We start from the raw sequence: 57671 nt of genomic DNA, 5'->3' as shown, positions 1-57671 counted from the left end.
TTTTTTCAATATCGTAATGTAAAATTCGGTCTTCTTTTACTAAAGGAACTTCCTCACGATACGCATTTAAAAACATTTCGATAAAATCACTGGATTGCAATGGTCTTCTATATTCTATGGCTTGTGAGGCATTCATCAATTCTATTGCTAAAATTCGTTCCAGATTATCCATAACACGCAACGCTTTTGTAGCGCCGTTTGCCCCCATACTTACATGATCTTCTTGTCCATTGCTGGACACGATACTATCAATACTGGAAGGCGTTGCCAGTTGCTTGTTTTGGCTTGCAATACTGGCAGCGGTATATTGCGGAATCATCAAACCGGAGTTTAAACCGGGGTTATCCACTAAAAATGCAGGAAGATTTCGCAAGCCTGATATCAATTGATACGTTCTACGTTCTGAAATACTCCCTAATTCAGCCAAAGCGATAGCCATGAAATCCAAAGCCAAAGCCAATGGTTGTCCATGAAAATTACCTCCGGAAATAATTTGGTCACTTTCGATAAATATATTAGGATTATCCGTCACCGAATTGATTTCCGTTTTAAACACTTTTTTTACATAATCAAAGGCATCTTTTGAAGCACCGTGAACTTGTGGCATACATCTAAAAGAATATGGATCTTGAACATGCGTTTTTTCTTGCTCAATGATTTCGCTTCCTTCCAGGAAACCTTTTATACGATTAGCCGTTACAATTTGTCCTTTGTGAGGTCTAATAAAATGAATCAATTCATGAAAAGGTTCGATTCTGCCATCAAATCCTTCAAGAGAAATAGTCCCTATCAAATCAGCCAAATAAGAAAACTTATTCGCTTTCATCAAAATATGTGCGCCATAAGCACTCATGAATTGAGTCCCGTTTAATAAAGCCAAACCTTCTTTGGATTGCAAAACAATCGGTTCCCAATTAAAACGCTTCAAAACTTCACTGGAATGCACTTTTTTACCTTCAAAATTCACATCGCCTTCACCTAATAATGGTAATGATAAATGCGCTAATGGAGCTAAATCACCCGAAGCACCAAGAGAACCTTGTGTATAAATTACAGGTAAAATATCATTATTATAAAATGCAATCAAGCGCTCCACCGTTTGCAATTGAATTCCGGAATGACCATAACTCAACGATTGAATTTTAAGCAACAACATCAATTTAACAACTTCATTCGGAACTTCCTCACCTGTTCCGCAAGAATGGGATTTCACCAGATTTTCCTGAAGTTTTGATAAGTTTTCATTCGAAATTTTCACATTACAAAGTGAACCAAAACCAGTATTGATTCCATAAATAGGCGCTGAATGTGTTGCCATTTTTTTATCCAAATAATCCCTGCATTTCTGGATATTTACTTTTGCTTCATCAGATAATGCTATTGTTTTATGATGCGCTATAATCTCGTTTAAAACCTCTAATGAAAGTACTTCAGTGCTTATATAATGTGTGTTTTCCATTCCAATTGTATTTAAGTGCCCAAAATTGAATAAATCAATATTAAAAAGCAACATTTTTTAATAATAATTTAAAATTCATATCCAAAAAAAACTAAATAATAGATTTCATGCAAATTATCCTATATTTAAGGATATTAAAATTCTTAGTTTAGAATACTGATTAGATTTATACTATGAACTGATTTATTGGCATAAAATTAAAGAAATTCAGAGCGTATTGAATACAAATTGGAATGAATTTAGAATTTAAGTTTAATCAAAAGCGAGCCGCAAGAACTCAACAGTGTTATAAAACCGCAACAATTATAAGAATCGCATCAACGAAAAGGATATTTATTGAAAAATATTTATTTTTAATCCAAATGCGATTGAATTTTTAAAATATTCGCAAAAACTGAATTTAATGTTTTGGTTTTTATAAAAAACTGTACTTTTGGGAAATCAAAATGGTAAACAACAGATCAACATATCAATCTTCGATAACAACTCAAAACTGGGTTGCAATTTCTGTTACATTTACTGCTACAACAACTACAACTACCCCTTAGGGGTATTCATTTTACATATAATCCTATTTATTATACTTTTTCCCGAAAGGAGAAAGATTTTGGATGTATAAAAAACATTGCATTTTTAAAATAAAACATATACAATGAAAGTATTAAAATTTGGCGGAACTTCGGTTGCCAATGCACAAAATATAAAACTGGTACTAGATATCGTCATCAATAAGGCAAAAGAAGAAAAATTAGTGGTAGTGGTTTCTGCTTTTAGTAAAGTTACTGACATGCTTCAACTCGCTTCCCAAAAAGCAGCTGCCGGAGATGAAAGTTTCAAAGATATTCTTGCCGAAATAGAGAAAAAACACTTAGATGCTTTAAAAGAATTTATTCCTGTAAGCGAACAAAGCAGTCTGTTAAGCCATATTAAAAGAATTGTAAATCACCTTGAAACGTTACTGGACGGTTGTTTTCTTTTGGGGGAATTATCCGCCAGAACTTCTGACACCATTTTAAGTTTTGGTGAATTATTGTCTTCTTACATCATTTCTGAAGCATTAAAACAAAATCTAAAAAACAGCAGTTATAAAGACAGCCGCGAATTGATAAAAACGGATAATCATTTCGGAAAAGCTACCGTAAATTTTGAAGTTTCAAATCAACTAATTGCTGATTTCTTTGCTTCGAATGAAAATCAAGTGGTTGTAATGCCCGGATTTATTGCCGCATCACTTGATGGTATCAACACTACTTTAGGCCGTGGTGGTTCCGATTATACTGCCGCAATTATCGCTGGAGCAGTGAATGCATCTGACTTGGAAATTTGGACTGATGTAAACGGAATGTTTACTGCCAATCCAAAAATTGTAAAACAAGCACAACCTATCGCCTTTATTTCCTATCAGGAAGCGATGGAGTTATCCCATTTTGGTGCCAAAGTTCTATATCCGCCAACCATTCAACCGGTATTGAGAAAGAATATTCCAATTCATATCAAAAATACTTTTGATCCGGAAGCCGAAGGAACTTATATTTCAAATCAAGAAATGGTTCACACTAATCCTGTAAAAGGAATTAGCCATATCGACAATATTACTTTGATTACACTTGAAGGACCAGGAATGATTGGTGTTACAGGTTCGTCTAAAAGGCTTTTTGAAGTATTATCGCATGAAAGCATCAATGTAATTTTCATTACTCAAGCTTCATCGGAGCATTCAATCTGTATTGGGATTCTAAATTCGGATGCTGATATTGCTGAAGAAGCAATCAATAAAGCTTTTGAAATTGAGATTTTACAAAACAAAATTGATCCCTGTATCGTTGAGAAAAACCTTTGCATTATTGCTTTGGTTGGCGAAAACATGAAAAATCACCAAGGTTTAAGCGGAAGAATGTTTAGCACTTTGGGTAAAAACAATGTAAACATCCGAGCAATTGCTCAAGGTGCTTCCGAAAGAAATATTTCGGCGGTTATCAACGAAAGAGATGTAAAGAAAGCATTAAATACATTACACGAAAACTTTTTTGAAGAAAACACCAAACAATTAAACCTGTTTGTAATGGGCGTTGGAAATGTAGGTGAGAAATTCATTGAACAAATTCACCAACAAAAGAAATTCTTAAAAGACAACCTGAAAATAAACCTGCGCGTTATTGCTTTGTCAAATTCCCGAAAAATGTATTTTGATGAAGACGGAATATCTTTAAAAGAATGGCAATTTTTATTGGAAACCGGAGAAACTGCTGACAAAGAAAAGTTCATTTCGAATGTAAAAGAACTCAATTTACGCAACAGTATTTTTGTTGATATTACTGCAAATGAAAGCGTATCCAAAACCTACGAACAATATTTAAAACGCAATATTGCCGTAGTAACTTGTAATAAAATTGCCTGTGCTTCTGAGTATGACAATTATAAAAAACTAAAAAAACTATCCAGACAATTCAACGCTCCTTTTCTATTTGAAACTAACGTTGGAGCTGGATTACCAATTATTGATACCGTAAAAAACTTGATTGCCTCAGGTGATAAAGTGAATAAAATCCAAGCTGTTTTATCAGGAAGTTTGAACTTTATCTTTAATAATTTTGATGAAAACAATACTTTTCATGATGTCGTTAAAGAAGCTGGAGTACAAGGATTTACAGAGCCAGACCCTAAGATTGATTTAAGTGGAATTGACGTTGCCAGAAAGATATTAATCCTGATTAGAGAAAGTGGTTATAAAATGGAAATTGACGAGATTGTCAACGAATCTTTTATGCCTGCTGAATGTCTCGAAACAACTTCAAATGAAGCGTTTTTTGAATCTTTACTGAAACATGCCTCTCATTTTGAAGCTATTTATAAGGAAGCATTAAGCAAAGAATCCCGTTTGAAATATGTAGCGCAATTCGAAAATGGAAAAGCAAATGTTGGGTTGCGATTCATTCCTAAAGATCACCCTTTTTACAATCTAGAAGGAAAAGACAATATCGTATTATTTTTCACGGATCGTTACGTAGACCAACCTTTATTGATAAAAGGTGCCGGTGCCGGAGCTGCAGTTACCGCTTCAGGAATATTTGCTGATGTAATCAGAATTGGAAACGTGTAGAGACGTTGCAATGCAACGTCTCTACGTAAAATAAAAACTATGAATGAAATAAAAATATTTTGCCCCGCTACAATCGCCAATCTATCCTGTGGATTTGATGTACTTGGTCTTTGTTTAGAAACTGCGGGTGACGAAATGATTATTCGAAAATCAGACATAAAAGGAATTCGTATCACTAAAATTGTGGGTGCCGACTTGCCTTTGGAAACCGAAAAAAATGTTGCTGGAGTATCTGCTTTGGCGATGTTGGAAGCCATTGAAACGGAATTTGGATTTGAGATCGAAATCTACAAACACATCAAAGCCGGAAGCGGAATTGGCAGTAGTGCCGCAAGTTCAGCTGGAGCTGTTTTTGGAATCAATGAATTACTGGGACGTCCATTTACCCGAAAAGAATTGGTTTTATTCGCTATGCAAGGCGAAAAATTAGCCAGTGGAAATGCTCATGCCGATAACGTTGCTCCTGCCCTTTTGGGTGGCTTTACGTTGGTAAGAAGTTCGAATCCATTAGACATTATCAAAATAGAAAGTCCTTCTGAATTGTACGCCACCGTGGTTCATCCTCAAATTGAGTTGAAAACATCTGATGCGCGTTCGGTATTGAAACAAACTGTTTCCTTGAAAAGTGCTATTACGCAATGGGGAAATGTGGGCGGATTAGTAGCTGGATTATACACTAAAGATTACGATTTAATCGGACGGTCATTGCATGATGAAATCGTAGAACCCTTGCGCAGTGTCTTGATTCCAGGATTTGATTTAATCAAAAAAACAGCATACGAAAACGGAGCATTAGGCTCTGGAATATCAGGTTCAGGTCCTTCTATTTTTGCTTTAAGCAAAGGAAAGGAAACCGCTGATAAAATCGCCAAAGCTATGAGCGCCGTATACGATGCAATGAATTTACCGTATGAAATTCACGTTTCTAAGGTGAATGATGAAGGAATGAAAATTATTTAAGACGAATTAAATAAGGAAATTTAAAATAAAATATTTAAGATTTTCGATTAACGATTTTTGACCCTAGCGTCAGCGAACTGGCGTAGCATTTCAGATGTAACAATACGTTAAAATCAAAAATCGTTAATCAAGAATCAAAAATCAAAAATCATAATGAAATATTACAGTTTAAACCATAACGCACCTAAAGTTTCTTTTCAAGAAGCCGTAATACAAGGATTAGCAACTGATAAAGGATTGTATTTTCCGGAAACAATTACCCCATTAACACCTGCTTTTTTTGAAACTATCGAAAATTTAAGCAATGAAGAAATTGCTTTTGAAGCCATCAAACAATTTGTGGGTGACGAAATCCCGGAAGCCACTTTAAAACAAATCATTGGCGAAACGTTGTGTTTTGATTTCCCAGTGGTTGAAGTGGAAAAAGGTATTTATTCCCTTGAATTATTTCATGGTCCAACGATGGCTTTTAAGGACGTAGGCGCGCGTTTCATGTCGCGTTGTTTGGGTTACTTTAATAAAGATAACAAAGACAGTAAAAACACCGTTCTTGTAGCTACTTCCGGTGATACTGGTGGTGCTGTAGCGAGTGGTTTCCTTGGCGTAACCGGTGTGGAAGTGATTATCCTGTATCCATCCGGAAAAGTGAGCGATATTCAGGAAAGACAATTGACAACTTTAGGTCAAAACATCAAAGCACTTGAAGTAGACGGCGTTTTTGATGATTGTCAGGATATGGTGAAGAAAGCTTTTCTTGACGAAAGTCTAAAACATAAAAACCTGACTTCGGCGAATTCGATTAATATTGCGCGCTGGTTGCCACAAATGTTCTATTTCTTCTTTGCGTATAAAGCATTAAAGCAACAAAACAAACCGTTAGTTTTCTCTTGCCCAAGTGGGAATTTTGGAAATATTTGCGCGGGTATCATTGCCAAAAAAATGGGCTTGCCTGTTGAACATTTTGTAGCGGCTACGAATGTGAATGATACAGTGCCACGATTTTTAGAAAACGGAATATACGATCCTAAACCTTCGATAGCGACGATTTCGAACGCGATGGATGTGGGGAATCCAAGTAATTTTATCCGAATTCAGGAAATGTACCACAATGATTTAGAGCAATTCAAAAAAGATTTTTCTTCGTTTACTTTCAATGATGAGGAAACCATTGCAGCGATGAAAACCATTTATAATACCGACGGTTACATTGCAGAACCGCACGGAGCAGTTGGTTATCTCGGATTGAAAAAAGAATTACAAAACCACCCAAATGCGATTGGTATTTTCTTGGAAACCGCCCACCCTATTAAGTTTTTGGACACGGTTGAACCAACATTAAACGTAAAACTGCCGATTCCTACTCAAATTGAAAGCGTTTTAGGAAAGGAAAAAGTAAGCGTAAAAATTAAAACGTATGAGGAATTGAAAGCGTTTTTGGCATAATATTTCAATAGTCAGACAAAATACAAACCGACTGAGAAGTGATTTTCAGTCGGTTTTTTTGTGGGAATTAGTTTTCTATAAGTAAAATCATTGGTTTTGTTAAACATAAAAAACAAATTATAACGCTTAGACCACAAATATGGACGTACTCGCTATTTTGTAGCGAGTATACACAAGTTAGTGGCAACCTTAAAAGAAATAAATCGTAAATAATTAATATTCAATAAAATATATTTAATTTTTAAAAATAATTTACTTTTAAAAAAATACCATATCTTTGCGACTGATTAGTCAATCTTTAACATGGATAAAAGAGAAATAATAATAATAGAAACTGCTTTAAATTTGTTTGTAGAAAATGGATTTCACGGAACTGCAACAAGCAAAATTGCACAACAATCTAATGTAGCAAACGGAACATTATTTAACCTTTTTAAAACAAAAGATGAACTTGTTATTTCGATATATATTGCATTAAAAGATGAATTGGCTAATTATATTACCAATAATTCTGAAGATTATACAGAAACAAAAGATATTATTAAAGCACAAATTTCCGCTTCACTTTTTTGGGGTTTAGACAATAATATCAAGTTTCGTTATATACAACAATTCCAAAACTCACCTTATATAAAATTTTTAAACCAAGACACAATTAACGAACAAGTAAATAAACATCTACAACTTATACAAAAAGGAATTGACGAGGGATTAATAAAACCATTACCTATTGATTTTATATTTTCGCTAATTAGTAGTCAAACATTTGGTTTATACCAATATATGATTTCAAAGAGGCTTTCAAAAAAAGAACAGCACGAAACAATTCAAATGACTTTTGAAATGTTGTGGAAAATGATAACTTAAAAAAATTTGCATAACAATATGACTGATTAGTCAATCTTATGAAAATAACTTAAAATTAGAAAAAATGAACAAAACAATTTTTATCACAGGAACAAACTCAGGTTTTGGAAAATCAATGGTCGAACTATTCGCAAGTAATGGTTGGAATGTTGCAGGAACAGTTCGGAACAAATCGGAACATCCAAACTTGTTTAAGGAATTATTAAACGTAAAACTTTACGAATTAGATGTTACTAATTACTTACAAGTTGAAGAAGTTGCGAAAGCGGTAATTGCAGATTTTAAAAAAATTGATGCAGTTGTAAACAATGCTGGTTATTGTTTAATTGGACCAACCGAAACCACTACAATGGAACAAATTGAACGGCAATATAATACTAATGTATTTGGTTTAATGGCAGTAACAAAAGCATTTATTCCGCATTTCAGAGAAAATAAAGACGGAATATTTATCAATTTAGCTTCTGCAAGTGCACGATTTAATTACCCATTTATTGCATCTTATGGTTCAAGTAAATGGGCTGTTCGTGGAATTTCAGAAAGTTTAGGAATTGAATTAAGTCCATTTGGAATTGAAGTAAAGACAATTTATCCTGGTGCGCACGCTACAAAAATTTTTACAAAATTAGATCAAGGCGCAATTGCAGATAATCCTGTTTATATAAAAAATTACAAACAATATTATGCTAACTTTTTAGGAGCTCAGGATGCAGTTGAAAATGTAACTTCTCCTAATAATATAGCCCAAGAAGTATTCAAAGCTGTTACCAATCCCAAAAGTGGAAAACTACATATTGTGTCGGGTAAAGATGCGAAATTTTTAGAATTATTGAAAAGAATTTTATCACAAAGAGCATTTCAAAAGCAACAAGCAGGTGCAATTTTAAAACCAATAAGTGCTAGTGGTGCAAAGTTTTTTAAATGGATTTTTGGCAGTAATGTAGAAAAGGTAGAAACAGTCATTCCAGAAAACTTAACAAAATAAAAATGGAATTCATACAACACACAATTAATTGGGTAAAAGGCGAAATCTTTGAAGCATATATTTTTGGTGCTTTTGGTCTATTATTAATGTTTTCAAGTTTAATGCTTTGGAAATTTGGTGACACGCCAAATTCCAAAGCATTAATTATTCCTTTAATAGTGGTTGGCATTTTCTTTTTTGGAACTGCCATTTCAGGAATTGATAGTAATAATAAAAGGTTACCAGACTATAAAGAAGCATTTAACACAAATAAAACTGAATTTATACAAAGTGAAAAAGCAAGAATTGAGGGTTTTCAGTATCTGTATAAAATGACAATTATTATAGCAAGTATTTGTTTTGTGTTAGCAATTTGCACATTCGTATTTACTCATAATCCAACATTGAGAGCCGTAGGAATTGCATTAGTCATTTTTGGAATTACGGGTTTGATAATTGATTATTTTTCCAAAGAAAGAGCTGATATTTACTACAAAATAATATCCGAAAAACACTGAAAGAAAAAAAGGCAGTCACTAACATCCGTTTTGAGCTAATGTGTGATTGAGTAGAATTACCGTTTCACATCATATTTTCTGCAAACCCGATTGCTCGGATATACACAATTTCTCTCGGTTTAATAGCGCGGAAATCTTTTCCGTGCCCACAACAATGAAACCTCCGCTAACGGACGCAATGTCATTAAGGAATAATCTCTATGATTTTGTCATTCCGACGAAGGAGGAATCTCAACAAACGTGAGCAACAAACAGAGATTCCTCCTTCGTCGGAATTACAAATAAACTTACATTTATAAAAAGAACGCTACATTTTATTAAACTTAAACTTCTGTCCACCAATCGAAGCATCGTACATGAGTCCACCTTTCTGCATTGTGAATATCCGATCGCTCGGATATACATGATTCTTTCTCAGTTGGATAGCGTGGAAACCCCGATCGCTCGGGTATACATGACTCTTTATCAGTTGGATATCGCGAAAATCTTTTCCGTGCCCACAACAATGAGACCTGCGCTAGCACGAGCGTAATGTTATTAAGTTAAGGAATAATCTCCATAATTTTGTCATTCCGACGAAGGAGGAATCTCAACAAACGTGAGCAACAAACAGAGATTCCTCCTTCGTCGGAATGACAAATAAACTTATATTTATAAAAAGAGTGTTACATTTTATTAAACTTAAACTTCTGACCTCCAATCGATGCTTCGTACATCAGTCCGCCTTTCTGCATTGTGAACACCATAACGCCGTTAGTATACTTTACATTTGCTGAGGCACCTTCAGTTACGGCCACTGCTGAAGCTTGTGCGGAAAACTCGAATCGGCTATCTTTAAACCGTTCCAATTCCTTTTTTGTCTCAAAAAATATTACTTCACGATACGCTTGACCACCTGCCTGAAATCCTATGCTCAATTGCGATAACTTGGCCATACCTACCATCTTGTTATGTTCATAGACAACCCCGTTGCCAGCCGCTCCACCAATGCCGATTCCTCCCTTGCCAACATTGGGAAAGATAACATAGCCAGATGCTTTTTCAAAAAGCCCTTTCATAAGCGGATCACTTTTAATGAACTCTGCTTTTGCTGTTTTACTGTCAGCAATAATTTTATTCTTTTTAGCGGTCGATTGTCCCAATATGGGTGTTATGTTTAGTACACAAGCCATCACTATTACCCAAATAATATTTAAATTTTTCATAATTATAGCTATTAAATTGTTGTGAAATTTCTTTATTCAAAGGTAAAAAAAAATCTTTATATTAAATATAAAATACTGATTATCAATAAAATAAATTTATTTCAGATGTAGTTGATGTACTTTTGAAAAGTGAATTATTTTTGGTTCTTAACCTCATTAAAACAGTAACAAGAACTGCAACGAAATACCATTTTGTTATCCTTTTTTCTACCTTTGAAAAACCAAAACAATAACCCAAGAATATATATTACGCATGATTACAAAAGCAACAGTAGCAGACGTTTTTGCATTAAGTAGATTAATCAATTCAGGGTATCGTGGGGAATCTTCTAAAAAAGGATGGACTACGGAAGCCAACTTATTAGAAGGACTCCGAACTACTGAACAGGAACTGACTGAAACCATTGAGAATACTAAAAATACCATTCTGAAATTTACGGAGAACAACCAGATTATAGGTTGTGTATTGCTAGTTGAAAAAGAGGATCAATTGTATTTAGGAATGCTAACGGTTTCGCCTGAGTTGCAAAACAGTGGTATTGGGAAAAAATTATTGCAACAGGCTGAAATTCATGCTTTGGAATTGGGTTTACCTAAAATCATAATGACCGTGATTTCCGTTCGGGAGGAATTGATAGCCTGGTACAAACGTAATGGTTATGCAGACACGGGAGCAAAAGAACCTTTTCCGGCAAGCGACGTTCATATTCCAATTGCTAATCAACATTTAGAGTTTATTGTAATGGAGAAAAAGATTGGATAAGCTTGAAATGATTTTTGAATGAAGAGTAACGATTCTTGATTTCAGATTTCTGAAAATCTTTAATATTACGTCGGATAATTTCTTTCGATTCCGAATTGCTCGCGTAAGGGATTGCGGCGGCATCCTTTATTTTTTTTCTTTAAAAAAATAAAGATAAAGCCAAAAGCCCGACCCCAAAGTTGCAGATATGTAAAATTGAAACGGGAATTTTCTGCCTTGGGGTTACGCCCAAACAATAGCTAATATAAAAACCCATATCTGGGTTAATCGGTAAAACAAACCGTATTTTTGTAGCGTGAAGAAATCAGTTTCAATTATTGGAGGAGGACCTGCAGCACTTTTGCTCGCTGCATTACTCGATTGCAAGAAATTTAAAGTTACCATCTACGAGAAAAACAAAACACTGGGGAGAAAATTTCTGGTGGCCGGAAAAGGAGGATTTAACCTCACCCATTCGGAACCTATTGATGAGCTCATAGCGCGGTATACACCTTCCCATTTCTTACAACAGGCGCTACTTGATTTTGACAATCACGATTTCCGAAATTGGATTGATAGCATTGGCATTCCAACCTACATCGGCAGCAGCAAACGCGTGTATCCTGAAAGCGGCATTAAACCTATAACAGTGCTCAACGCAATCCTAAAAGTTCTCGATAAACAAGGCGTTTCCATACAATACGAACACACTTGGGCAGGTTGGACTGACAACGGTACTCTTGTTTTTAATACCGATACCGAAATACAATCTGATTATACCATTTTTGCTTTGGGTGGAGGAAGTTGGAAAGTAACAGGATCCGATGGGACTTGGCTTGATTTATTCAAAACACAAGGAATTACTGTTGTTCCGTTTCAATCATCTAATTGTGCTTACGGTGTGAACTGGCCAGAAGATTTTATTATGGAACATGAAGGCAGTCCGCTTAAAAATATTTCTATTAGCTGTTCGAATAAAACTCAAAAAGGCGAAGCGGTAATCACGCGTTTCGGTTTAGAAGGCAATGCGATTTATGCGCTCAGTCCACAAATTCGGAAGCAGCTTGAAAGCCAACAAAAAGCCACTATTTTTCTGGACCTAAAACCAGCATTAAGTTATGATGATTTGCATCAAAAAATCAAAAAATCGACTTTAAAAAAGACGAGCGAAAAATTACAAAAAGAGGTTAAATTGAGCCTTGCACAGATTGGGCTTTTGAAAAAATACCTTTCAAAAGAAACCTACCTGAATCCAGAGCTATTGGCACAAAACATTAAAAAACTGAATTTAGAAATAACTGGTTCTTCGCTATTGAACGATGCAATATCCACAACTGGAGGTGTTCAATTGAATGCCGTGGATAAAAACTTCCAATTGAAAGAGATGAAACATCACTATTGTATTGGCGAAATGCTAGACTGGGATGCACCCACGGGTGGCTATCTTCTTCAAGCTTGCTTTAGCATGGGTATGCATCTTGCGCGCCATCTGAATAGTATTCCTTAATTTTTTTGAAACTTAATTAGCTGAATTCAAAAAAATATTTTTATCAAAGCACAATAAATTCACTACAATACCATTTCCTCAAACAAGCGTTGGGCGGTTTGTTCCAAATCATCACACAATCCCGGATGCGGTCTTGAGGTTTGAATCGCCGAACTGCGAAGAGCAGTCAACCAACGGAAACGGGATGGAATATCGAATTGCGCTATTGGTCCACCTGATTTTTCCCCATGCCCCACTTTCTCGAATGCCTGTAAATTTAAATGCAATTGTTCCAAATCTAAATCGGCTGAAAACAATTGAAGCTTCGCTTCGTTAAACGAACAGAGCACTTTTATAAACTTTGCTTTTTTACAAAAGAGAATAATACCCACATTGAGGAATTCTTCGCGTTCTACCCTTGGCACAACCCGGATTACGGCATACTCATATAAGTGTTTCTCGTGCATTTTGGGCTTCATTTATAAAAATTTCAGAATGGTTTAAGCGTATGGATAAAAACTGGAAATAGACTTCCCGAAGCGCTTCGGGAGTTTCATCCGTATCTTCCCATTGCAGCCACTCCGTTGGAATAAGATTAACAATAGATTGCAGCACTTCGTCAGTTAGTATTTTTTTGAATATTACATCGGTTTCTTTTAGCAATGAAGCTTGTGGCAACAATACATGATCTTTTATCAATGCAAAAGGGCTTTGTGCATGCGTTTTCCAATTGGTCCACGAATGGTGAAAATAAAGACTTGCACCGTGATCAATCAGCCATAATTCTTTGTGCCAAATCAGCATATTCGTATTTCTGAAGGTTCGGTCGACATTGGTAATAAAAGCGTCCAGCCAAACTATTTGGGAAGCTAATTTTGCATCAACCACCGTCACAACAGGATCAAAATTTATAGCTCCCGATAAATAATGCAAAGCCAAATTAAGTCCTTGACTGCCTTGAAGTAAATCTTGAATTTCTTCATCACCTTCTGAGCGTCCAAAAGCTTCGTCTAGATTAGCATAAACCAATTCCGGCATTTTTAGGTTTAAAGCACGGGCGATTTCTCCGCCAATTAATTCGGCGATTAAGGCCTTTACGCCATGTCCGGCACCCTTGAATTTCAATACATATTTAAAATCATCATCGGCTTCAGCGAGCGCAGGTAAAGAACCGCCCTCACGCAACGGAGTGATGTATCGCGTAACATTTACGGTTCTAAGATGGGGTATTTTTTCCATAATCGAATTGGATAAAGCTATTTTGCTTAGGTACAAACTTACAAATAACTGGGATAAAATTCATTTATAAGCTCTATTTACTCAAATTTTCTAAACTCAAAAAGGCTTTCCCAATATTCGAAATAACATCAGAAGCGATAAAAGACTGATAACCGGTTTCTGGTAGTGCAATATCAGCAGTTAGTCCGTGCAGATAAACCCCAAGTATAGCAGCACTAATTGGTTCATAGGATTGTGCCAATAAACTGGTTATCATTCCCGTCAAGACATCACCTGTTCCTGCGGTGGCCAAAGCGGCATTTCCGGTGGTGTTTTCGTAGCTTGTGTCTCCATCGATGATTCGGGTTGGTGCGCCTTTCATCACAATAATCAAGTTATACTGTTTAGAAAAAGTGATTGTTTTAGTTCTTTTTTCTTCTTCGGAATTCCATTTTCCTATTAATCTTTCCAGTTCTTTGGGATGGGGCGTGATGATGGTTTTGGGATGTAATAAAGGAAACCATTCTTTGTTTTTGGCTAGAATATTCAACGCATCGGCATCGATTACCAAAGGGATTTTATTCGTTTTTAGCAATTTATAAACGGCTTGTTGCGTTTCGATTTCCAGACCTAAACCCGGTCCTATTCCTATGGCTTGTGGTGTGATTTCGAAAGTAATATCCGAGATAAACTTTTCCTGATTATCCGTTACAACCATGACTTCTGGAATGGCAATTTGAAGTATATCGTAGCCACATTTTGGTATAAAAACAGTGACTAATCCACAACCGGTTTTTAAACAAGCTTTGGACGAAAGACAAACAGCTCCCATTTTACCATAACTTCCACCAATAATTAAGGCGTGTCCTTGAATGCCTTTGTGGGTAAATTTGTCTGGTTGTTTATAGCGTTTGAGAATTTCGTTTTGGTCGATATAAATTGGATTCATCATGGAATTTGTTTGTCTAAAAATACAAATTTAAAATGAAATAGATTCGTTAATTATAACCGAAATCCCTAGCCCTGATGGCAGTGGAAATCCTTTCTAGTCCTGAACTTGTTTCAGGATCCTGAAACAAGTTCAGGACTAGAAAGATTAAAACAAACAGCAGGACACGAGCGAAGCGAACTGACGAAGTAAATAGCTCCAAAAAACTACCCTTCTTTTTTAATTTTTAGTTTATTTACTGTTCCATTTAATTCGAAACCGAGCAGTAATATCATGCAGTTGATCCAGATGTAAAACATCATGATTAATAAGGTTCCTATAGAGCCGTATAATTCGTTGTATTTTGAGAATCGGATTACCCAAATTCCAAAAACATAGGAGTCCAAAATAACTAATATCGTTGTAAATACTGAGCCTATCGAAATAAAAGCCCTGTTTTTATCATGCATGGTTCCAAATTTAAAAAGTATGGAAGTGGTGATTAAAATCATTACAATTACAAACGCATAGCGCCATAAAATAATCAATTCAACTTGGTCGCTCAGTATCGTTTTCTGAATAAAAACCTCAAAAACAACGATTGCTGATACGGTTACTATCAATAGTATTGACAATAATAATGACATGCCGAGAGCGACAATGTATTGGTGGACAAATCCTCTTTTGATGAGGACGTGACGCGAGGATTCGAAGCCACCCAAGATTCCATTTAAACCATTTGCCATCAAGAAAATAGACAATATAAATCCCGAAGACAGTAATCCGGAATGGCTATTGTGGAGAATATCATTGATGATTTTATAAATGGCATCATACGTATTTGGCGGAACTCCTTGCCTTACAAATTGAAGAAAATCTTCTTGAAAACCTTCGATTGGAATGTAGGGAATAAGGTTTAAAATGAACAGTGCAAAGGGAAATAATGCCATGAAGAAACTAAATGCAATGGCACTGGCATGATAGGTCAAGGCACTTTCGACAATTCCTAATCCGTACAATTCCAATAAATCATACAACGACAATCCCTGCAGCCATGGGAGTTTTATCTTTTTTAACCCTCGGGCAAGGTTCCGTATTACGGGAACTTTTTCTATTCGCTGTTCAATTTCTGCTGACATAATTTAAATTGCTTTTAAGCTTAAATCCATATTGTAAACAGAATGTGTTAAGGCTCCAGACGAAATATAATCGACGCCACATTCCGCATAATAACGAATGGTACTTTCATTGATATTACCTGAAGATTCAGTTTGGCATTTGTTACCTATCAAAGCTACTGCTTTTCGAGTATCTTCATAATTGAAATTGTCTATCAAAATTCTATAAACGCCTTCGCTTTCTAATATTTCTTTGATTTCATCTAAGTTTCTGGCTTCGACAATGATTTTTAAATCCAGATTATTGTCTTTGAGATACGCTTTGGTTTTGGCTATGGCCAAAGTAATTCCGCCTGCAAAATCATTGTGATTGTCCTTGAGCATAATCATGTCATACAAAGCAAAACGGTGGTTTTCGCCTCCGCCAATTTTCACTGCCCATTTCTCACAAGCTCTGAAACCTGGGGTTGTTTTGCGAGTATCAAGGATTTTAGTTTCTGTTCCTTCCAGAAGCTCAACATATTCTTTTGTTTTGGTAGCGATTGCCGACATTCTTTGCATCGAATTCAAAACTACCCGTTCCGATTTCAAGATGGATTGCGAACTTCCCGAAACATGAAAAACAACATCCCCTTTTTTTACTGGAGTTCCGTCCACTATGAATGTTTCTATTTGCAAGTTAGGATCTACATATTCGAAAACCATTTTGGCGAAAGCCACACCGGCAATAATACCATCTTCTTTTACAAGCAATTTCGCTTTTCCTGTTGCCGTTGCAGGAATACAAGCCAAAGAGCTGTAATCGCCAGGGCCAACATCTTCCCGAATGGCATTTTCAATTAATATATGTAACTCGTTTTTGAACTGTGCTTCGCTAATCATTTTATAGGAAATTTATGGAATGCTAAAGTAAGGTATATTTTGTGGATTTGAAAATATGTGCGCTTGGTTCTTAATAAAAATCTATTTTTTATAAAGTATTATCTAGTGTGAAAAATGAGGCTGTAATAGAATCTTGTGCCAAAAAAATTCTGAACAGTAACATTCAACTTTCAGTAAATCAAAACCATTTAAATCAGATATTTTATTTTGGACTATACTATTAAAACCCTATATTTGAGCTTAGTAACAACAAAAAAAACTGACTATGAAATCTTTTTTAAGCCTACTTTTTGTATCCTCACTACTATTGATTTCTTGCAAAAAGGAAATCGAACCCCAAAATAGTACTACTCCAGCAAATATAGTTCCCTTTACTGAAGTTGGTAAACAAATGCGTGATCAAGCTTCAATGTCATCTCAAGGACAGCAAAATGCTGCTATGGTCAATCAAAATCAAGCTTCCGCAACTCCAGTTCCTGTTGCTAAAGGAATGAATCCAGCACACGGTCAACCATTGCATCGTTGCGATATTCCTGTTGGCGCTCCACTAAATTCTCCTGTAGCTTCAGCTAAAAACACTACAGTAACACCGCAAATAACTTCCCCACAAAATCAATCGGTTTCAACTAGTCCAGCTGCTACAACAACTATAGTGACAACGCCTACTCCTGAGGGAATGAACCCACCACACGGTCAAACAAATCACAGATGCGATATTGCCGTTGGAGCACCGTTGCCAAAATCTTAATTTAAAATAACACAGGATACCCAAAAGTATCTTTGTAAAAAAACTTAAAAATGACTGAAGAAACGAAACACTATGCAAAAGCAGCAATGCTAATTAGAAAACCCATTGAAGACGTTTTTCAGGCATTTATAAATCCAGAAATTACTACTAAAATTTGGTTTACTAAAAGTTCCGGAAAACTTGAAGAAGGAAAAGAAACGCAATGGACTTGGGAAATGTACAATCACTCCATTTCGGTTAGGGCCAAAACGATAGAACTAAATAAAAAAATTGTACTTGAATGGGGAAGCCCTGATGAAATAACTACCGTGGAATGGACTTTTAAAAATCTAGGCGGAGCAGGAACTTTTGTAAGCATTGTCAATACAGGATTTCAAGGCGATACGGAAAAAATCATTTCACAAATACGCGATTCAACAGAAGGATTTACATTAGTTTTAGCAGGTTTAAAAGCCTATTTGGAATACAACATTGAGCTTAATTTAATTTCAGATCGATTCCCAAAAGAACTTAATACCTAAATAATAAACGTTACTTAGCAAGAGAAACTAATGCTGTTAGCTTTCATAAAACATTAAAAAAAAATCTTTGAAAAAGCTCCTCAAACATTCTGATAAACGGATGTTGAGCAGCTTTTTTTATTAACATATAATAATTAAATATTTGGTTTATAATTAATTAACACAAAAACACTTTTAGATTAACTTTTTGTTTTCAACTAATTTTGTACTTTTAATATCCCTAAATATTTGCTTCATTTCAAATGATTCAATCTCTTAATTTTTTACCGTTTTGTAATTTAAGTTCAATACACAAAAAATTGTTTTATGGAAAATAAAAAAATAATTACCCAAAAAATTACACCTTGTTTGTGGTTTAATGACAATGCAGAAGAAGCAGTGGTTTTTTACGCTTCTATTTTTAAAAACTCAAAAATTGGAAAAGCAACCCATTATGGTAAAAATGCACCCTTACCGGAAGGAACTGTTTTAACGATTCCATTTCAATTAGACGGCGAAGATTTTTTGGCCTTGAACGGAGGACCTGTATTTACGTTTTCGGAAGCTATTTCATTCATCGTTAATTGTGAAGATCAACAGGAAATTGATACATTTTGGGCAAAACTTTCTGAAGGAGGGCAAATTCAACAATGTGGATGGTTGAAAGACAAATTTGGTCTTTCCTGGCAAATTGCACCTGTTGTATTGGGTGAAATGATGTAAAGCGATGATAGTGAAAAATCAAACCGAGTGATGCAGGCAATCATGCAAATGATAAAAATTGATATTGAAAAGCTAGAAACAGCCTATAATGGCTAGAACATTAGAATAAAACCTTCATAAAAAGTAAAGAAATTATCATATAATTAAAAACAGATAAAATGGCACGAGTAAGCACGTATCTAAACTTTCCTCGCAATACTGAGGAAGCATTTAGTTTTTATAAATCCGTATTTGGAGGAGAATTTGGCGGTCACGGTCTAGTACGATTCAAAGATATTCCGCCAGCAGAAGGGATGCCTCCAATTGATGAAAAGGATAAAAATCTAATCATGCACGTCGAATTGCCCATTGTTGGCGGACATATTTTGATGGGAACTGATGCACCTGAATCAATGGGATTTAAAGTGAATTTCGGAAATAATGTTTATATCAATCTGGAACCAGACACAAAAGCCGAAACGAAAAAGTTATTTGTTGCATTAGCAGCTGAAGGAACAATAACTATGGAACTTCAAGTCATGTTTTGGGGTGCCTATTATGGAAGTTGCACCGATAAATTTGGCATTCAATGGATGTTTAACTGTGTTGAAATAACAAAATAATTTAAAATATGGACAAAAATGATAAAACATTGATAACAGTGGAAACTGTAATTAATGCACCAATAGAAACCGTTTGGAATAAGTGGACAAATCCTGACGATATTGTAAAATGGAATAATGCCTCTGATGACTGGCATACAACCAGAGCTGAAAATGATTTGAAAGTTGGAGGTAAATTTGTTTCAAGAATGGAAGCTAAAGATGGTAGTATGGGATTCGATTTTGGAGGTACTTATGACACTATAAAACGAAATCAACTTATTGAATATACCGCTGATGACAATAGAAAAGTAAAAATTAGTTTTTCTGATGCCGATAATAAGACTAAAATTATTGAAATCTTTGAAGCCGAAAACGAAAACCCAATAGCCATGCAACAATCAGGTTGGCAATCTATATTGAATAATTTCAAAGAATATACCGAATCTAAATTGTAAAAAAAATAAGAATTAATCTTAGAAAGTCCATTTATATGGGCTTTTTTTGTTCATAAAATACGATATCAATTTTCTATCTTTGCGCCTCTGAAATTCCACAAAATGAACATTAAACTTATTGCTATCGGTAAAACTGATAACAAAGCCTTACAATCTTTGATAGACGATTACACCAAGCGTTTGTCTTTTTATATCAAATTTGATCTGGATATTATCCCAGATATCAAGAACGTAAAAAACCTTTCGGAAAGTCAGCAGAAAGAAAAAGAAGGCGAATTGATTTTGGCAAAAATTACACCAACTGACCAACTTATATTATTAGATGAAAATGGAAAAAACTTTTCCAGTGTTGGTTTTTCAGAGGAATTACAAAAAAAAATGAACTCAGGTGTTAAGACTTTAGTTTTTGTAATTGGAGGTCCTTATGGATTTTCGGAAACAGTTTATGCCAAAGCACAAGGAAAAATATCGCTTTCACTAATGACTTTTTCGCACCAAATGGTCCGATTATTTTTTATAGAACAATTGTATCGCGGGTTTACAATTTTAAGAAACGAACCGTACCATCATCAGTAAAATTTAGTGTTCAGCAATCAGTTGCAGTTTTCAGTTGACTTGATTAATAAATAAACTCTTCATATTTTGTATAAAATTCTGACGATGGCTGATTTAAATTATTTATGAAAATTTTATCTTGGATAAAACTTCCAAAACTTAAATCTTTATCAAAGCAAAAGACATATTTATTAGGTTTATCACTAGATAATTTATTTAAATATACTTGTAATTCTTCTTGTTTTACCTTAATATTATCTACTAAAATTTCATTGTTTTTAGTAAAAAAGACAACAACTCCTAATTTCGGTTTTTCTAATTTGTAAAACACTTTTGTAAAAGGAATAAAGGCTAAGTTTTTGCCAATGGAATCGGCATACGAATAATAATTTTGTGCTAATTCGTTTTTATGAGCCTTTTCTTCACGCTTTTTTTGTTGTAATTTCATGACTTCAGGAATTACCAATCGCAAAGGCAAACGCTTGTCAATATTGAAAATCCAATTGGTAGAAATAATTTCGTTTTTTCTGTTTACTTCTGCCAAAGTATCTTTCTCTTTTGTCCTAAAAAAAATATAGATTGGCGAATGATCTTCTACATTTTTGACGATTGTTACATTGGCTTTTGGCAATAAAATGTCTTCTTTATTCCCGCAAGAAAACAACATAAAAAGGACAATCAGACTAAAATACTTCATGTTTATGGATTGATTTTATTAAATAAGGTAACACATTCCATTGCTTCTTTTACATCGTGAACACGAAGGATTTTTGCTCCTTTGGTCAAAGCTAAACTATTTAAAACAGTAGTTCCGTTTAAAGCTTGTTCTGCATTAGAATTCAGCGTTTTATAAATCATTGATTTTCTAGAGATTCCTATCAGCATTGGTAATTCTAATAGGTTAAACAATTCCATTTTTTGAAATACTTCGTAGTTTTGTTCCAGTGTTTTGGCAAAGCCAAAACCAGGATCTATAATTAAATCATTGATTCCAAAACTTCTCGCTTTGGCAATTCTTTCCGAAAAATAGAAAACCATTTCTTTTACAATATCGCCATAATTAGTAAGTGTTTGCATCGTTTGAGGATTCCCACGCATGTGCATCATAATATAGGGAACATTGTATTTTGCAATTATATCAAACATTTTTTCGTCCAGATTTCCTGCCGCAATATCGTTGATAATGGCAGCTCCGCTTTCAATGGATGCTTTTGCCACTTCAGCTCTAAAAGTGTCAATAGAGATAATCGTTTCAGGAAATTTTTTTAAAATCAAATCAATGGCAGGAACAATTCTTGAAATTTCTTCTTCTTCCGAAACAAATTCGGCGCTAGGCTTGCTGGAATAAGCGCCTAAATCAATAAAAGTTGCTCCGTCTATTAGTATTTTTTCAACCCGAGAAAGTATTTCGTTATCATTTTTATACTTTCCACCATCAAAAAAAGAGTTGGGTGTAACATTCAAAATCCCCATTACTTTGGGAGTTGACAAGTCGATGAGTTGCCCTTTGCAGTTAATAGTCATTTGTTTACAGTTTTAAAGACTTCAAAATTCTACATTCAAAAAAAATATGCTATTTTTGAAAAAATTTTAGACAAATATACACCAATAATGAAGAATACTTCAAAGGAATATGATACTGTGATTGCGATTTGTCGTTCGCTGTTTATCAACAAAATGAAAGATTACGGATGTGCATGGCGTATTTTAAGATTGCCATCGCTGACTGACCAAATTTACATTAAAGCTCAAAGAATACGAAGTTTACAAGAAAATGAAGTTCATAAAATTGACGAAGATGAAACAGGTGAATTTATCGGGATTATCAATTATTCCATCATGGCATTAATCCAATTGGAATTAGGCGTTGCTGACCAACCTGATTTAGAGGTTTCAAAAGCAACCGAATTATACGATGCCAAAGTTAAACTAACCAAAGATTTAATGGAAGCCAAAAATCATGATTATGGTGAAGCTTGGCGCGATATGCGTGTCAGTTCGCTTACGGATTTGATTTTACAAAAACTGCTTCGTGTCAAACAAATAGAAGATAATAAAGGAAAAACATTAGTTTCTGAAGGTATTGATGCCAATTATCAGGATATGATTAATTATTCGGTTTTTGCATTGATTTTAATGGGTTTCGGAAATAAAAATTAAAATAAAACTATGAAAAATATAATTACTCAATTCTCCCGAATTTTCGTTGGAATCTTATTTATTATTTCAGGATTAATAAAGCTGAATGACCCAATTGGTTTTTCTTATAAACTGGCGGAGTATTTTGGTGAGCCCGTTTTCAACATGCCTTTTTTAGTGCCATTTGCATTAGCGATTGCTTTGTTTTTGGTCATTCTTGAAGTTGTTCTGGGTGTTATGTTGCTCATTGGTTTCAAATCAAAATTTACGATTAAGAGTTTATTGCTATTGATTGTGTTTTTCACTTTCCTTACTTTTTATTCTGCTTATTTTGATGTGGTTAGGGACTGTGGTTGTTTTGGTGATGCATTGCACATTACGCCGTGGCAATCTTTCACTAAAGATGTCGTTTTATTATTTTTTATTCTGATTCTATTTTTTAATAGAAAATTGGTAAAACCTTTATTTGGGAATACAATTCAAAATATCTTAGCTTTTGCAAGTATTGCTGCCTGTGCTTTTATGGGCTATTGGGTTATCAATCATTTACCTATAATCGATTTTCGCCCGTATAAAGTAGGAACCAATATCCAAAAAGGAATGAGAATTCCTGATAATGCGCCAAAAAGTGTGGTCGAAATGATTTTCATTTATAAAGTAAATGGCGTTGACAAAGAATTTACTGAAAAGGATTTAATGGCCCTACCTGAAGGAGCCACATTTGTAGACAGAAAAGACAAAGTGATTACGGAAGGTTACGTCCCTCCTATTCATGATTTTGCAATGGAAAAAGACGGATCAGATTATAAAGATGAATTCTTAGACGAACCAAAATTAATCATGATAGTAGCTTATGATTTAGTTCATGCTGATAAAGAAGGTCTAATAAAATTAGAGAAATTGAATCAAGAAGCTAAAGCAAAAGGGTATAAAGTGATAGGAATGACGGCTTCATCACCGGAAGAAATTGCCAAATCGAAGAAAGAATTTGGGATGACATTCGATTTTTATTTCTGTGATGCCACTGCTTTAAAAACTATCGAAAGAGCCAACCCTAGTATTGTAGTTCTTGAAAAAGGGACCATTTTGCAAAAAGTACATTATAATGATATTAAAGATTTAAAGCTGTAAATAAAAGGTTTAAAGTTACTGAAACAGGTAATTTTAGACCTTTAATTATTTTATATACTCACATAAATTTTGTCCAATTTAGTAATGTATTTTAATGAAATATCACTTAAAAATGGATAAATTAGTTCACTTTGAAAGCCCTACTTTTAATTTATTTCAATAAACACTCCTTTTAACAGTTAACTATTACGATTTCACTACTTTTATCATTACAAAAAAATCATTTTTTGTGATATAATAGCAGAGAATTCAAAATTCGTCAATCTCTATTCCCCAATCAAATTGTTTGTTTAACTTTGTTCCAAATTATAAAAAATGAAAAAAATATTCGTTTTATTCATTGCTTTCGTTACATTTTCTTGTACACAAGCTCAAAAAACAGCATTTTCAAAAGAAGCGTTATCAGAAACATTATTGTCAACTGATGGAAGCCAAGTTGCTTTTAAGAATATTTTAAAAAAGCACAAAGGCAAAACTTTAGTAATTGAAGTTTGGGCATCTTGGTGCGGAGATTGTGTAAAAGCAATGCCCAAAATTAAAGAATTACAGGCTAATAATCCTGATGTAGACTATGTGTTTATTTCTATGGACAAAGCTGCAGATAAATGGAAAGTTGGTATTGAAAAACACGAATTAAAAGGAGAACATTTCATGGCAAATGACCAAATGAAAGGTGTTTTTGGAAAAGCAATTGATTTGGATTGGATTCCAAGATACATCATCATTGACAAAACAGGAAAAATAGTTTTATATCGTGCGATAGAAACTGATTTTGACTTAATAAATGAAACTTTAAAAAAATTGAAATAATAGCAGTATTCATTTCAAAAAAACTACCTAACTAAAATAAAAAACAACAAAATGAGAAAGAAGATTGTAGCAGGAAACTGGAAAATGCATAAAAACGCAGAACAGACTGAAGATTTATTGAATGAATTAATTGCAAAAATCCCAACAGAAACTAAAGCACAAGTAATTATAGCTCCAACTTTTGTTAACCTAGCTTCTGCTGTTGATCATTTAGAGTTTACAAATATTGATGTCGCTGCTCAAAATGTACATCAAGCTGAAAGTGGTGCTTTTACAGGCGAAATTTCTGCTGATATGCTTAAAAGTGTTGGTGTAAATATCGTAATTCTTGGACATTCAGAGCGTAGAGCAATTTTTAATGAAACAGATGCTTTAATTGCAAGTAAAGTAAATACAGCTTTAGAACATGACATGACTGTTATTTTCTGTTTTGGTGAAGAGTTGAAAGACCGTCAATCTAAAAACCATTTCAATATAGTTGAAAATCAATTGCGTGATGGTTTGTTTCAGATTGAAGCAAAAGACTGGGCAAATGTTGTTTTAGCATACGAGCCAGTTTGGGCAATTGGAACTGGAGAAACAGCTTCTCCGGAACAAGCACAAGAAATGCACGAATTCATCAGAGAAACTGTACGTAAAGCTTTTGGAAGCGACATCGCTGATGATGTTTCAATTCTTTACGGTGGAAGTGTGAAACCAGAAAATGCAAAAGAAATTTTCTCTAAACCAGATGTAGACGGAGGTCTTATTGGTGGAGCTGCACTAAAAGCAGATGATTTTGTTGCTATTGTGAGCGCAATATAATTTTTCACATACAATTTTAAAAAAGGTTTGATATTTTATCAAGCCTTTTTTTGTTTTAATTCTTCAATAAAAAGAGATAATACTACCTTTGCCAAAAAAAATAAACATGTCAAACATTTATATCGGATATCATTTTACCATAGAACCAAAAGAATTAGGTTCAGAAATATTAATTGCTCAATTAGGAGAAAAAGCTTTTGAAAGTTTTACCGAAACCGAAACGGGTGTTTCTGCTTTTGTGCAAAAGGATTTATGGGACGAAATGATTCTTGATGAAATTCAAATTTTGCAATCAGAGGAATTTAAAATTGACTATACTTTCGAAGAAATAGAGCAAGTGAACTGGAATGAGGAATGGGAAAAGAATTTTGAACCGATTGATGTAGACGGAAATTGTCACGTACGTGCTCCTTTTCATCCAAAAACGGATGCCGAATTTGATATTGTAATTGAACCAAAAATGAGTTTTGGAACCGGTCATCACGAAACCACTCACATGATGATTCAACATTTATTAGAAATAGATGTTACTGATTTAAAAACACTTGATATGGGTTGCGGGACAGCAATTTTGGCTATTCTAGCTGAAATGAAAGGTGCCCAACCAATTGATGCCATTGATATTGACAATTGGTGTTATTTGAATTCTATCGAAAATGCAGAACGCAATAATTGTGAACATATTACAGTTTATGAAGGTGATGCCGCTTTGTTGAAAGACAAAAAATATGATTTGATAATTGCGAATATCAATAGAAATATTTTGTTGAACGATATGCAAAGTTATGTAGATTGTTTAAATCCAAAAGGAACCTTACTATTAAGCGGTTTCTATGTAGAAGACATCCCATTTATTGATGCTTCCTGTACAGAAAAAGGTTTAACTTATGTTAAAAAATTCGAAAGAAACAACTGGGTTTCTTTAAAATACGTAAATTAGTATTGAAAATCAGATAGATGGAAATCAATAATAAAAGTCATTGGGAAACCGTTTATGAAACTAAACAACCCAGTGAAGTAAGTTGGACACAAGAAAATCCTAAAATCTCACTTGATTTTATTCGAGAAACCAATTTGGGTAAATCGGCAAAGATTATTGACATTGGTGGTGGCGACAGCAAACTTGTTGATTTTTTATTGGAAGACGGTTATGAAAATATAACCGTTTTAGATATTTCGGAAAATGCATTGGAACGGGCAAAAATTCGTCTGGGAAAAAAGGCTGAAAAAGTAACTTGGATTGTTTCGGATATAACAGAGTTCAAACCAGCAACTACTTATGATATCTGGCACGATCGAGCCACCTTTCATTTTTTGACTAGTGATGCCCCGATAAATAGTTACATTAAAATTGCTCAAAAATGGATTTCCAGTTTTTTGATTATTGGTACGTTTTCAGATAAAGGTCCTATGAAATGTAGCGGCCTAGAAATCAAACAATATACCGAAACAACTCTCGAAAATCAATTTCAAGCAACGTTTGAAAAATTAAAATGCATTAATGAAGATCACATTACCCCATTTGAAACAACACAAAATTTTATATTCTGTGTTTTTAGGAAAAGATAAATTAAGCTATATTTTTATTTAACCCCCAAAGTATCTAAAAATGAGTACTAAAGAAAAAGTTAGAGAAAGAGTCAGTGTAAAAGAGATTATATCAATTGATAACGAAATTATTGTTTATAATGATGATGTAAACACTTTTGACCATGTTATAGAAACTTTAATACGCGTTTGCAATCACACTGCAGAACAAGCGGAACAATGTTCATTGATTGTTCATTATAACGGAAAATGTACCGTAAAAACAGGTCCTTATGATAAGCTAAAGCCACAATGTACCCAACTATTGGAAGCTGGATTAAGTGCTGAAATTATATAGCCGTATTTAAATCCCATAGCCTGTTATAGAATTATTACAAATAATTCAAAAAATATATACTTTTATTATATATTTGAACAACACATCAGGCTTTTATGGAAGAATACGGAAAAATTTTAGTTTTTGTAATGCCCATTTTTTTACTATTAATCATAATAGAAAAAATATATGGTCATTATAAAGGAGAAGATACTTCTCCTAACATGGATTCAGTTTCGAGCGTAAGTTCAGGAATGGTCAACTCCTTAAAAGATGTTTTAGGACTTAGTATCACCCTTATTTCATACAATTGGATCGCATCAAAAATTGCAATTTTCCATTTAGAACCTACTGTTCTTGCTTATATCATTGGTTTCATAGCTATTGATTTTTATGGTTATTGGAGCCATCGATTTTCGCATCAAATCAATTTTTTATGGAATAAGCATGCCATTCATCACAGCAGTGAAGAGTTCAATTTAGCTTGTGCTTTACGCCAGCCCATATCCAGTTTTGTAAATTTATTTACTTTTCTTCTAATTCCTGCGGCTCTGTTAGGAGTTCCTTCAAAAGTGATTGCGATTACACTTCCCATTCATTTATTTCTTCAATTTTGGTATCATACCAAGCACATTAAAAAAATTGGCTTTCTGGAAAACATCTTGGTTTCGCCTTCTCATCATCGGGTACATCATGCTATTAATCCGGAATATATGGATAAAAATCATTCCCAAATATTTATAATTTGGGATAAGTTATTTGGTACATTTCAAGAAGAATTAGAAGCTGTCCCTCCCGTTTTTGGAATCACAAGACCTGCACAAACCTGGAATCCCATTCGCATTAATTTTCAACATCTTTGGCTACTGATAACCGATGCTTGGCGTGCTGAAAACTGGAAAGATAAATTCACTATTTGGTTTAAACCAACGGGGTGGCGTCCAGAAAATTTTGAAGAAAAATATCCTGTACACAAAATTAAAGATGTTTATGCTTTTGAAAAATATGGCACCCAACATTCGAAAAAACTGATGTTTTGGTCCATGATTCAAGCTGTAATTACTTTATTATTTATCAGCTATTTATACAACTCTATTGCAATAATTGGTTTACCCAATGTATTTGTATATGGCGTATTTATTTTTGTAACAGTTTATAGCTATACTGAATTAATGGATACCCGAAAAATTTCACTATTTTGGGAAATTCTCCGATTTGTTTTTGGAATAGCCATTATTGCTTATTTTGGGGACTGGTTTTCAATGAATCAGCTTTTCCCTTATGCAAATTATATCATTATTGGATATCTTACGTTATCCTTAATAGCCACAGTCTACTTTGTACGTGTAAATTTCGAAAAAGAAAAAGTAGTAGAGGCATAATCTTAAAAACAATTCATGAGAAGTACCTTATCATTCAAAGCCTATATTGGAATCAGTTTCGCTTATCTCTTATTTATTATTTTAGGAAGAGAAGATATTTCATGGTTTATAAAACCTTTTTTAATTCCTTTTCTTTTTCTTGCAGTTTATTCCTGCGGCAATTTTCCATCTAAAAAATTCCTTTTAGTAGCCTTAACTTTTTCTTGGATGGGAGATGTCGTTTTACTATTTGCCTACAAAGCAGAAATCTATTTCATCATTGGATTGGTAGCATTTCTAATTTCTCATATCGCTTATATCGTTTTATTCAGTAAACAATTAAGAATAAATTCGTCCAGAAACAAAGCTGTTTTCTGGGTGGGAATAACAGTTATTATAGTCTATTTAATACTAATGTTATCAATATTATTACCAACTTTAGGTGACTTAAAAATTCCGGTTTTTGTTTATGCCATCATACTGTCAACAATGCTTTTATTTGCATTTAAAGGGTATTTAAAATGGAGTAAACCTGCCGGGAGTTATATATTACTAGGCGCGGTTATTTTTGTATGTTCGGACAGTATTCTGGCTTTCAATAAATTTTATGAACCCATTCGATTTAGTTCTTTTCTGATAATGGCAACGTACCTGCTTGCTCAATACTTAATTATAGTTGGTATTTTGAAATTAAACAGAAAAAAATAGCATTTCCATTTTCAGAAAATGCTATAAAATTTAATTTTAATGGAATTAATGAGGCAATTTATCTTTTAATAATCCATAAATAAAGGTACCTAACAAAGCCCCAAAAAGCACTAAAAGCACGCTCCAGAAACCAGCACCAATTAGAATAAATATTGGACCTGGACAAGAACCTACAAGTGCCCAACCCAATCCAAAAAATAATCCACCAATCAAATAACGGGAAGAACCTTTTTCTTTATCCAAAATTTCTATTGGCTGACCTTTTACATCTTTTAGTTTATTTCTTTTTATGATTTGGATGCCAATTACTCCTGTCAAAATAGCCACAGCGATAATTCCGTACATGTGAAAGGATTGAAATTGAAACATTTCATAAATGCGATACCACGAAACTGCTTCCGATTTTGTAAGTACAATTCCGAAAACAAATCCAACTAATAAATATTTTAATATGTTCATATTCTAAAAATTAAGGGTAATAAAAAATGAGCCATAATTAATCCTCCAACAAAAAACCCTATAACAGCTTTCAAAGATGGAAGTTGCAAATTACTTAAACCTGATATCGCATGTCCTGAAGTACAACCTCCGGCATAACGAGAGCCAAAACCTATTAAAATCCCACCTATTATAAGAATAAAAATGCTTTTGGGAGATTGCCAAATTTGCGTACCAAAAAGTGCTTCTGGCATTAATTTTCCGTTTGGAGCATCGATTCCCAGTTGTGCTAATTGTGCAATGGTTTTTGGGTTTATAGCAACATTTGAAGCATCACTCATAAAATGCACCGCTACAAAACCGCCTAACATAGCTCCTATAACCACAACTAAATTCCAACGTTGTGCTTTCCAATCAAAATCAAAAAACGGTACTCGTTTCCCTAAACCAGCTATAGAACAAAGGGAGCGCAAATTAGAAGACATGCCAAAAGTCTTTCCAAAATAAATCAGGCAAAGCATAATCATGCCTATTAAAAACCCGGAAACATACCAAGGCCAAGTTTGATAAATAATATCCATATTTGTAAATTTTATGCAAATATATAAAGCAAATTATTGATTCTATGTGAGAAAAGTTACAATAGTAAAAAACTGCACCATAAATTAATATTTGTTATTGTAATAGGGTTTAAAGTTCTGTTTATATTTGTACCTCTTTAAGCTGGAAATGGTATTATAATTGCTATAAACATTACCAAAAAATCAATTAAAAATATGAAAAAGGCATTACTTTTTATCGCTTTATTGCTACTTAGTGTTTCTTGTGTAAGCACAAAATCTACTTTAAAAAACGTGGATGACAATGCACCCGCACTAACACTTACAAAAGAAAACACTTTTGTAATAACAGCCTACAGCAAAGACAAAAAATATGGTTACGATCAAGATTATCCAATCAACATTTTTTACAGAAACACAACAAACGAAACGATTAATCAGGAACGTTTTTTGAATGCATTGGCTGGACCAAAAGGAGAAAAAATCACTTACACAAAACTGGAAAGTTGCTGCCCGTTTCCAACAAAAAAGACAGATTTAGGCGCTGGTTTTCTGGATGTATATGAACTAAAATGGGATGGGCAAAAGAAATCTATAAAACTCTATTTGAATATTTACGAAAAAGGAATTTTAATGGTACCCGTTGGTCTTAGTTTAAAAAAGAATTAAATAAAACACGACTACCCTAGCCCTGATAACAGTGAAAATCCTTTTCTTTTTTCTTTCAAAAAAGAAAAGATTGTAACGGATAGCAGGAAATAGCTTCAAAAAAATACTAACTCATTATTTCTAATTATCTTTGCACTTTCAAAAAATAAATTTTTATGAACATACAACATATTCCACTGATCAAATATACTGATAGTGGCAACTTCTTTCTTCTTGCTGGTCCTTGTGCTATTGAAGGTGAAGAAATGGCAATGCGTATTGCCGAAAAGCTAGTTGGTATCACAGATAAACTAGAAATTCCATTTGTTTTTAAAGGCTCTTTCAAAAAAGCCAATCGTTCCAGAATTGACAGCTTTTCAGGAATTGGAGACGAAAAAGCATTAAAAATCCTTAGAAAAGTTTCGGAAACTTTTGGTGTTCCTACGGTAACAGATATTCATACCAATGAAGATGCAGAAATGGCTGCACAATATGTAGATGTGTTGCAAATACCTGCTTTTCTAGTCCGTCAAACTGATTTAGTCGTGGCTGCTGCCAATACCGGAAAGGTTGTAAACTTGAAAAAAGGACAATTTATGAGTCCTGAAAGCATGAAACATGCTGTGCAAAAGGTTTTGGATTGCAACAATCAAAACGTAATGGTTACGGATCGTGGAACTATGTTTGGCTATCAAGACATGATTGTGGATTTTAGAGGTATTCCTACAATGCAAAACTATGCAACCACAGTTCTTGATGTTACGCATTCGCTACAACAACCCAACCAAACGGCTGGAGTAACAGGCGGAAGACCTGATATGATTGAAACTGTTGCCAAAGCAGGAATTGCTGTAGGTGTAGATGGAATTTTCATAGAAACTCATTTTGATCCCGCTAATGCTAAAAGCGATGGGGCAAACATGTTGCATTTAGATTATTTTGAAGGTCTGATGACTAAATTAGTCGCAATCAGAAAAACAATAAATCAGTTTTAATTTCAATTCAAATTCATTGAAAAATATAATTTTATATTCCGCATTCTTAATTATGTGTTTTTCAAAAAACACTTTTGCGCAAGAGCAAATTAAAATACAAGATAAATATACGGCCCACAACAAAGGGAAGTTTTTTATTTCTTGGGGTGGAAACAGAGATAGTTACACCAAATCTGATGTTACCTTTAGAGGAAAAGATTATAATTTTACTCTTGATAATATGGTCGCTCATGACAAACCAAAAGGCTGGCATGTTGATTATATAAACCCCGCAAGAATGACTATTCCTCAAACTAATTTTAGAATGGGGTATTTCATAAATGACCATTACAGTATTGCTGTAGGATGGGATCACATGAAGTATGTTATGACGCAGGATCAAACCGTTAATATGACAGGGACAATCAACCTTCCTTTGACAGATTCCGGATCTGATTACAATGGGACTTACAACAATACTCCGAGTGTTATGACAGAAAAATTTCTGATGTATGAGCATACTGATGGATTAAACTATGTAAACACTGAATTTTCAAGACATGATGATATTTCATCTTTATTCAAAATTGGGAATACTGATAAAATTCAAATCAACTTAACTGAAGGTGTTGGAGTTGGATTATTATATCCAAAAACAAATACGACTCTTTTAGGTAAACCGCGTCACGATGATTTTCATGTATCTGGTTATGGAACTTCTTTGAAAGCAGGTTTAAATGTCACTTTCCTAAAACATTTTTATGTTCAAGGGGAATTAAAAGGAGGTTATATCAACATGCAGGATATTAGAACTACTCAAAGTACGGAAGATAGTGCTTTTCAAGATTTTTTCTTTTTCCAAAGAATAATTGCTTTTGGAGGAATATTCAAAATATAAATAGTACATAAATAATAATAATAATAAACGAGGCTGTCAGTAAAATGACAGCCTCGTTTTGTTTAACGCTTTTTTTATTTTAATGAAGTTAATATGTTTATTTTAATTACAAATTTGTTCCCACCATTGCTTTTATTATGATAATTATTAGCTAAATTTGGATATTATGTTTTCTTCTAAAATAACAGAATTAAACAATTCATAAAATTTGTATTTATCTAAAATCTGAATAAAAACAACTTTTACACCACATGACTATAAAAAAAAGAAATCCTGATTCAGGTGGGACCTATCACTTTGATAATTTTTTTAAAATCTCAGCTGATTTTATTTGTATTGCAGGATTTGATGGCTATTTCAAGCGAATAAATCCCGCTGTTTCAAAATTATTAGGTTATTCAGATGAGGAATTGTATGCTAACCCCATAAGTAGTTTTGTTTATGCTCCAGACCTTAAAATTACTATCGAAACAAGAGAACAAGTATATAAAAACAAGCCACTTTTAAATTTTGAAAATCGGTATTTAACTAAAAGTGGAGAAGTTGTATGGTTATCCTGGACATCAATGCCCGTTGAAGAGGAGAAGCTAGTTTATGCTATTGCTAAAAACATTACGCATAAAAAAAGAATTGAAGAAGAACGAAACTTACTTCTTGCAAATCTGACAAAAATTAATAAAGACCTTAAGCATTTATCGTATACAACTTCGCATGACTTAAAGTCACCTGTAAATAATTTGCTGTCTGTATTTGATCTCATAGACCTTTCAAAGATTAATGACGAGGAAACACTTGAATTTATAACTATTTTAAAAAACGCAACAGAGAGTTTAAGGCAAACTTTAAAAAAATCAGTAGATGAATTAATTCATAAAGATGAGTTAAATGCCCCCATTGAAGAATTAGGTTTGAATAAAAATTTAAATGAAGTGCTACTTTCTATAAAATCTTTAATAGAAAATTCAAAAATCATAATTCACATCGACTTTTCAGAGCTTGCTGAAATTAATTTTAATAAAGAATACCTGAAAAGTATATTTTTAAACTTAATTACCAATTCAATAAAATACACGAAACCAGACACCTTACCCTCAATTTCCATTGTTTCTAAAAAAATAAACGGAATCAGTCAATTAATTTATTCTGATAATGGATTGGGTTTTGATATGGAAAAAGTTAAAGATAAAATTTTTGGTCTCCATCAAAAATTCCACGATCATATTGATAGCAACGGCATAGGACTTTATCTAATTTATAATCACATCACTAATTTAGGTGGTCGTATTGAAGTAGAAAGTAAAATTAATGAAGGCGCAAAATTCACAATCTTTTTTAAAGATTGATCATTTTGCGCCTTCATAATTGATTAAATATTTTTTTAACCCTATTGCACTTCCTTATTTACTTCAATTCCATTCTGATCGATCAAATACATTAATGAAGCCATTGTTGCGGCCCCTAATTCTAGTTCTCTTTTATTGACGGCATCAAATGTATCATTTAATGCATGGTGATAATCAAAATAACGTTGTGAATCTGGCTTTAAACCTGCTTTTACAAGCGTTTTAGAAGTCAATGGTCCAATATCTGAACCAGCATGCCCTTTTACAAAACTATGAATCAAATAGGGCTCAAAAAGATCTTTCCATCCTAGAATTTTATTAAAATTAACATCATCACTTTCTAAAGAAAAACCTCTGGGACTGAATCCGCCTGAGTCACTTTCTAAAGCAAAAATGTGATTTTCTTTATTGGTTTGAGCCAATTCTTCATATTTTTTTCCACCTTTACCACCGTTTTCTTCATTCATAAAAAGTACAACACGAATGGTATTTTTTGGTTTATAACCCAAGTTCTTAAAGATATTTACCACTTCCATACTTTGAACCACCCCTGCTCCATCATCATGAGAACCATCGGCTAAATCCCAAGAATCAAGATGTCCGCCAACAACCATAATGTTTTCAGGATGCTCACTCCCTTTTATTTCTCCTATGACATTGTAGGATAAAACATCATCCATCTGCTTACAGGATTGTTTGAAATAGAATTTTAATTTTGGATTATTTTTTAATTTTTTGCTCAATAATTCAGCTCCATTTGTACTAATAGCAGCTGTTGGAATGTATTGTGATTTTGGAATGTCGCCATAGCTCTGTGCTCCTGTATGAGGAAAATCATCCAATCGAAGATTCATAGATCGTACAATGGTACCCAATGCTCCAAATTTTGAAGCTTCTTTGGCTCCTGCATATCTTTGATCTACACAACCACTATAAGCATTGAAAGCTTCTATTTGTTCATCCTCCATCGGTCGGTTGAAAAAAACTATTTTCCCTTTAATTTTATTTCCTAAAGCTTCTAATTCTTTGATGCTGTGCACTTCAATTACTTCAGCAGTAAGTCCATTTTTTGAGGTAGCAACAGAACCTCCCAATGCGCAAATAGGCACATTTATTTTAGTTTTATTGTCTTGAATGTAAGCAGTTTCTTTTTCGCCACGAACCCATTTTGGCACCATTACTTCTTGAAGATAAACACGATCCAACCCTAGAGTTTCTAATTGTGCTTTGGTATACTGAACTGCTTTTTCAGCACTGGCTGAACCTGATAAACGAGAACCTATTTTATTGGATAAATAATCCAACCAAGAATAACATTTTGAGTTGGTTAATGATGATTTGTAAATTTCTTTTAGCGTTTGTTCATCTTTAGTTTGTGCAAAAAGAACAATTCCGCTAAGGAATAGCATAACTGATAAAATTGATTTTTTCATAATTTAATATGGTGATTGTTTGAAATAGTACTTAATAATTTCGGTTTTAATATTAATGGCAATTTCGTAATTCTTAACGGATATTTGATGCCACATTCTAAAAAAAATCCTGCATATTACTTTTTTGAATTGATAAAATTAAATAAAATAGTCGTTCTTCATTGTGTCGATTTTAATATTCACACTTTTTTATAAAAAAACCCTTCGATATAAATACCGAAGGGTCGTCACTAAATAAACAAACCAAATTTATTTAATCAACTCCAAACTAACTTTCTTCTCTGCATTAGAATCAGTGCCAACAAAAATTTGAAACGCACCTGGCTCAGCAATAAACTGTAAATCAGAATTATAAAATTTCAACTCTTCAACGGAAATTTCAAAAGTTACCGTTTGTTTTTCTCCTTTTTTAACAGCGATTTTTTGAAATCCTTTCAACTCTTTTATAGGTCTTGTAACAGATCCCACTAAATCTCTTATGTACAATTGCACTACTTCTTTACCATCATAATTTCCGGTATTTGTCACATCAACAGTAACGTTTACTTTTTCGTTGAAATGCATTTTATCCGATGAAATTTTCAGGTTCGAATAGTCGAATGTGGTATAACTCAATCCAAAACCAAAAGGAAATAAAGGCTCATTTCTTTCGTCGATATAATTAGATCTGAATTTTTCAAACTTTCCTTCTTTGTTCCCTAACGGTCTTCCTGTATTTTTTTGGTTGTAATAAATAGGCACTTGCCCTACACTTCTAGGGAAAGTAGCAGTCAATTTTCCCGAAGGATTTTCATTTCCAAACAAAACGTCAGCAATTGCACTTCCTGCTTCACTTCCTGCAAACCATGTATTCAATATCGCTGGAACAGTTGCGTTTTCCTGAACTAAAACTAATGGACGCCCAGTAAATAAAACCAAAACCACTGGTTTTCCAGTTTTAAGTAATTCTTGTAATAAATCTTTTTGAGCTTGTGGAATTTCTAAATTGGTTCGGCTGCTGCTTTCTCCACTCATTTCCGCAGATTCACCAAGAGCTGCAATAATTACATCCGATTGATTGGCAATTTTCAAAGCTTCTACCAATAATTCTTCCTTTGTTCTGCTATCACGGTGTAAGGTTTTACCAAACATGGTCGCTTTGTCTTCGAAAGCTGCATCATAATCCAGATTACTTCCTTTGGCGTAAAGCACTTTAGTTGAATTTCCAACAACTTCATTGATTCCGGCTACTAGTGAAATAGACTTTTGCATATTTGTCGCAACACTCCAAGTACCCGCCATGTTTTCTTTGGCATCAGCCAATGGTCCAATCACGGCTACAGTTCCTGATTTTTTCAAAGGAAGTAATTGGTTTTTATTTTTAAGCAAAACCAAAGATTGAGCAGCAATTTTTCTGGCTTCAGCTCTGTTACTATTCGTGAAAATTTCCGTTTTTGCTCTTTTTTCATCACAATATTTATAAGGATCTTGAAACAATCCTAAATCATATTTGGCATTCAAAATAAGTCGAACTGCATTATCGATTTGCTCTATGCTTACCTTTTTTTCATCCAAGGATTTTTTCAAAGTTGTAAGAAAACCTTCGCCTACCATATCCATTTCAACTCCGGCATTTAGAGCCAACGCAGAAACGGTTTGCAAATCTCCCATACCGTGTTCTATCATTTCAGGAATTCCTGTAAAATCAGTAACCACAAAACCTTTAAAACCCCATTGTTTTCTCAACACATCAGTCATCAACCATTTGTTTCCAGTTGCCGGAATTCCGTCAATTTCGTTGAAAGATGCCATAACAGAACCTACACCAGCATCAACAGCCGCTTTGTATGGAGGAAAATAATCATTGTACATTTTTATTCTGCTCATGTCAACAGTATTGTAATCGCGTCCCGCTTCCGGCGCACCATACAAGGCAAAATGTTTCACACAAGATAAAATGGTATTATTCTTTGATAAATCATCTTGTTGGTATCCATGCACCATTGCTTTTGCAATTTGGCTTCCCAAAAATGGATCTTCACCCGAACCTTCAGAAACTCTACCCCATCTTGGATCACGAGAAATATCAACCATAGGAGAAAAAGTCCAGTTGATTCCATCAGCACTGGCTTCTTGAGCTGCTATTTGAGCACTTCTTTCAATCAGTTTCATATCCCAAGTACAAGACAATCCAAGTGGAATAGGAAAAGTCGTTTCATAACCATGAATGACATCCATTCCAAAAAGCAACGGGATTTTCAATCGGCTTTTTTCGACTGCAATCTTTTGTACTTCTTTAATTTTTTGAACTGATTTTATATTGAATAAACCACCTACTTTACCTTCTTCAATGTTTTTAGCTACATTAGAACTATTGGCTGCACCAGTTGTAATATCTCCCGAAGTAGGCAAATTCAATTGTCCTATTTTCTCCTCCAAAGTCATTTTCGACAATAATTCGGATACAAATTCGGTTTTGGGTTTAATTTTAACCGCCTTTTTAGCTGTCTTTTTTTGGCTGTAGCCAAAAAATGAAAAGCCTAAGAGAAGTATAATTAGTTTAATTTTCATTTTTTATTTTTTTATTTGTTTAAACATCCAATCATAAATTTCTTGGTTGTCATATACTCTTGACCAACTGTCGTGACCTGCATCATCAAAAATGGTTAGTTCGACATTGCCATTACACTTTTTTAGTTCTTTATAAATGGCGATTGCATAATCTGGATTCACAACATCATCCATCAAACCGTGAAAAACCCGAGTTGGAATTGCCGCAATTTTACACGCTTCTTCTAATTGAATCAAATCTACAAATCCCGAAATTGGAACTATTGCAGCAAACATATCAGGATGAGCAAAAGCCAGATTCCAAGTTCCCCAACCACCTAAACTCAATCCGGTAAGGTAAATTCGGTTTGAATCTATATTGTTTTCTTTTTGAATTTTTAAAATCAAACGGTACAATACTTCACTATTCCATTCTTCGTTTTCAGGACATTGTGGTGCTAAGATATATGCATCGAGTTCGTGGTTTTTGATGTATTTAAAAGGTCCATGAATTTTTACTTTTTCGATATCAGTTCCTTTTTCACCTGAACCATGAAGAAAAATGATTAACGGTTTTTTATCTTTAGTATTCGCCGGAATATGTAATGCATAACCAATTTCGTGTTTTTGCACGATTTCGGTTTTCATTTTTCCATTTACCTCCAATTGTGAAAAGGCATTCCATGAAAATAAAAAGGCAATTATTATAATTTTATACTTCATAATTCCTTAAAAATTATATTTCCCGGAATGAAAACCAAGTTTTACTAAACCTTGTTTTACCTCTGGCGAATTCATAAATAATTTCCATAATAAACCGGTACGATAATTTTCAACCATTGGGGCTATTGTACCTTGATCGATTGCCAAATATCGTGGCGTTATCCAATTATAATGCGGAGAAAAAGCGTCATAAGGTCCCGCAATTCCAACTAAAGAACTCTTTTTCTCATCATATAAATAATGGAGAAATTTCATTGATTCCGTTGGCGTATAAGGAAAAGAGGATAATGCTGCAGTTGGTGAAATTACTCCTAAATCGTTATTAGGCTGATGCGCTGAATATCCTGTAGATCCGTCACTATTACGAGAATAACTTGCCGTTAATCCCCAACATTTGTCCGAATACCCATTCCATTGATGTGGATTAGCAATACAATATTTGTTCATGATTTTAGCATGGTTTTGGGTCAGTGCCCAATAATCTGCATATTGATCCGTCAAGTTAGTAGGATCTAAACCTAAATAAGAATAATGTGCCCAAAACATAGGACCTACATTTCCTGTTGCTCCATTATAATTGAATATTACTGGAATTCCGTATTGTGAACTGCCATTTACTATTGCGCCATTTCTTGCCCAAGCCTCATGATATGCTGCAGCGGGAATAGGATGTGTAGGAGACGCAGCACCCATTATATAGGTAATCAAACATTCGTTGTATCCTTCCAGTTTAAAATTCATTTCCCAACCATAAGTAGGTGACCAATGCCAGTATAATGCATTTTCGCCTTTGGTATACCAATCCCACTCAACACCTTTCCATAAATTATCCGCTTTAATGGCCAAAGCTTTTTCTGCAGTAGTTCCGTTTTTGAAATATTCTCTAACGGTTAATAAACCCTGACATAAAAACGAGGTTTCTACTAAATCTCCTCCATTATCTTTAGTTCCAAAAGGAATTACTTTGCCAGTTGTTCCATTTATCCAATGTGACCACGCACCATGAAACCGATCTGCATTTTCGAGAAAAGTCAAAGCAGTTGTAAGTCTAGAAACAGCTTCGTTTCTATTAACAAATCCTCGCTCTACACCAACGACTATTGACATTAACCCAAAACCGGAACCTCCAGTAGTAACTATATTAGCTTCAAAACTTGGATCATCAGTTAGATAACGTTCTCTTGCTAATTTTGAATTGGTTTCAGCATAATCCCAAAAATATTTAATGGCATCTTTTTGAACTTGATCCATAGCTTCAGTATCTGTTAAAACAGGCACAGGAGTTGCAGGAGTTGTTGGTAATGGAGTACCACCACCACTATTTCCTCCAGGGGATGAAGACGAACAAGAATTTAAAAAAATTAAAAAAAACATTAAGTATAAACCGTTTTTCATCTTTATAAAAATAATAGGATTAATAACTAAAAAAATACACACCTAGTTTTATCCAAACTAGGTGTGTCAATAAATCTTTATCTGTTATCTTTTTCTAATTTATATAAAGCAACAACTTCATTGTCAGAAAGTGCTGCGTTATAAATTCTAAACTCATCCATTAGACCTGTATAATTCAACATCCAACCATCTGCAGCACCCCAAGGAGCACCTAAATGTTGTTGATATCCACCAATAATAAATTTAGAAACATTAGAATTAGCCAGTTCGCCATAACCAACTCCACCAGTAAGTGGATCACTAGCATATCGTTTTGCTATTGAAGCAGGCAAATCAAGCTTTTTTCCATCAATGTACATACTGTAAGTAGAACTCGTTCCACTATACGTCCATACTACATGTTTCCATGTTCCAAACATATTTGCTAAAACATTAGCACCACTATGCTCTATAAACTGACCTGACCAAGCAATACTGGGTGTCACATCTTTTTGAATATGATTTTTCATTAACATCGTTTCTGCTGGACCTGTACCTTCAATCAATGAAAAAATATTACCCCAAAAATCTGTAGTTTTTGGTAACATAAATAAAGATTGTGCTCCACCAGTGTGTGGATTGGTATTAATCCACATAGAAACTGTAATGCTTTTTACATCTACCAAAGAACTTGCTACTGTACTATAAGTGATAAAAGAATTTGAAGAGCCTTGATAAGCCTGCCCTTTTATTCCATTACCATACGTTACATTTGTTCCAACTCCACCTGTTATTGCATTTTTTGAATCTGAAATAGTATTCTCAAAACTGAATTTAGCAATCAAACTATTGGCAGCAACATCATCTGAGTTATCATACCCTCCAATTGACTCATAAGGAATCGGGCTGTTTACTTTATCTATACTATCCTCATTACAGCTCACAAAAAATTGAGAAGCCAGAACAGAAGCAAATAAGAAAATATATTTATTTTTTTTCATTTTTACTGTTTTTAAAAATTAATAACCAGGATTTTGTGCTGACAATCCGTTTGATTGCGTAATGAATGCTTGAGGCAATGGAAACAATTCATGTTTACCTGCAACAAATGTTTTTCCATCAATAGCAAATGCAGCAACCGCTTGACCTGTACGTACTAAATCAAAAAATCTATCGTGTTCGAATGCCATTTCAACTCTTCTTTCTTTCCAGATTGCTGTTCTAACATCTGCTTGAGATACAGCAGTTGTATTTCCTAATCCAGCTCTTGCTCTGATTTGATTCAACAAAGGAATAGCCGCTGTAGTTTGATTCAATTCGTTTAATGCTTCGGCTTTCATTAGTATTACTTCAGCATATCTCAAATATTTAATATTCACATCAGTTTCCCAAGCATCTGTAAAAGCAGAAGAATACGCTTTATAATTATATCTCGGATTTTCAACTGTTGTTGGTACTACTCTACCATCGTATAAAGTGGTACCAGCAAAAATGATAGTTGCATTTTTTCGAACATCACCAGTTTCATAAGCATTTACTAAACTTTGAGAAGGTGTATTGAAACCCCATCCCCATCCACCGGCACCACGAGCACCTTGTGTATTAGAATATCCTGAGATTCCTTTAGCAGGAACTGAACCTGTACCTTGAATTTCAAAAATAGATTCGGCATCATTCTCCCCTGCTAATCTAAACATAGAAGCATAATTTGGAACAATAGAATATCCGGTGATCAAATTACAATTGTCTACTACTTTCTGCCAGTTTTTTTGGTATAAATTTACTTTTGCCAATAATGCATAAGCAGCTCCTTTTGAAGCTCTACCTTTTTCAGCAGCAGCATATTCTGATTTGTTTGGTAATGCTGTAATAGCATCAGCCAAATCACTTTCGATAAAAGCATAAACTTCAGCACTTGTTTTGCGTGTTAATTGCATGATTCTATCTTCATCAGAAGATGGATTTGGCAAATGATCTACAATTGGTACACCTCCGTACGCTTTTACCAAAGTAAAATACATAAAAGCTCTTAAAAATTTAGCTTCTCCTAATAATCTGGCTCTTAAACTAGGATTAGCTTGGTCTAATTGCGGGATAATACTTAATGCTTGATTGCATCTGTTAATCCCTTCATAATTAGCCTCAAAAATTTCACTTGTTGATGGAGTTGAAGCATTATAGGTTAAAGCATCCATTAAATCTTTATCTGAACCCGTATCTCCAGGAGAAGATCCTTTGTCAGCATCATCAGAGGCAATGCTAGACAATCCAATCCAAGAAAATGAAGTCATATTCCAATCTAAAAATTTACTATAGATTGCTGTTACAAAAGTAGCCGCTCCTTCATCATTATTGAATAATGCAATATCTTTCGTAGAAATAGATTCTGTTTGATCTACATCTAAATAATCGCTTGAGCATCCTGAAACAAAGTATGCGGATAGCACAAACAGTGATATATATATCTTTTTCATTGTATTAAAATTTTAAATTAGCACCAATAACGAATGATCTTAATGTTGGGTATGCATCCAACTCAATACCTTGAGTTCCATAAGGATCGCCATTACCATTTAATTCTGGAGAAAAACCAGAGAATTTTTGAGTAATAAATGGATTTATTGCATTTACATATACTCTGCAAGAATTCAGGAATTCTCCTTTTAATGGAATTTTGTATCCAAGAGTAATATTATTGATTCTAAAGAAATCACCAGATTCTAAATAATAAGTAGAAGCTACCGGAACTAAATTAAATGGTCCAGGATTTGCAGCTGTAGTATTATTTGCAGTCCAGAAATTAGTAGCCAACGATTCTTCTATATTTTCTCCGCTAAAGCGTTGTGCTTTTTTACCATTGTACACTTTTGCTCCAGAAGTACCGTATCCATCTACAGATAAATCAAAGTTTTTATAGTTCAACCCTAAAGTAACACCGTAGGTAGAAGTTGGTAATATAGAACCTACATATTTTTTATCTTTATTTTCATCTAAAGCGTCTTGAGTTACTTTGGCTCCAGCTGCAGTATAATACAACATTTTACCATTTGCAGCATCAAAACCAGCATAATCATACATATAAAAACTACCTAATGGTCTCCCTATAGAAGTATTGTCTAATAATTTTGTCCACTGCCCGTTTCCTAAATCTCCTCCATGAATTGGAGCAAGCGTAGCATCTTTTAAACCTGTCAATTTATTTTTGTTGCTAGAAAAATTACCTCCTACCCAGTAACTCAAATTGTCAGTCAGTTTATCATCCCAACGTAAAGCAACTTCATATCCTTTATTGGATACTTTTCCAACATGGGCTGGTGAGGAATTACTTATTCCAGAAGTCATATAAGGTTTTGTATTTAAAATAACATTTGTTGTTGTTTTATCATACACATCAAATGATCCTTTTAATCTGTTGTTCAATAATTCAAAATCGATACCACCAGAGGTTTCTTCGGTAATTTCCCATGATAAACTTGGGTCAACCTGAGAATTAATAGTAGTTCCTTCATTCAATATAGAACCGCCTAAATAATAACTAAGACCCGAAGAATAAGCTTGATTATTAAGTGGTACATTTTGATTTCCTAGTCTACCCCATCCTCCTCTTAATTTCAATAAGTTGATTCCTTTCATGTTAGCCATGAAGTCCTCTTTAGTAACAATCCAACCTAAACCAAAAGCAGGAAACGTTCCCCAACGATAGTCTTTACCAAAATTAGAAGAACCATCACGTCTGATTGTACCTGTCAATAAATACCTGTCCATTAATTTATATTGGAAACGACCAAAATAAGACGCTATTTTATTTTCATTGAAAACTTCATCTTTATAATTAGTAACTGTTCCTACATAATCAACGCCAGCCAATGACCAATAATTAGCATTTGCATTTACATTTTTTCTGGCAATTGTTAGTTGCTCTCTGGCTCCTTTTACAGAAGTTTCAATACCTCCCGTTATTTCAATATCATGAATATCACCAAATACTTTATTATAAGTAATGTAATTTGATAAATTCCAATTAAAATATTGGTTTCTTCCTTTTGTCAATAAGTTATTATTCTTATCCGCAGGATAAATAATTGAAGCTAATTGACCTGGATTATTATTCGATTGCCAAATGGCTCTAGTATCTTCAAAATTGTAATTTTTCCAAGAATAATATTCACCGTTAAACTGAGAAGTGAATTTTAATGATTTTACAATTTCATAATCTAATTTCAAACCACCTTGTAGTGTTATACTTCTTTGTTGCTCATTAAAATAGTCTAATTGAGCAACTGGATTACCAACGTTGTTAAAAGAAGAACCTGTTGTTCCTGCAAAACCATCGTTTCCTACATAAGATATTCCATATTGACCATTAGAAAAACGAACTGGAACTATTGGCGATTGTTTGTAAGCATTAGTAAAAGCGCTCAAAGGTTTCGGGCTTGAATTAGTAGAACCGAAACTGAAGTTTTGATTCAAAGTCAATTTTTTAGAAATTTTGAACTCATTGTTATTTCTAAAAGTGGTACGACTATAATCTAAACCATTAAGAATTGCTTTTTCTTGGTAATTTCCTAAACTGAAAAAATATTTTATATTTTCTGTTGAACCAGAAACCGAGGCGTTATTTTGAACATACGATCCTGTTCTTGTAATAGCATCAAACCAATCCGTATTAACCGGTTGATCTTGTGAAAAAGTAGTGGTTTGCAAAGCTGCATTCGAATAATGAGAATATTTATTACTTCCCGCCATTTTTACTTTTTTCAAAGGCTCTCTAAAACCAGCATAGCTTTCGAACTCAACAGAAACCTTATCACCTTTTCCTTTTTTGGTTGTAATAATGATTACACCATTTGCAGCTCTAGTACCATATATAGCAAGAGAAGATGCATCTTTTAATATTTCATACGATGTAATATCGTTCGTATTGATATTATTGATGTTTTCTGTAGGCATTCCATCTACAATATACAAAGGAGTTCTTCCTCCCAAAGCTGTACCCAAACCTCTAATAACTACAGAAGGTGTACTTCCAGGCAAATCAGAAGAAATTACTTGAACCCCCGCAGCTTTACCTTGTATCGCTTGTGAAGCATTCAAAACTTTGGTTTTAGATATTTCCTCTGCTTTCAATGAAGTAATAGCAGTGGTATTATCAATCTTTTTTCTAGTTCCATATCCTATGACAACCACTTCTTTTAATTCGGTGTCTTTAGATTCTTTTAAAGTGATATTCATAGTTTCTGAAGTAACCTTTATAGATAAAGCATCAAAACCTACCATACTTATTTTTAATACCTCACCTATTTTGGCATTGATATTAAAATTACCGTCAAAATCAGTATCAGCTGAAGTTTTAGAATCGGCAGCAACAATCATTGCAGCAGGAATTCCAATTCCATTCTTATCCAATACTTTTCCCTTAATTACTTGACCAGACATATATGCCGGAAGCAGAATGAGTGCTAAAAAGCTAAAAATAAAATTTCTCATATATTAATAATTTGTTAAAGTTAGTGGGGCCAAATTAGATAATTACAACGTTATAGTACCCATAATGGAGTTACTACATGAATACATCAAAACATTGAAAAACGATAAAAAAACTATATTTTACAGTAGCTAAGAAGGGCAAAGAGAAACCACACTACATCCATATGATGTAGTAATGATGTATTGTAATTTCGTAAAAAAATGATTAAAATAATATAGTATCTATAATAATACAACTTATTTTATATGGTTAATAAAAATTTAGAAAGATTTTCTTCTTGAGTAAGATTTAATTTCTTTCTTAATCGATAACGATGCAGTTCAACTCCTCTGAAAGAAATGTTCATCATTGGAGCAATTTCTTTGGAGGAAAGATTCATTTTTAAGTAAATGCAAAGCTTAATATCCTTTGAAGTAAGGTTTGGATATTTTTTAGAAAGGTGAATTATAAACTCATTATGAATTTGATTCAAATTTGTTTCAAATGTTTCCCATTCATGCTTGTTAACCGCATTGATTTTTATAGCTTTTTTTATCTCACTTTTTAGTTTGTTGAAATCGGTTTCAGAGTCTAAAATTCCTTGGATATTCTCTATCATTTCACTTTGCTTGGCAATAGAAAGTGATTTACCCGCAACTTCTGATGATTTAGATTGCAATTCCAATTCAAGAATATGTTTTTCATATTCCTGAACATTCAACTCATTTTCGGCTTTTAATTCCATTTCCAGAATTTTCTTTTGATGCTTTAATTCTTCTTCCTGTAATTTCAGTTTCTGAATATATTTCATCTTATTCCATTTATAATAAAGGTATAATATCAACCCAATAACAATCAGGTAAACCAAAATCATCCAAAAAGAAAAATACCATGCCTTTGCTACGATAAATTGAAAACTGGAAACTTTATTATAATACAATCCATCGTTACCATAAATAGTCACCTCATGAGAACCACTAATGAGGTTATTCAAAATAATCAATCCTTCATTTATAGGAATGAATTCTTTGGTACCATTAATTTTATAAAACAAATCTGGTTTTGTGGCTCCATAAATTCCAGATATCACATGTATTCTAAGCTCTGAATTATGCTTAATTTTTGATGTATTTTCTACTAAAACACCATCATTGAAAGCTTCAATCTTTATATTAGTTGTTTGCTTGTTTTTGGATTTTAATTGAAGTGATATAAAACCATCATCTAGATTTAACAGATAACTGTCATTATTTTTAAATACTTTTAAATTATCATTAATGATTTTTCCTTTATAATATTTCTCCTGAATGCTATTTTTAATAAATTGATTATCATTAGCATAAACATGATATAAAAGTCCTCCTTGAAGTACCATAAAGTTATTTTCATCAATGGTAACAATATCTGAGACGTTTTTAAAATTGGTATTAAACAATTCATTTCCTTCTAACTGATTGGTGATTGAATTATAGGTGTACCAAGATTTATTGATTAAAAAAAGGATTTCGTTTCTGAACTCAAATATTTTCACACCAAAATCATTACTTATTTTACTGCGTTGTGTAACATTATCAACACTTATAGTTTCATATGCGTCATTATAAAGAATTCGATACAAACCTCTGTTATTATCAGCTGCCCATATTTCATTTTTCCTGTTTTGCGCAACATATTTTATGGGTTTCAGAATTTTTTTAATAACAATATTTTGCTTCAAATTAGTAACATCATTATAAATGATTACACCACTATATGTTGCTTGCAAATAGGAATTATTAATGCCGCTTTTTGCCAAATTCCAACCGCCATTAATAGTACTTAATTTATAGAATAATCCGTTGTCATAAATAAAAGTTCCTTCGTTGTGGCCTATAAGGTATTTATTATTTATTTTACTGATATTCCAAGCTTGGCCTTGTGTATTTGGAATCAATGAAAGTTGCTTGTCTTCATATTTAAATACACCATGATTGGAAGCCATTAAATAGCCTTTTGGAGTACTTGCAACAGAATAAACAGAGCCTAAAATTCCTGAACTGTCATAAAAAATAGAAATGGGTGAATTGACTTCAATATGAGCAATCCCGTTATCCAATCCTAACCATAAATCATTCTCTTTGTCCTGACCAATACTTAAAATAGAATTGTTCATCAAGACGTTATTTCTATTGATGTTTTTATAAGAACCATCATTCAAATCTAGAACATAAACCCCTTTATTTGCTGTACCTATTACCAGTTTATTGTTTTTTATAAACTGAGCAACATTGACGTTTGCAGTTTTCAAAATGTCATTTAATGGATTTCCCCAAGGAATCAAAGTACCTTTTTCTAGAACATAAACACCATTTTTTTTAGTAAAAAAATACGTTTTATCTTGGTATTTTTGAATGGCATGAATAACATTATTTTCTAAAACAGTCCATTCCTTTACTTTTTCTACATGCCCATTATTCATTTTATAAATTCCTTTCTCAACTGAAGCAACTAGCAATTCATTGTCAACTGGGAAGCAATAGGAAATCAAAAAATCAAATTTATTTTCTTTAATCACTTTTCCATCATACAGAAAAAGTCCATTAAAAGACTGAAAGTAAATTTTGTTATTAAACTTAAATATCTTCCAAATTTCTTCATTGTTCTTTTCATCAAAAACCTTATTGCCTTTGGAAATCGAAACATAATGCATCTTTCCTTCTTTTCGAAACCAATACCCAAATTCTTTATAAGAACCCGAATAAATTTTGTCTCCATCAACCATTATAGAGCGAATGATTGTTTTGTTAGGCAATGTATATTTCTCCCATTTTACACCATCATATCGCAACAAATAATAATTATTTGCAAAGTACATAGCATCATCATTTCCTTGTGCTACGTTCCAAATCTGGTTATCGCCCTGATAATTAGACTTGCTGTAATTTTCGACAAAAGGAAGTAACTCTTGAGAATAAAGTTGGAATGAAAAAAAATATAATAGGATTATGAATGTAATTCTTGCTTTCAAAATGTGGCGTTTTATGTCCAAATATAAACAGATTTCTTAAATAAAAAGTATAAAAAAAGCTTCCCTGATGAGAAGCTTTTATAGAAAAGGACGTTTTTTAGTTGGTCAATAATTCAAATACCTGATTTGCAATTTCAATTTCTTCATTAGTTGGAATAACCAATATTTTAGTTTTCGAATCAGGAGTACTAATTTCTCGAATTTCCTTCGAACGAATTTCATTTTTGGAATCGTCTAATTCAATTCCGAAATAATCCATATCCGTACAGACTAATTTTCGAATATAAGAAGAATTCTCTCCGATTCCTGCCGTAAAAACAATCGCGTCAAGTCCGTTTAAAACCGCAGTGTAAGAACCAATATATTTTTTAATTCGATAGGCATTCATAGCTAAAGCCAACTGACAATCAATATTTCCGTTCTCCGCATTTGCTTCAATATCTCTCAAATCACTATAACCGGTGAGACCTAGCATTCCGCTTTGTTTTTGTAGCATCGTATTCACAGCTTCAAGCGAATATCCTAATGAATTAACCAGATAAAAAATCACTGATTGATCCACGTCTCCGCTTCGGGTTCCCATAATCAAGCCATTCATTGGACCAAATCCTAATGTATGATCGATACTTTTTCCATCTTTTATAGCGGTCATACTACATCCATTTCCTAAATGTATCGTAATAATTTTCGAGCCTTTATTTATAGAATTTTGTTTCAAATAATGAATCGCATTCTCCGAAACGTATTTGTGACTCGTTCCATGGAAACCATATACCCGTATTTTATTTTCTGTCAAAAGGTAATTTGGCAACGCATATTTGTGTGCCACGACAGGAATCGTTTGATGAAAAGCCGTATCAAAAACAGCCACTTGTTTTGCCGAATTGAAAATTTCCTCGGCCACATTTATCCCTTCTAAATTCGCTGGATTATGCAAAGGTGCTAAATCAAAAAGCTGCCTGATTTTATCTTTTACCTCACTGGTAATGACTACTGTATTCGAAAAAGCACTGCCGCCATGCACCACACGATGCCCGACAGCTTCAATCTCATCTGTACTTTTAATCACGCCAACTGTCTCATTCATCAGTAATTTGGCAATTTTTTCCAAACCAATTTTATGGTTTGCAATAGGCAACGTTTCCTCTAATTTAGTGTTATTGGTTACATAACTTAGATTTGAAGTTTCCAATCCTATTCTGTCAATCATCCCCGAACAAATTACTTCATTAGCTGGCATATTGATTAATTGGTATTTTATGGATGAACTCCCCGAGTTTATAATTACTATTTTCATTTTATAATCCTTGTGCTTGAATCGCTGTAATCACGACTGTATTTATAATATCATCTACTGTACAACCTCGGCTTAAATCATTTACTGGTTTGTTTAATCCTTGTAACATCGGACCAATTGCCAATGCTCCAGTTTCTCTTTGCACCGCTTTATAGGTGTTATTCCCCGTGTTTAAATCCGGAAAAATCAAAACACTGGCTTGTCCTGCCACTTCTGAATTTGGCATTTTACTTTTCCCAACAGCCATATCGACTGCAGCATCATATTGAATAGGACCTTCAATTTTTAAATCGGGGCGTTTTTTCCTAACTATTTCAGTTGCAGTCCTTACTTTATCGACTTCATCTCCTTTTCCAGAAGAACCAGATGAATAGGAAAGCATAGCAATTTTTGGTTCAATACCAAAAGCTAAACTGGAATCAGCTGAGGAAATGGCTATTTCTGCCAATTGTTCCGCAGTAGGATTTGGATTGATGGCACAATCCCCAAAAATAGAAACCCGGTCTTCCAGACACATGAAAAATATTGAGGAAACCACCGATGAATTTGGTTTCGTTTTAATGAATTGCAAAGCCGGTAAAATGGTATGTTGTGTAGTATGTGCCGCTCCGGAAACCATTCCGTCTGCATCGCCTTTATACACCATCATTGTTCCAAAATACGAAACATCTTCCATTAAATCTTTCGCCATTCCTAAAGTTACGTTTTTTGCTTTTCGCAACTCATAATAGGTATTTACATAATCCTCATAATGTTCGGATTCTATTGGGTTAATAATTTTAATTTTAGAAAAATCAAAATCCAATCCCAGTTCCGAAACTTTACTTTCTATTTGCTTTTTGTTTCCAATAATCGAAATATCAACCACATCCATCGCTAATAATCGCGAAGCTGCAATAATAATTCTTTCATCATTTCCTTCGGGTAAAACAATGTGTTTTCTATGTTTTCGAGCTCTTTTTACCAAATTGTATTGGAACATTTTTGGTGTCATTCCTTCCGCTTCAAAAGTAATTAGCTTTTCAGCCAAATTATCCAAGTCCACATACTTTTCGAAAGTGTTTATGGAAGTTTCAATCTTCTGTTTATTATTCGCGTAAATTTTGGATTTAATGGAGCCTATTTTATTGGTAATATAATACGTCCCTTCCTCTACTGCAAAAATGGGAACAACGGGAGAAAGTCCTTCAATTAATTTTAGAATACTCTGTTCAGGCAATATATTTCCCGTAAGCAGTATTCCTGAAATTGTTGGATAATTCACTGATTCATTAGCCTGAAGCGCGCCAAGAATAATATCAGCTCTATCTCCTGGAGTTATCACGAGACTATTTTCTTTCAAATGCAATAAATAATTACAAAGTTGCATCGCTCCCACGCTAAAATTACCCGTTTGATTGTTTAAATAGGCGGCGCCAAATAGCACTTTAGCATCTAATTTGTTTACAATTTCCTGAATTGTGGGATTATTTAAATTAGAAATTAAAGGAATTGAATTAACCAATATGCTTTCTGGCAGGCTTTTTTTCAAACCAGTAGTTACCAATTCAATGTTTTCTGGTTGTACTTTATTGGCGATTACAGCCAAAACTTCCACTTCTTTTACTTTGAATGAATCATAAGCAAGATAAAGGCTATCAATTAATTCTTCTAATGTTTTCCCTACTCCGGAGCCCACAATAATAGTTGGAATCCCTAAATTTTTGGCAATCAAAACATTCATATCCAATTCGATAACAGTTCCTTCTCCCGTAAAACTGGTTCCTTCAACTAAAACAAAATCGAAACGTTCTTCTAATTTCTTATATTTTTCAATAATTAAATCGAGAACCTCCCCTATTTTTCCTTTGTTCTTCTTTTTGATTAATTTACTTTTTGTAATGGCAAAAGCATCCTCAAATTGAATATCCAGTCCAAAATGACCAATCACCGTTTCAATGTGATTGTCAAATCCACCTTCTTCAAAATCTTCTACAATGGGTCTAAAATAGCCAACTTTGGCAGTCTTGCCAATAAGCATACTCATCAACCCTAAAGTTATAATAGACTTGCCGCTATTTTGTTCGCTTGTTGCTATATATATGGCCTTATTCATCTTTTTATTTTTATATTTAATTCCAATATTAATTGGATCTACAGCATTTTAATTCTTAAAACCAACGGCGTTTTTTAAAGTAAAAAATCATTCCAATTACGATTAAAATCATAATTCCGATGATTGTATAGTACCCATTACGATAATGCAATTCAGGCATAAACTCAAAATTCATTCCGTAAACTCCAACAATAAATGTAAGTGGAATAAATATGGCTGATACAATGGTCAGGGTTTTCATAATCTCATTCATCTTGTGCGTTTGTGCCGAAAAAAAGAAATTAGAAGCGCTTTCCAGTGAACCCATATCGGATTCAATTTGTTCTAAAAGCTCTAAACTCTTTTGATGCAATCGTGCAAAAAAGCTAAAATTTTCCATTTCCATTGCATTAAATACATTATCGTCTTTGATGCTTTTTATATCATACAAAGAATCCCGCAGCGGAATAATGGAACGTTTCAGAAAATTGAAATTATCACGATGCTTTTCTATTCTTTCCAGAATTATTGGATCCGCACTTTTCTTAGAAAGGTTAATCAATTCTTCAACTTTATCTTCTTCATTTTCAATGGTAACATAAAAATTCTCCATGATAGCGTCCAAAAGTATGTACAACAAATAATCTACTTTTTTTGTTCTAACAATTCCCGAATGTGTACGAATTCGCTCCCGAATATGGGTGAAGAAATCACTACGTTTCTCCTGAAATGAAATCAAAATACCATCTTTTATCAGAAAACTAATTTGCTCTACGCTAATATTATCTGAATCGCCAGCTGGTAAAAGTGATTTTATATTAAAAAATAAAATCTCAGATAGCTCCTCCAGTTTTGTTCTCCTAGTCGTATTTAAAATATCGGCAAGCATGAAATTGTCTATTTCAAAATAATTCCCAATTGATTTTATTAATTCAATATTATTTAAACCATGAATATTCAGCCAATTCGTTTTTTGAGTATTGATGTATTTATCCAAATCCGAAACTTTAAAATCTTCAAATTCTATCAAATCAAAATTATCATACACAAACAACTGCATTTCTGACTCATGGCTTCTATGAATCCCTGTATATTCTAGATTATAAGGTTGTAGTTTCCTGCCTTTCTTATATTTAATTTTTCTCATTCCAACTCATTTATATAGTAATATTACGAAAAACTTTCACAAAAATATTGGTTCTCCTTGGTTTTAATATTTCTAAAAATAAAACTCTCTTTTTTATTTATTATTTTGAAAAAACAAAGATAAGCCGAAATAATAATCCTAATTATGAGATTAATCATGTTTCATTTATAAAATTCTACAAAAAAACCGAGCTATCACTAACTCGGTTTATTAATTTAAAAATTATATTTTTTATTTACCATCAACATAATCCTGTAAATAACTGAATCTTGGAGTCAATTTTCCTTTTTCGGTAATTTTGGCTCTTTGTAAAATCCCATCTTTATCTCCATTAAAGAATGCTGGAATTACATGCTCCATAAACATTTCGCCAAAGCCTTCACTGGCATCCTTTGGCAATTCACAAGGTAAATTATCCACAGCCATAACTACAATTGCTGCAGGATGAAAAACATCAACTTCTTTGTTTTCACTTGGCCAGTATCCGTATAAAGGCTCTGCAATTGTTGATGATTTCAAAGTACATGCTATTGGACCATTGACATCACAAGAAATATCTGCAACAACTTTTATTTTACAATCTTTCGACTGAAGCATTTCGGACGTAAGAATTACCGGAGCTTCATTGGCATGAAAATGTCCTGTAATATAGATGTCTGAAACTTTAGTAAACCGTTCAAAATTGGACACATACTCTTGTGGGTTTTTATAAAAATCAGTAAAATCCAGTACTTGTCCGTCTTTACGTTTATTATACTCTAAAACATCAATTTGAGTGTAAACGGGTTGTGCATAGTTCTTTGTCAAATAGTTTTCGACAGAAACTTCCTTTACTTTAATAGCATCCAAAATTTCTTTAGCGCCATTACCCACTTTACCGGTGCCAGTAATTACAAATTTTAAAGGAGGTAATACCAGTCTTTTTAAATGTGCAATCAAGGCTTCTTTTCCTGAAAGTGTTTCTGCTTTTGGTAATTTGAATAATTCGAATTTTATTCCAAAAGCACGGATACTATTATAAGTCCCTACAATTCCCGCATATTTCCCAAAACCAATTAATCTGCGATTATGAGAATCTACTATGGTTTCATGATCGTATAAATCAATATTTTTTTCTAAAATTGCTTGTAATAATTTTCTATTATAAGGCTGTTTTTTAATCGTATGCGAAAAAAAGAAATAGGCTTTATTAGGAATTAAATCTTCCACGGGAACTTCTTTCACACCAAATAAAACATCACAATCGCTAATGTCATTTGTAACTTCGATTCCTGAATTTTTATATTGTTCATCAGTAAAAACTCGAATATCGGAGCTTTCTACTTTTATAGAAGCACCTTGATACAATTGTTTTACTCTTGCTAATTCATCTGGAGAAAAAACAACTCTTCTATCTGGCGGGTTTTTTCTTTCTTTTATAATTCCGAACTTCATTTTTTATATTTTTATATCGATTTAATATAACTTTTTATGTATTATTTGTTACAAATATAACAATTTTAAACAAACTGACTTAATTTTTAAAATAAATTTACAAGTCTAAAACCAATTAAAAGCTGATGTCCAAAATGATACAAAACAGCAACTTCAAAACGTTGATAAAATAGTGTTAAGGTTTCGGAAAAAAGAGGAATCAAAAGAGATTGATTCTATATATTTGTCGTTCTAGTACAATGAAAATGATATTTATAAAAAAAGCAAATATACTACAATTACTCTTCCTACTATTCGTTTTGAGTTCTTGTACCAAAGAGAAAAAGAAAATAGAATTAAGTGATGCTCAACTCCCAAAGAGTACATTGCCTAAAATGAAACCTTTAACGAATGAAAGCCCTAAACTAACTGCTGCATATATTGATTCTAAAAGAAGATCAATCGAGGCTTTTTATAATAGAACTTGGCCCAATCATAGTGCAAATGGAAGTTTTCTTGTAGCCCAAAATGGACAAATTCTTTATGAAAATTATGAAGGTTATGCGAATTTCAGAGAGAAAAGATTAATAACAAGTACTACTCCACTCCATTTGGCCTCTGTGAGCAAAGTATTAACTGCAACTGCCGTGCTGAAGTTAATAAATGCAAAAAGAATAGATTTGGACCAAAAAGTTAATACCATTCTAAAAGAATTCCCTTTTCCTGATGTTACTATAAAAACGCTGCTAAACCATAGAAGTGGAATGCGTAATTATGCTTATTTTACAGATCGCGACAAAACGGTTTGGGACAGACATAACAGGTTAACCAATCAAGATATTTTAACTATTATGGCTACTAAAAATATTGGATTAGAATCTAAAACGGACACCCGATTTAGCTATTGCAATACTAACTATGCCATGTTGGCATTAATAATTGAAAAAATAACTAAGCTTTCTTATAAAGAAGCAATGAAGCAAATTATTTTCAAGCCACTGGGAATGAAAAATACTTTTGTTTTTGACTATGAAGAAGATAAAGATACCATTGCTCCATCTTATAAAGGGAATGGAGTTGAGATAGGCAAAGATTATTTGGATGCCGTTTATGGTGACAAAAATATTTATTCTACACCGCGAGATTTATTAAAATTTGACCGAGCTAGAAACTCTCCTGCTTTCTTATCCCCAAAACTGTTTAAACAAGTATTTACAGGTTATAGTAATGAACGCAAAGGAGAAAAAAATTATGGCCTTGGTATTCGAATGATCAATTGGGAAACCGGACAAAATTTCTATTTCCATAATGGTTGGTGGCATGGTAATACATCATCGTATGTCACTTTGCAAAAAGAAAAGGTCACTATAATTGCTTTGTCTAATAAATTTACAACAAGAACGTACAAAGTCAGAAAATTGGCTATGTTATTTGGGGATTATCCATTTCATCTGGACAAAGGTGAAAAAGAGGAATGATTTTTGTAATAGAGTTAAAAGTTTTGCAATAGTAATTCAGGTTTTAAATTGTATCTTTGCAAACTCAAAATAAAAGGGGTCGACTGGTTTTGACAGCAAGTCGAATTGAAAAGTAAGCACGTCGAGAACTGGGACAATTCTCGTTAATAAAAGGTTTCAAAACACATACACGGCGAAGGAAACTACGCTCTTGCTGCATAATCTGAATCATAGTAAGATTAGCCTCGTTCCTATCAGATAGGAAAGCAGGATTTACCTCGAAAGCTTTGGTTTATAGCGGTCGATAAAGGTGAATCGTAAATTTAAACCTAGATTTCCATGAGCTTCGGGTGGATTTCGAAATTAAGAAGATAAGTCTTGCGCGACTGTTTCTGGTCAAACGCAAGATCGAAAATCTAATCAGGAAATAAACGTGTAGAAAGCCTTTTAGTTGCTTGTTTGGACCCGGGTTCGATTCCCGGCGACTCCACTAATTCATTTTCAATTGAAACCAAAAGCCTGTAAATCTTATGATTTACAGGCTTTTTCGTTTTTATTAATTTCAAAAATCATCATTAAATCATAATCGGAAGGGTGCAAATTCGGGGACATAAATTAATTTGAAAAAATGTCCCCGATTTTCAGATTAGACCTTGTTTAATAAGGGGTTTGAATACTGAACATCTTGACAATAGAATATTTAAAGTCGAAATTTAATAACTTCAAAAGTCACCACATTATGAAAAACAAAATTGCAATACTTTTTTATACAAAAAGTTCTAGAGCATTAAAAAACGGTTTACTACCGATTTATTTAAGAATTACGATTGACGGAGTTCGAATTGAAATTAGTACATCAAAGTATGTTGAAAATTCAAAATGGTCAGTAGCAGCAGGCAAAATTAAAGGCAATTCAGAAGAAGCCCGTACAATTAATAGTTATCTAGATATTCTAAGAAACAAAGTTTATGAAACCGAAAAGTCAATGATTAACAACAATCAAGAAATTTTTGCCAGTAGTTTCAAAAACAAGTTTATGGGTGTTGAAGAAAAAAAAAGAATGTTGATTCCTATTTTTCAAGACCATAATAAAAGAATGGAGGCATTAATTGATAAAGAATATGCATCCAGTACCTCAAAACGATATGAAACTACACTAAAGCATATAGAAGATTTTATTAAACATACCTACTCACTTAAAGACATTCCTATAAAAGACATCAACTTAGCTTTTATCAATGATTTTGATTTTTACCTTCGAAGCGTAAGGAATTGCAATAATAACTCTACAATTAAGTATGTTAGAAATTTTGGAAAAATAATTAAGACGTGTTATGCAAATGAATGGATTGAAAGAAATCCTTTCCTTAATTTTAAAGGCAAAGTAAAAGAAGTGGAGAGAGGATTCCTCTCAAAAGAAGAAATCAATACAATTTACTTAAAAGAATTCTCTACTATTCGGTTAAATCAAGTTAAGGATGCTTTTATATTTTGCTGTTTCACTGCAAATTCCAGTGATATTGACCACCCAATTCCAATTTAAAGTGACCACCTGATTCCAATTCAAAATGACCACCTAATTCCGGAGCAAAATGACCACCTCCATTTTTCATTAAA

General features: G+C 33.4%; 52 protein-coding genes and 1 other RNA gene (1 of these 53 running past the window's edge). 30 read left to right on the top strand and 23 right to left on the bottom strand.

Features of this window, described 5'->3' with window-relative positions; all coding sequences use genetic code 11:
* A protein-coding gene (hutH, locus tag ACM55H_RS17025) for a histidine ammonia-lyase (protein WP_416837650.1) crosses the window boundary here: on the bottom strand, nt 1-1459 show its 5' portion. 56 nt of this gene lie to the left of the window's left edge; the window shows 1459 of its 1515 coding nt (coding positions 1-1459); its start codon is at nt 1457-1459; the stop codon falls past the left edge of the window.
* 652 nt (nt 1460-2111) lie between these two features.
* On the opposite strand from hutH, the gene thrA reads away from it, so the two are divergent.
* From thrA to ACM55H_RS16995, 6 genes are all read left to right on the top strand, one after another.
* Nucleotides 2112-4559 carry a bifunctional aspartate kinase/homoserine dehydrogenase I gene (thrA, locus tag ACM55H_RS17020; protein WP_416837649.1) on the top strand — a complete coding sequence of 816 codons (2448 nt, stop codon included), beginning with the start codon at nt 2112-2114 and terminating at the stop codon, nt 4557-4559.
* 39 nt (nt 4560-4598) lie between these two features.
* Entirely contained in the window at nt 4599-5519 is a 921-nt protein-coding gene (locus ACM55H_RS17015) for a homoserine kinase (protein ID WP_416837648.1), read from the top strand.
* 153 nt (nt 5520-5672) lie between these two features.
* On the top strand, nt 5673-6962 hold the full coding sequence (gene thrC, locus ACM55H_RS17010) for a threonine synthase (RefSeq protein ID WP_416837647.1): 1290 nt from the start codon (nt 5673-5675) through the stop codon (nt 6960-6962).
* 303 nt (nt 6963-7265) lie between these two features.
* Complete coding sequence (locus tag ACM55H_RS17005) at nt 7266-7829, top strand: TetR/AcrR family transcriptional regulator (protein ID WP_416837646.1); 564 nt, start codon at nt 7266-7268, stop codon at nt 7827-7829.
* Nucleotides 7830-7893: 64 nt separating this feature from the next.
* Nucleotides 7894-8814: an SDR family oxidoreductase gene (locus ACM55H_RS17000; protein WP_416837645.1), complete on the top strand. Its 921-nt coding sequence runs from the start codon at nt 7894-7896 to the stop codon at nt 8812-8814.
* A gap of 2 nt (nt 8815-8816) precedes the next feature.
* Nucleotides 8817-9311, top strand: coding sequence for a hypothetical protein (locus tag ACM55H_RS16995; protein WP_416837644.1), 495 nt, complete (start codon nt 8817-8819; stop codon nt 9309-9311).
* A 665-nt stretch (nt 9312-9976) separates the two neighbouring features.
* Here ACM55H_RS16995 and ACM55H_RS16990 read toward each other — a convergent pair.
* Nucleotides 9977-10516 (bottom strand): lipid-binding SYLF domain-containing protein, encoded by a 540-nt coding sequence (locus tag ACM55H_RS16990; RefSeq protein WP_416837643.1) that lies wholly within the window; start codon nt 10514-10516, stop codon nt 9977-9979.
* A 253-nt stretch (nt 10517-10769) separates the two neighbouring features.
* Here ACM55H_RS16990 and ACM55H_RS16985 point away from each other — a divergent pair, with 253 nt between their 5' ends.
* Nucleotides 10770-11279, top strand: a complete 510-nt coding sequence (locus ACM55H_RS16985) for a GNAT family N-acetyltransferase (protein WP_416837642.1) — start codon at nt 10770-10772, stop codon at nt 11277-11279.
* A 295-nt stretch (nt 11280-11574) separates the two neighbouring features.
* The gene (locus tag ACM55H_RS16980; RefSeq protein WP_416837641.1) at nt 11575-12765 is read left to right on the top strand and encodes a BaiN/RdsA family NAD(P)/FAD-dependent oxidoreductase; all 1191 of its coding nucleotides are present in this window, start codon (nt 11575-11577) and stop codon (nt 12763-12765) included.
* A gap of 62 nt (nt 12766-12827) precedes the next feature.
* Here ACM55H_RS16980 and ACM55H_RS16975 read toward each other — a convergent pair whose 3' ends face one another.
* The 5 genes from ACM55H_RS16975 to nadC all read right to left on the bottom strand — a co-directional run bounded on the left by ACM55H_RS16975 (nt 12828) and on the right by nadC (nt 16890).
* Nucleotides 12828-13211: a DUF3037 domain-containing protein gene (locus ACM55H_RS16975; protein ID WP_416837640.1), complete on the bottom strand. Its 384-nt coding sequence runs from the start codon at nt 13209-13211 to the stop codon at nt 12828-12830.
* Nucleotides 13189-13983, bottom strand: a complete 795-nt coding sequence (locus ACM55H_RS16970; protein ID WP_416837639.1) for a HipA family kinase — start codon at nt 13981-13983, stop codon at nt 13189-13191. Before ACM55H_RS16970 ends, ACM55H_RS16975 begins: the two co-directional genes overlap by 23 nt.
* Nucleotides 13984-14056: 73 nt before the next feature.
* Nucleotides 14057-14914: an NAD(P)H-hydrate dehydratase gene (locus ACM55H_RS16965; protein WP_416837638.1), complete on the bottom strand. Its 858-nt coding sequence runs from the start codon at nt 14912-14914 to the stop codon at nt 14057-14059.
* A 203-nt stretch (nt 14915-15117) separates the two neighbouring features.
* Entirely contained in the window at nt 15118-16029 is a 912-nt protein-coding gene (locus ACM55H_RS16960) for a YihY/virulence factor BrkB family protein (RefSeq protein ID WP_416837637.1), read from the bottom strand.
* A 3-nt stretch (nt 16030-16032) separates the two neighbouring features.
* A complete protein-coding gene (nadC, locus tag ACM55H_RS16955) occupies nt 16033-16890 on the bottom strand; it encodes a carboxylating nicotinate-nucleotide diphosphorylase (RefSeq protein ID WP_416837636.1) in 858 nt (285 codons plus the stop codon).
* Nucleotides 16891-17155: 265 nt separating this feature from the next.
* Here nadC and ACM55H_RS16950 point away from each other — a divergent pair, with 265 nt between their 5' ends.
* The 6 genes from ACM55H_RS16950 (at nt 17156) to rlmH (ending at nt 20476) form a co-directional block, all read left to right on the top strand.
* Nucleotides 17156-17638, top strand: coding sequence for a hypothetical protein (locus ACM55H_RS16950; protein WP_416837673.1), 483 nt, complete (start codon nt 17156-17158; stop codon nt 17636-17638).
* Nucleotides 17639-17688: 50 nt separating this feature from the next.
* On the top strand, nt 17689-18159 hold the full coding sequence (locus ACM55H_RS16945) for an SRPBCC family protein (RefSeq protein ID WP_416837635.1): 471 nt from the start codon (nt 17689-17691) through the stop codon (nt 18157-18159).
* 306 nt (nt 18160-18465) lie between these two features.
* Nucleotides 18466-18861, top strand: coding sequence for a VOC family protein (locus ACM55H_RS16940; RefSeq protein ID WP_416837634.1), 396 nt, complete (start codon nt 18466-18468; stop codon nt 18859-18861).
* A gap of 158 nt (nt 18862-19019) precedes the next feature.
* The gene (locus ACM55H_RS16935; protein ID WP_416837633.1) at nt 19020-19463 is read left to right on the top strand and encodes a VOC family protein; all 444 of its coding nucleotides are present in this window, start codon (nt 19020-19022) and stop codon (nt 19461-19463) included.
* Nucleotides 19464-19471: 8 nt separating this feature from the next.
* Nucleotides 19472-19900: an SRPBCC family protein gene (locus tag ACM55H_RS16930; RefSeq protein WP_416837632.1), complete on the top strand. Its 429-nt coding sequence runs from the start codon at nt 19472-19474 to the stop codon at nt 19898-19900.
* Nucleotides 19901-20002: 102 nt separating this feature from the next.
* Nucleotides 20003-20476, top strand: a complete 474-nt coding sequence (rlmH, locus tag ACM55H_RS16925) for a 23S rRNA (pseudouridine(1915)-N(3))-methyltransferase RlmH (RefSeq protein WP_039109797.1) — start codon at nt 20003-20005, stop codon at nt 20474-20476.
* A gap of 43 nt (nt 20477-20519) precedes the next feature.
* Here the strand turns inward: rlmH and ACM55H_RS16920 are convergent, their stop codons facing one another.
* A complete protein-coding gene (locus tag ACM55H_RS16920; protein ID WP_416837631.1) occupies nt 20520-21152 on the bottom strand; it encodes a hypothetical protein in 633 nt (210 codons plus the stop codon).
* Between the two features lie 2 nt (nt 21153-21154).
* Nucleotides 21155-21979: a dihydropteroate synthase gene (gene folP / locus ACM55H_RS16915; protein WP_416837630.1), complete on the bottom strand. Its 825-nt coding sequence runs from the start codon at nt 21977-21979 to the stop codon at nt 21155-21157.
* Between the two features lie 87 nt (nt 21980-22066).
* Here folP and ACM55H_RS16910 point away from each other — a divergent pair, with 87 nt between their 5' ends.
* From ACM55H_RS16910 to ACM55H_RS16870, 9 genes are all read left to right on the top strand, one after another.
* Nucleotides 22067-22615 carry a DUF1599 domain-containing protein gene (locus ACM55H_RS16910; RefSeq protein WP_416837629.1) on the top strand — a complete coding sequence of 183 codons (549 nt, stop codon included), beginning with the start codon at nt 22067-22069 and terminating at the stop codon, nt 22613-22615.
* Between the two features lie 9 nt (nt 22616-22624).
* Nucleotides 22625-23725 (top strand): BT_3928 family protein, encoded by a 1101-nt coding sequence (locus ACM55H_RS16905; RefSeq protein WP_416837628.1) that lies wholly within the window; start codon nt 22625-22627, stop codon nt 23723-23725.
* A 315-nt stretch (nt 23726-24040) separates the two neighbouring features.
* On the top strand, nt 24041-24535 hold the full coding sequence (locus ACM55H_RS16900) for a TlpA family protein disulfide reductase (protein ID WP_416837627.1): 495 nt from the start codon (nt 24041-24043) through the stop codon (nt 24533-24535).
* Between the two features lie 51 nt (nt 24536-24586).
* On the top strand, nt 24587-25339 hold the full coding sequence (gene tpiA, locus ACM55H_RS16895; RefSeq protein WP_416837626.1) for a triose-phosphate isomerase: 753 nt from the start codon (nt 24587-24589) through the stop codon (nt 25337-25339).
* 106 nt (nt 25340-25445) lie between these two features.
* Nucleotides 25446-26279, top strand: coding sequence for a 50S ribosomal protein L11 methyltransferase (prmA, locus tag ACM55H_RS16890; protein WP_416837625.1), 834 nt, complete (start codon nt 25446-25448; stop codon nt 26277-26279).
* Nucleotides 26280-26296: 17 nt separating this feature from the next.
* Entirely contained in the window at nt 26297-26908 is a 612-nt protein-coding gene (locus ACM55H_RS16885; protein ID WP_416837624.1) for a class I SAM-dependent methyltransferase, read from the top strand.
* 40 nt (nt 26909-26948) lie between these two features.
* The gene (locus ACM55H_RS16880; protein ID WP_416837623.1) at nt 26949-27224 is read left to right on the top strand and encodes an ATP-dependent Clp protease adaptor ClpS; all 276 of its coding nucleotides are present in this window, start codon (nt 26949-26951) and stop codon (nt 27222-27224) included.
* A gap of 95 nt (nt 27225-27319) precedes the next feature.
* Nucleotides 27320-28585 carry a sterol desaturase family protein gene (locus ACM55H_RS16875; protein ID WP_416837622.1) on the top strand — a complete coding sequence of 422 codons (1266 nt, stop codon included), beginning with the start codon at nt 27320-27322 and terminating at the stop codon, nt 28583-28585.
* A gap of 15 nt (nt 28586-28600) precedes the next feature.
* A complete protein-coding gene (locus ACM55H_RS16870; RefSeq protein ID WP_416837621.1) occupies nt 28601-29272 on the top strand; it encodes a lysoplasmalogenase in 672 nt (223 codons plus the stop codon).
* 45 nt (nt 29273-29317) lie between these two features.
* On the opposite strand, the gene ACM55H_RS16865 is transcribed toward ACM55H_RS16870, so the two are convergent.
* Nucleotides 29318-29731 (bottom strand): DUF6691 family protein, encoded by a 414-nt coding sequence (locus tag ACM55H_RS16865; RefSeq protein WP_416837620.1) that lies wholly within the window; start codon nt 29729-29731, stop codon nt 29318-29320.
* Complete coding sequence (locus ACM55H_RS16860; RefSeq protein ID WP_416837619.1) at nt 29728-30291, bottom strand: YeeE/YedE family protein; 564 nt, start codon at nt 30289-30291, stop codon at nt 29728-29730. Before ACM55H_RS16860 ends, ACM55H_RS16865 begins: the two co-directional genes overlap by 4 nt.
* A gap of 195 nt (nt 30292-30486) precedes the next feature.
* Here ACM55H_RS16860 and ACM55H_RS16855 point away from each other — a divergent pair, with 195 nt between their 5' ends.
* The 4 genes from ACM55H_RS16855 to ACM55H_RS16840 all read left to right on the top strand — a co-directional run bounded on the left by ACM55H_RS16855 (nt 30487) and on the right by ACM55H_RS16840 (nt 34133).
* Complete coding sequence (locus tag ACM55H_RS16855; RefSeq protein ID WP_416837618.1) at nt 30487-30939, top strand: 2-dehydro-3-deoxyphosphooctonate aldolase; 453 nt, start codon at nt 30487-30489, stop codon at nt 30937-30939.
* A gap of 155 nt (nt 30940-31094) precedes the next feature.
* Nucleotides 31095-31913 carry a 3-deoxy-8-phosphooctulonate synthase gene (kdsA, locus tag ACM55H_RS16850; RefSeq protein ID WP_039109783.1) on the top strand — a complete coding sequence of 273 codons (819 nt, stop codon included), beginning with the start codon at nt 31095-31097 and terminating at the stop codon, nt 31911-31913.
* 16 nt (nt 31914-31929) lie between these two features.
* Nucleotides 31930-32790: a hypothetical protein gene (locus ACM55H_RS16845; RefSeq protein WP_039109782.1), complete on the top strand. Its 861-nt coding sequence runs from the start codon at nt 31930-31932 to the stop codon at nt 32788-32790.
* A 251-nt stretch (nt 32791-33041) separates the two neighbouring features.
* Nucleotides 33042-34133, top strand: a complete 1092-nt coding sequence (locus ACM55H_RS16840; RefSeq protein WP_416837617.1) for a PAS domain-containing sensor histidine kinase — start codon at nt 33042-33044, stop codon at nt 34131-34133.
* Between the two features lie 41 nt (nt 34134-34174).
* Here the strand turns inward: ACM55H_RS16840 and ACM55H_RS16835 are convergent, their stop codons facing one another.
* The 12 genes from ACM55H_RS16835 to ACM55H_RS16780 form a co-directional block, all read right to left on the bottom strand.
* Nucleotides 34175-35566 (bottom strand): M20/M25/M40 family metallo-hydrolase, encoded by a 1392-nt coding sequence (locus tag ACM55H_RS16835; protein ID WP_416837616.1) that lies wholly within the window; start codon nt 35564-35566, stop codon nt 34175-34177.
* 249 nt (nt 35567-35815) lie between these two features.
* A complete protein-coding gene (gene bglX, locus ACM55H_RS16830; protein ID WP_416837615.1) occupies nt 35816-38116 on the bottom strand; it encodes a beta-glucosidase BglX in 2301 nt (766 codons plus the stop codon).
* Between the two features lie 3 nt (nt 38117-38119).
* A complete protein-coding gene (locus ACM55H_RS16825) occupies nt 38120-38818 on the bottom strand; it encodes a carboxylesterase family protein (protein ID WP_416837614.1) in 699 nt (232 codons plus the stop codon).
* Nucleotides 38819-38824: 6 nt separating this feature from the next.
* Nucleotides 38825-40192, bottom strand: a complete 1368-nt coding sequence (locus tag ACM55H_RS16820; RefSeq protein WP_416837613.1) for a glucoamylase family protein — start codon at nt 40190-40192, stop codon at nt 38825-38827.
* 98 nt (nt 40193-40290) lie between these two features.
* On the bottom strand, nt 40291-41193 hold the full coding sequence (locus ACM55H_RS16815; RefSeq protein WP_416837612.1) for a LamG domain-containing protein: 903 nt from the start codon (nt 41191-41193) through the stop codon (nt 40291-40293).
* A gap of 18 nt (nt 41194-41211) precedes the next feature.
* Nucleotides 41212-42666 (bottom strand): RagB/SusD family nutrient uptake outer membrane protein, encoded by a 1455-nt coding sequence (locus tag ACM55H_RS16810; protein WP_416837611.1) that lies wholly within the window; start codon nt 42664-42666, stop codon nt 41212-41214.
* Nucleotides 42667-42670: 4 nt separating this feature from the next.
* Complete coding sequence (locus tag ACM55H_RS16805) at nt 42671-45679, bottom strand: SusC/RagA family TonB-linked outer membrane protein (protein WP_416837610.1); 3009 nt, start codon at nt 45677-45679, stop codon at nt 42671-42673.
* Between the two features lie 242 nt (nt 45680-45921).
* On the bottom strand, nt 45922-48666 hold the full coding sequence (locus ACM55H_RS16800; protein ID WP_416837609.1) for a helix-turn-helix and ligand-binding sensor domain-containing protein: 2745 nt from the start codon (nt 48664-48666) through the stop codon (nt 45922-45924).
* A gap of 97 nt (nt 48667-48763) precedes the next feature.
* Nucleotides 48764-49963: an acetate/propionate family kinase gene (locus ACM55H_RS16795; protein WP_416837608.1), complete on the bottom strand. Its 1200-nt coding sequence runs from the start codon at nt 49961-49963 to the stop codon at nt 48764-48766.
* Nucleotide 49964: 1 nt separating this feature from the next.
* Entirely contained in the window at nt 49965-52058 is a 2094-nt protein-coding gene (pta, locus tag ACM55H_RS16790) for a phosphate acetyltransferase (RefSeq protein ID WP_416837607.1), read from the bottom strand.
* 55 nt (nt 52059-52113) lie between these two features.
* Nucleotides 52114-53184 (bottom strand): magnesium/cobalt transporter CorA, encoded by a 1071-nt coding sequence (gene corA, locus ACM55H_RS16785; RefSeq protein ID WP_416837606.1) that lies wholly within the window; start codon nt 53182-53184, stop codon nt 52114-52116.
* Nucleotides 53185-53415: 231 nt separating this feature from the next.
* Nucleotides 53416-54618, bottom strand: a complete 1203-nt coding sequence (locus tag ACM55H_RS16780) for an NAD(P)-dependent oxidoreductase (protein WP_416837605.1) — start codon at nt 54616-54618, stop codon at nt 53416-53418.
* A 239-nt stretch (nt 54619-54857) separates the two neighbouring features.
* Here ACM55H_RS16780 and ACM55H_RS16775 point away from each other — a divergent pair, with 239 nt between their 5' ends.
* The 3 genes from ACM55H_RS16775 to ACM55H_RS16765 all read left to right on the top strand — a co-directional run bounded on the left by ACM55H_RS16775 (nt 54858) and on the right by ACM55H_RS16765 (nt 57597).
* Nucleotides 54858-56075 carry a serine hydrolase domain-containing protein gene (locus tag ACM55H_RS16775; RefSeq protein ID WP_416837604.1) on the top strand — a complete coding sequence of 406 codons (1218 nt, stop codon included), beginning with the start codon at nt 54858-54860 and terminating at the stop codon, nt 56073-56075.
* A gap of 75 nt (nt 56076-56150) precedes the next feature.
* Nucleotides 56151-56547: a transfer-messenger RNA gene (ssrA, locus tag ACM55H_RS16770) on the top strand.
* 246 nt (nt 56548-56793) lie between these two features.
* The gene (locus tag ACM55H_RS16765; RefSeq protein WP_416837603.1) at nt 56794-57597 is read left to right on the top strand and encodes a phage integrase SAM-like domain and Arm DNA-binding domain-containing protein; all 804 of its coding nucleotides are present in this window, start codon (nt 56794-56796) and stop codon (nt 57595-57597) included.
* Nucleotides 57598-57671: the final 74 nt, after the last annotated feature.

Source organism: Flavobacterium cryoconiti (genome assembly GCF_048158645.1).
Lineage (GTDB): Bacteria > Bacteroidota > Bacteroidia > Flavobacteriales > Flavobacteriaceae > Flavobacterium > Flavobacterium cryoconiti.
The sequence above is the reverse complement of the archived record's forward strand: the minus strand, read 5'-3'. Positions and strand labels throughout refer to the sequence as shown.

Coding starts and splice junctions, on each gene's coding strand:
- ACM55H_RS16940 (WP_416837634.1), top strand. CDS start 18,466: ATGGAAAATAAAAAAATAATTACCCAAAAAATTACACCTTGTTTGTGG.
- ACM55H_RS16875 (WP_416837622.1), top strand. CDS start 27,320: ATGGAAGAATACGGAAAAATTTTAGTTTTTGTAATGCCCATTTTTTTA.
- ACM55H_RS16900 (WP_416837627.1), top strand. CDS start 24,041: ATGAAAAAAATATTCGTTTTATTCATTGCTTTCGTTACATTTTCTTGT.
- ACM55H_RS16805 (WP_416837610.1), bottom strand. CDS start 45,679: ATGAGAAATTTTATTTTTAGCTTTTTAGCACTCATTCTGCTTCCGGCA.
- ACM55H_RS16810 (WP_416837611.1), bottom strand. CDS start 42,666: ATGAAAAAGATATATATATCACTGTTTGTGCTATCCGCATACTTTGTT.
- ACM55H_RS16995 (WP_416837644.1), top strand. CDS start 8,817: ATGGAATTCATACAACACACAATTAATTGGGTAAAAGGCGAAATCTTT.
- ACM55H_RS16990 (WP_416837643.1), bottom strand. CDS start 10,516: ATGAAAAATTTAAATATTATTTGGGTAATAGTGATGGCTTGTGTACTA.
- ACM55H_RS16975 (WP_416837640.1), bottom strand. CDS start 13,211: ATGCACGAGAAACACTTATATGAGTATGCCGTAATCCGGGTTGTGCCA.
- ACM55H_RS16885 (WP_416837624.1), top strand. CDS start 26,297: ATGGAAATCAATAATAAAAGTCATTGGGAAACCGTTTATGAAACTAAA.
- ACM55H_RS16855 (WP_416837618.1), top strand. CDS start 30,487: ATGAAAAAGGCATTACTTTTTATCGCTTTATTGCTACTTAGTGTTTCT.
- ACM55H_RS16870 (WP_416837621.1), top strand. CDS start 28,601: ATGAGAAGTACCTTATCATTCAAAGCCTATATTGGAATCAGTTTCGCT.
- ACM55H_RS16960 (WP_416837637.1), bottom strand. CDS start 16,029: ATGTCAGCAGAAATTGAACAGCGAATAGAAAAAGTTCCCGTAATACGG.
- tpiA (WP_416837626.1), top strand. CDS start 24,587: ATGAGAAAGAAGATTGTAGCAGGAAACTGGAAAATGCATAAAAACGCA.
- ACM55H_RS16840 (WP_416837617.1), top strand. CDS start 33,042: ATGACTATAAAAAAAAGAAATCCTGATTCAGGTGGGACCTATCACTTT.
- kdsA (WP_039109783.1), top strand. CDS start 31,095: ATGAACATACAACATATTCCACTGATCAAATATACTGATAGTGGCAAC.
- nadC (WP_416837636.1), bottom strand. CDS start 16,890: ATGATTAGCGAAGCACAGTTCAAAAACGAGTTACATATATTAATTGAA.
- ACM55H_RS16910 (WP_416837629.1), top strand. CDS start 22,067: ATGAAGAATACTTCAAAGGAATATGATACTGTGATTGCGATTTGTCGT.
- ACM55H_RS16965 (WP_416837638.1), bottom strand. CDS start 14,914: ATGATGAATCCAATTTATATCGACCAAAACGAAATTCTCAAACGCTAT.
- ACM55H_RS16825 (WP_416837614.1), bottom strand. CDS start 38,818: ATGAAGTATAAAATTATAATAATTGCCTTTTTATTTTCATGGAATGCC.
- ACM55H_RS16815 (WP_416837612.1), bottom strand. CDS start 41,193: ATGAAAAAAAATAAATATATTTTCTTATTTGCTTCTGTTCTGGCTTCT.
- thrC (WP_416837647.1), top strand. CDS start 5,673: ATGAAATATTACAGTTTAAACCATAACGCACCTAAAGTTTCTTTTCAA.
- ACM55H_RS17000 (WP_416837645.1), top strand. CDS start 7,894: ATGAACAAAACAATTTTTATCACAGGAACAAACTCAGGTTTTGGAAAA.
- ACM55H_RS17015 (WP_416837648.1), top strand. CDS start 4,599: ATGAATGAAATAAAAATATTTTGCCCCGCTACAATCGCCAATCTATCC.
- ACM55H_RS16765 (WP_416837603.1), top strand. CDS start 56,794: ATGAAAAACAAAATTGCAATACTTTTTTATACAAAAAGTTCTAGAGCA.
- rlmH (WP_039109797.1), top strand. CDS start 20,003: ATGAACATTAAACTTATTGCTATCGGTAAAACTGATAACAAAGCCTTA.
- ACM55H_RS16920 (WP_416837631.1), bottom strand. CDS start 21,152: ATGAAGTATTTTAGTCTGATTGTCCTTTTTATGTTGTTTTCTTGCGGG.
- ACM55H_RS17005 (WP_416837646.1), top strand. CDS start 7,266: ATGGATAAAAGAGAAATAATAATAATAGAAACTGCTTTAAATTTGTTT.
- ACM55H_RS16775 (WP_416837604.1), top strand. CDS start 54,858: ATGAAAATGATATTTATAAAAAAAGCAAATATACTACAATTACTCTTC.
- ACM55H_RS16930 (WP_416837632.1), top strand. CDS start 19,472: ATGGACAAAAATGATAAAACATTGATAACAGTGGAAACTGTAATTAAT.
- folP (WP_416837630.1), bottom strand. CDS start 21,979: ATGACTATTAACTGCAAAGGGCAACTCATCGACTTGTCAACTCCCAAA.
- ACM55H_RS16970 (WP_416837639.1), bottom strand. CDS start 13,983: ATGGAAAAAATACCCCATCTTAGAACCGTAAATGTTACGCGATACATC.
- bglX (WP_416837615.1), bottom strand. CDS start 38,116: ATGAAAATTAAACTAATTATACTTCTCTTAGGCTTTTCATTTTTTGGC.
- ACM55H_RS16780 (WP_416837605.1), bottom strand. CDS start 54,618: ATGAAGTTCGGAATTATAAAAGAAAGAAAAAACCCGCCAGATAGAAGA.
- ACM55H_RS16795 (WP_416837608.1), bottom strand. CDS start 49,963: ATGAAAATAGTAATTATAAACTCGGGGAGTTCATCCATAAAATACCAA.
- ACM55H_RS16950 (WP_416837673.1), top strand. CDS start 17,156: ATGAAATCTTTTTTAAGCCTACTTTTTGTATCCTCACTACTATTGATT.
- pta (WP_416837607.1), bottom strand. CDS start 52,058: ATGAATAAGGCCATATATATAGCAACAAGCGAACAAAATAGCGGCAAG.
- ACM55H_RS16945 (WP_416837635.1), top strand. CDS start 17,689: ATGACTGAAGAAACGAAACACTATGCAAAAGCAGCAATGCTAATTAGA.
- ACM55H_RS16820 (WP_416837613.1), bottom strand. CDS start 40,192: ATGTTTTTTTTAATTTTTTTAAATTCTTGTTCGTCTTCATCCCCTGGA.
- ACM55H_RS16860 (WP_416837619.1), bottom strand. CDS start 30,291: ATGGATATTATTTATCAAACTTGGCCTTGGTATGTTTCCGGGTTTTTA.
- prmA (WP_416837625.1), top strand. CDS start 25,446: ATGTCAAACATTTATATCGGATATCATTTTACCATAGAACCAAAAGAA.
- ACM55H_RS16865 (WP_416837620.1), bottom strand. CDS start 29,731: ATGAACATATTAAAATATTTATTAGTTGGATTTGTTTTCGGAATTGTA.
- ACM55H_RS16935 (WP_416837633.1), top strand. CDS start 19,020: ATGGCACGAGTAAGCACGTATCTAAACTTTCCTCGCAATACTGAGGAA.
- ACM55H_RS16905 (WP_416837628.1), top strand. CDS start 22,625: ATGAAAAATATAATTACTCAATTCTCCCGAATTTTCGTTGGAATCTTA.
- ACM55H_RS16835 (WP_416837616.1), bottom strand. CDS start 35,566: ATGAAAAAATCAATTTTATCAGTTATGCTATTCCTTAGCGGAATTGTT.
- corA (WP_416837606.1), bottom strand. CDS start 53,184: ATGAGAAAAATTAAATATAAGAAAGGCAGGAAACTACAACCTTATAAT.
- ACM55H_RS16985 (WP_416837642.1), top strand. CDS start 10,770: ATGATTACAAAAGCAACAGTAGCAGACGTTTTTGCATTAAGTAGATTA.
- ACM55H_RS16880 (WP_416837623.1), top strand. CDS start 26,949: ATGAGTACTAAAGAAAAAGTTAGAGAAAGAGTCAGTGTAAAAGAGATT.
- thrA (WP_416837649.1), top strand. CDS start 2,112: ATGAAAGTATTAAAATTTGGCGGAACTTCGGTTGCCAATGCACAAAAT.